Source organism: Aquimarina sp. TRL1 (assembly GCF_013365535.1).
Taxonomy (GTDB): Bacteria; Bacteroidota; Bacteroidia; order Flavobacteriales; family Flavobacteriaceae; genus Aquimarina; species Aquimarina hainanensis.
Genome location: NZ_CP053590.1, coordinates 1,825,929 through 1,883,599, shown reverse-complemented (window position 1 = coordinate 1,883,599; position 57,671 = coordinate 1,825,929). Strand labels below are relative to the sequence as shown.

At 35.6% G+C, this 57,671-nt stretch carries 50 protein-coding genes (1 of these 50 only partly in view); 20 read left to right on the top strand and 30 right to left on the bottom strand.

Features of this window, described 5'->3' with window-relative positions; all coding sequences use genetic code 11:
* The first annotated feature begins 573 nt into the window (after positions 1–573).
* Positions 574–3,195 carry a TonB-dependent receptor gene (locus tag HN014_RS07625; protein WP_176028288.1) on the top strand — a complete coding sequence of 874 codons (2,622 nt, stop codon included), beginning with the start codon at positions 574–576 and terminating at the stop codon, positions 3,193–3,195.
* A gap of 13 nt (positions 3,196–3,208) precedes the next feature.
* Here the strand turns inward: HN014_RS07625 and HN014_RS07620 are convergent, their stop codons facing one another.
* Positions 3,209–3,484: a hypothetical protein gene (locus tag HN014_RS07620; RefSeq protein ID WP_176028287.1), complete on the bottom strand. Its 276-nt coding sequence runs from the start codon at positions 3,482–3,484 to the stop codon at positions 3,209–3,211.
* 4 nt (positions 3,485–3,488) lie between these two features.
* On the bottom strand, positions 3,489–3,731 hold the full coding sequence (locus HN014_RS07615) for a hypothetical protein (protein WP_176028286.1): 243 nt from the start codon (positions 3,729–3,731) through the stop codon (positions 3,489–3,491).
* Between the two features lie 84 nt (positions 3,732–3,815).
* On the opposite strand from HN014_RS07615, the gene HN014_RS07610 reads away from it, so the two are divergent.
* Positions 3,816–4,325: a CvpA family protein gene (locus tag HN014_RS07610; protein WP_176028285.1), complete on the top strand. Its 510-nt coding sequence runs from the start codon at positions 3,816–3,818 to the stop codon at positions 4,323–4,325.
* Between the two features lie 41 nt (positions 4,326–4,366).
* Here the strand turns inward: HN014_RS07610 and HN014_RS07605 are convergent, their stop codons facing one another.
* From HN014_RS07605 to HN014_RS07550, 12 genes are all read right to left on the bottom strand, one after another.
* Positions 4,367–6,214: a SulP family inorganic anion transporter gene (locus HN014_RS07605; RefSeq protein ID WP_176028284.1), complete on the bottom strand. Its 1,848-nt coding sequence runs from the start codon at positions 6,212–6,214 to the stop codon at positions 4,367–4,369.
* 160 nt (positions 6,215–6,374) lie between these two features.
* The gene (locus HN014_RS07600) at positions 6,375–7,013 is read right to left on the bottom strand and encodes a carbonic anhydrase family protein (protein WP_176028283.1); all 639 of its coding nucleotides are present in this window, start codon (positions 7,011–7,013) and stop codon (positions 6,375–6,377) included.
* Between the two features lie 8 nt (positions 7,014–7,021).
* Positions 7,022–8,599, bottom strand: coding sequence for a SulP family inorganic anion transporter (locus tag HN014_RS07595; protein ID WP_176031059.1), 1,578 nt, complete (start codon positions 8,597–8,599; stop codon positions 7,022–7,024).
* 162 nt (positions 8,600–8,761) lie between these two features.
* Positions 8,762–9,091: a hypothetical protein gene (locus tag HN014_RS07590; RefSeq protein WP_176028282.1), complete on the bottom strand. Its 330-nt coding sequence runs from the start codon at positions 9,089–9,091 to the stop codon at positions 8,762–8,764.
* 63 nt (positions 9,092–9,154) lie between these two features.
* A complete protein-coding gene (locus tag HN014_RS07585; RefSeq protein WP_176028281.1) occupies positions 9,155–9,907 on the bottom strand; it encodes an SH3 domain-containing protein in 753 nt (250 codons plus the stop codon).
* 14 nt (positions 9,908–9,921) lie between these two features.
* A complete protein-coding gene (locus tag HN014_RS07580) occupies positions 9,922–11,691 on the bottom strand; it encodes a BatD family protein (RefSeq protein WP_176028280.1) in 1,770 nt (589 codons plus the stop codon).
* Between the two features lie 162 nt (positions 11,692–11,853).
* Complete coding sequence (locus HN014_RS07575; RefSeq protein WP_176028279.1) at positions 11,854–12,735, bottom strand: tetratricopeptide repeat protein; 882 nt, start codon at positions 12,733–12,735, stop codon at positions 11,854–11,856.
* Positions 12,736–12,772: 37 nt separating this feature from the next.
* Entirely contained in the window at positions 12,773–13,807 is a 1,035-nt protein-coding gene (locus HN014_RS07570; RefSeq protein ID WP_176028278.1) for a VWA domain-containing protein, read from the bottom strand.
* 124 nt (positions 13,808–13,931) lie between these two features.
* A complete protein-coding gene (locus HN014_RS07565; RefSeq protein WP_176028277.1) occupies positions 13,932–14,936 on the bottom strand; it encodes a VWA domain-containing protein in 1,005 nt (334 codons plus the stop codon).
* A 2-nt stretch (positions 14,937–14,938) separates the two neighbouring features.
* Complete coding sequence (locus HN014_RS07560; RefSeq protein WP_176028276.1) at positions 14,939–16,591, bottom strand: DUF4381 domain-containing protein; 1,653 nt, start codon at positions 16,589–16,591, stop codon at positions 14,939–14,941.
* A 6-nt stretch (positions 16,592–16,597) separates the two neighbouring features.
* Entirely contained in the window at positions 16,598–17,464 is an 867-nt protein-coding gene (locus HN014_RS07555; protein WP_176028275.1) for a DUF58 domain-containing protein, read from the bottom strand.
* A gap of 71 nt (positions 17,465–17,535) precedes the next feature.
* On the bottom strand, positions 17,536–18,537 hold the full coding sequence (locus HN014_RS07550) for a MoxR family ATPase (protein WP_176028274.1): 1,002 nt from the start codon (positions 18,535–18,537) through the stop codon (positions 17,536–17,538).
* Between the two features lie 325 nt (positions 18,538–18,862).
* On the opposite strand from HN014_RS07550, the gene HN014_RS07545 reads away from it, so the two are divergent.
* The 4 genes from HN014_RS07545 to speD all read left to right on the top strand — a co-directional run bounded on the left by HN014_RS07545 (position 18,863) and on the right by speD (position 21,833).
* Positions 18,863–19,618, top strand: a complete 756-nt coding sequence (locus tag HN014_RS07545) for an SDR family NAD(P)-dependent oxidoreductase (protein WP_176028273.1) — start codon at positions 18,863–18,865, stop codon at positions 19,616–19,618.
* An 83-nt stretch (positions 19,619–19,701) separates the two neighbouring features.
* Positions 19,702–20,838 carry an ATP-binding protein gene (locus HN014_RS07540; protein WP_176028272.1) on the top strand — a complete coding sequence of 379 codons (1,137 nt, stop codon included), beginning with the start codon at positions 19,702–19,704 and terminating at the stop codon, positions 20,836–20,838.
* Positions 20,839–20,891: 53 nt separating this feature from the next.
* Positions 20,892–21,428: a hypothetical protein gene (locus HN014_RS07535; protein WP_176028271.1), complete on the top strand. Its 537-nt coding sequence runs from the start codon at positions 20,892–20,894 to the stop codon at positions 21,426–21,428.
* 33 nt (positions 21,429–21,461) lie between these two features.
* Entirely contained in the window at positions 21,462–21,833 is a 372-nt protein-coding gene (gene speD, locus HN014_RS07530) for an adenosylmethionine decarboxylase (RefSeq protein WP_176028270.1), read from the top strand.
* A gap of 36 nt (positions 21,834–21,869) precedes the next feature.
* Here speD and HN014_RS07525 read toward each other — a convergent pair whose 3' ends face one another.
* Positions 21,870–23,051, bottom strand: a complete 1,182-nt coding sequence (locus tag HN014_RS07525) for a glutathionylspermidine synthase family protein (RefSeq protein WP_176028269.1) — start codon at positions 23,049–23,051, stop codon at positions 21,870–21,872.
* Positions 23,014–23,577 (bottom strand): hypothetical protein, encoded by a 564-nt coding sequence (locus HN014_RS07520; RefSeq protein WP_176028268.1) that lies wholly within the window; start codon positions 23,575–23,577, stop codon positions 23,014–23,016. Before HN014_RS07520 ends, HN014_RS07525 begins: the two co-directional genes overlap by 38 nt.
* A 50-nt stretch (positions 23,578–23,627) precedes the next feature.
* Here HN014_RS07520 and HN014_RS07515 point away from each other — a divergent pair, with 50 nt between their 5' ends.
* The 6 genes from HN014_RS07515 to HN014_RS07490 all read left to right on the top strand — a co-directional run bounded on the left by HN014_RS07515 (position 23,628) and on the right by HN014_RS07490 (position 31,298).
* Positions 23,628–25,148, top strand: coding sequence for a polyamine aminopropyltransferase (locus HN014_RS07515; protein ID WP_176028267.1), 1,521 nt, complete (start codon positions 23,628–23,630; stop codon positions 25,146–25,148).
* Between the two features lie 9 nt (positions 25,149–25,157).
* Positions 25,158–25,886: a metallophosphoesterase gene (locus HN014_RS07510; RefSeq protein ID WP_176028266.1), complete on the top strand. Its 729-nt coding sequence runs from the start codon at positions 25,158–25,160 to the stop codon at positions 25,884–25,886.
* Positions 25,887–25,987: 101 nt separating this feature from the next.
* Positions 25,988–27,133: an SPFH domain-containing protein gene (locus tag HN014_RS07505; RefSeq protein ID WP_176028265.1), complete on the top strand. Its 1,146-nt coding sequence runs from the start codon at positions 25,988–25,990 to the stop codon at positions 27,131–27,133.
* A 57-nt stretch (positions 27,134–27,190) separates the two neighbouring features.
* Complete coding sequence (locus HN014_RS07500) at positions 27,191–28,291, top strand: DNA helicase PriA (RefSeq protein ID WP_176028264.1); 1,101 nt, start codon at positions 27,191–27,193, stop codon at positions 28,289–28,291.
* A gap of 568 nt (positions 28,292–28,859) precedes the next feature.
* On the top strand, positions 28,860–29,768 hold the full coding sequence (locus HN014_RS07495; RefSeq protein ID WP_176028263.1) for a DUF5694 domain-containing protein: 909 nt from the start codon (positions 28,860–28,862) through the stop codon (positions 29,766–29,768).
* 426 nt (positions 29,769–30,194) lie between these two features.
* Positions 30,195–31,298, top strand: a complete 1,104-nt coding sequence (locus HN014_RS07490) for a hypothetical protein (protein WP_176028262.1) — start codon at positions 30,195–30,197, stop codon at positions 31,296–31,298.
* Between the two features lie 122 nt (positions 31,299–31,420).
* On the opposite strand, the gene HN014_RS07485 is transcribed toward HN014_RS07490, so the two are convergent.
* The 3 genes from HN014_RS07485 to HN014_RS07475 all read right to left on the bottom strand — a co-directional run bounded on the left by HN014_RS07485 (position 31,421) and on the right by HN014_RS07475 (position 37,469).
* Positions 31,421–31,864 (bottom strand): hypothetical protein, encoded by a 444-nt coding sequence (locus tag HN014_RS07485; protein ID WP_176028261.1) that lies wholly within the window; start codon positions 31,862–31,864, stop codon positions 31,421–31,423.
* Positions 31,865–31,991: 127 nt separating this feature from the next.
* Entirely contained in the window at positions 31,992–35,651 is a 3,660-nt protein-coding gene (locus HN014_RS07480) for a T9SS type A sorting domain-containing protein (protein WP_176028260.1), read from the bottom strand.
* A gap of 264 nt (positions 35,652–35,915) precedes the next feature.
* The gene (locus HN014_RS07475) at positions 35,916–37,469 is read right to left on the bottom strand and encodes an aldehyde dehydrogenase family protein (RefSeq protein WP_176028259.1); all 1,554 of its coding nucleotides are present in this window, start codon (positions 37,467–37,469) and stop codon (positions 35,916–35,918) included.
* Positions 37,470–37,762: 293 nt separating this feature from the next.
* Between HN014_RS07475 and HN014_RS07470 the strand changes: the two genes are divergently transcribed.
* On the top strand, positions 37,763–40,237 hold the full coding sequence (locus tag HN014_RS07470; protein WP_176028258.1) for a T9SS type A sorting domain-containing protein: 2,475 nt from the start codon (positions 37,763–37,765) through the stop codon (positions 40,235–40,237).
* An 86-nt stretch (positions 40,238–40,323) separates the two neighbouring features.
* Here HN014_RS07470 and HN014_RS07465 read toward each other — a convergent pair whose 3' ends face one another.
* A complete protein-coding gene (locus tag HN014_RS07465) occupies positions 40,324–40,857 on the bottom strand; it encodes a 3-hydroxyanthranilate 3,4-dioxygenase (RefSeq protein ID WP_176028257.1) in 534 nt (177 codons plus the stop codon).
* A 222-nt stretch (positions 40,858–41,079) separates the two neighbouring features.
* Positions 41,080–41,997 (bottom strand): nicotinic acid mononucleotide adenyltransferase, encoded by a 918-nt coding sequence (locus HN014_RS07460; protein ID WP_176028256.1) that lies wholly within the window; start codon positions 41,995–41,997, stop codon positions 41,080–41,082.
* A gap of 207 nt (positions 41,998–42,204) precedes the next feature.
* On the opposite strand from HN014_RS07460, the gene HN014_RS07455 reads away from it, so the two are divergent.
* The 5 genes from HN014_RS07455 to HN014_RS07435 are packed head-to-tail and all read left to right on the top strand — an operon-like array spanning position 42,205 to position 46,649.
* Complete coding sequence (locus HN014_RS07455) at positions 42,205–43,200, top strand: NAD(P)H-dependent glycerol-3-phosphate dehydrogenase (protein ID WP_176028255.1); 996 nt, start codon at positions 42,205–42,207, stop codon at positions 43,198–43,200.
* Positions 43,201–43,246: 46 nt separating this feature from the next.
* Positions 43,247–43,699: a nuclear transport factor 2 family protein gene (locus HN014_RS07450; protein WP_176028254.1), complete on the top strand. Its 453-nt coding sequence runs from the start codon at positions 43,247–43,249 to the stop codon at positions 43,697–43,699.
* Between the two features lie 31 nt (positions 43,700–43,730).
* Positions 43,731–44,579 (top strand): sulfurtransferase, encoded by an 849-nt coding sequence (locus HN014_RS07445; protein ID WP_176028253.1) that lies wholly within the window; start codon positions 43,731–43,733, stop codon positions 44,577–44,579.
* Positions 44,580–44,612: 33 nt separating this feature from the next.
* A complete protein-coding gene (locus HN014_RS07440) occupies positions 44,613–45,710 on the top strand; it encodes a glycoside hydrolase family 3 N-terminal domain-containing protein (RefSeq protein WP_176028252.1) in 1,098 nt (365 codons plus the stop codon).
* Positions 45,711–45,725: 15 nt separating this feature from the next.
* A complete protein-coding gene (locus tag HN014_RS07435; protein ID WP_176028251.1) occupies positions 45,726–46,649 on the top strand; it encodes a polysaccharide deacetylase family protein in 924 nt (307 codons plus the stop codon).
* On the opposite strand, the gene dprA is transcribed toward HN014_RS07435, so the two are convergent.
* Positions 46,646–47,746, bottom strand: coding sequence for a DNA-processing protein DprA (gene dprA, locus HN014_RS07430; protein WP_176028250.1), 1,101 nt, complete (start codon positions 47,744–47,746; stop codon positions 46,646–46,648). The two genes, HN014_RS07435 and dprA, sit on opposite strands and share 4 nt — an antisense overlap.
* Before the next feature lie 204 nt (positions 47,747–47,950).
* Here dprA and HN014_RS07425 point away from each other — a divergent pair, with 204 nt between their 5' ends.
* Both HN014_RS07425 and HN014_RS07420 read left to right on the top strand, forming a co-directional pair.
* On the top strand, positions 47,951–48,904 hold the full coding sequence (locus tag HN014_RS07425; protein WP_176028249.1) for an SPOR domain-containing protein: 954 nt from the start codon (positions 47,951–47,953) through the stop codon (positions 48,902–48,904).
* Between the two features lie 222 nt (positions 48,905–49,126).
* Positions 49,127–49,651 (top strand): acyl-CoA thioesterase, encoded by a 525-nt coding sequence (locus HN014_RS07420; RefSeq protein WP_176028248.1) that lies wholly within the window; start codon positions 49,127–49,129, stop codon positions 49,649–49,651.
* Positions 49,652–49,766: 115 nt separating this feature from the next.
* Here the strand turns inward: HN014_RS07420 and HN014_RS07415 are convergent, their stop codons facing one another.
* From HN014_RS07415 to HN014_RS07380, 8 genes are all read right to left on the bottom strand, one after another.
* Positions 49,767–50,462: a helix-turn-helix transcriptional regulator gene (locus HN014_RS07415; RefSeq protein ID WP_176028247.1), complete on the bottom strand. Its 696-nt coding sequence runs from the start codon at positions 50,460–50,462 to the stop codon at positions 49,767–49,769.
* A 23-nt stretch (positions 50,463–50,485) separates the two neighbouring features.
* Positions 50,486–50,956, bottom strand: a complete 471-nt coding sequence (locus HN014_RS07410) for a DinB family protein (protein WP_176028246.1) — start codon at positions 50,954–50,956, stop codon at positions 50,486–50,488.
* 467 nt (positions 50,957–51,423) lie between these two features.
* Positions 51,424–52,653 carry a murein hydrolase activator EnvC gene (locus HN014_RS07405; RefSeq protein ID WP_176028245.1) on the bottom strand — a complete coding sequence of 410 codons (1,230 nt, stop codon included), beginning with the start codon at positions 52,651–52,653 and terminating at the stop codon, positions 51,424–51,426.
* Entirely contained in the window at positions 52,650–53,420 is a 771-nt protein-coding gene (locus HN014_RS07400) for a DUF4292 domain-containing protein (protein ID WP_176028244.1), read from the bottom strand. Before HN014_RS07400 ends, HN014_RS07405 begins: the two co-directional genes overlap by 4 nt.
* A gap of 7 nt (positions 53,421–53,427) precedes the next feature.
* On the bottom strand, positions 53,428–54,801 hold the full coding sequence (locus HN014_RS07395; RefSeq protein ID WP_176028243.1) for a lipopolysaccharide assembly protein LapB: 1,374 nt from the start codon (positions 54,799–54,801) through the stop codon (positions 53,428–53,430).
* Between the two features lie 33 nt (positions 54,802–54,834).
* On the bottom strand, positions 54,835–55,851 hold the full coding sequence (locus HN014_RS07390; RefSeq protein ID WP_176028242.1) for a sugar phosphate nucleotidyltransferase: 1,017 nt from the start codon (positions 55,849–55,851) through the stop codon (positions 54,835–54,837).
* 119 nt (positions 55,852–55,970) lie between these two features.
* Positions 55,971–56,405: a dUTP diphosphatase gene (gene dut, locus HN014_RS07385; RefSeq protein ID WP_176028241.1), complete on the bottom strand. Its 435-nt coding sequence runs from the start codon at positions 56,403–56,405 to the stop codon at positions 55,971–55,973.
* Between the two features lie 92 nt (positions 56,406–56,497).
* Positions 56,498–57,671 carry the 3' portion of an oligosaccharide flippase family protein gene (locus HN014_RS07380; RefSeq protein ID WP_176028240.1) on the bottom strand. It continues 281 nt past the right edge of the window, so only the last 1,174 of its 1,455 coding nucleotides appear in the window; the start codon falls outside the window, past its right edge — the gene reads right to left on this strand; the stop codon is at positions 56,498–56,500.

The window sequence follows — 57,671 nt, the reverse complement described above, 5'->3', positions numbered from 1 at the left end:
ACTTTACCATATTAGAAAAACATAAAAAAGGGTTTGATATTCAACCATATCAAACCCTTTTTGCACACAACTCAACGCGGTTTTGAATAGAGAGACCGTATAAAAACTCTCCATCTAGGGGGAAATTCATTTTTTCTATATCATTTAGCCACATCAGAGCATGGAAAATTCTTAATAACCAAATGTACCTTCACTGACCGCAAAAAAATAGTTGTAGAATAATAACATCTGAAATGCGCTACACCCTACCTAAATAATTGATTTTTTACACATTACAAAAAAACCTTACAAAATGGTAGGGTAATCACGTCTTAAACTGTTATTTAAGAAGTATAATTTTGAAAACAAAGGGAATATAACATCTATGGCAGACAAAACATTTTATCAAAAAGCATTTCACTAAAAGCAAACAAAACACTGAATATCAAACAAAAAAATATATTCAATCCGAATACAGGAACACTATTTATGTATAAAGTACGTTATAAATTTATTTTCTGTTTCTTTGTTTTTTTAACGAAGTTTACTCCTGCTTTATCCCCATTATTTAATAAACCTAAACAAAAACAATAGATGCACTCCCCTGCTGAATGGTCTATGAGAAAACTATTTTTATTACTACTAATGTACTGCCTGTCAGCTAATGCACAGGTAACAAAAACATATAAAGAAACTTCTTTACAAACGCTATTAAATGAAATTGAAACATCGTATCAGGTTATTTTCTCATACGACAATGAAGTTGTACAAAATAAAAAAGTATCAATACACATTAACAATAGTTCTATAGAAGACATTCTAATATCTTTACGGGAGCTTACCACCCTAGAGTTCAAAAAAGTAACAGAACGACAGATAATCATCCGTCTTCCTTCTCAGAAGATCTCTATATGTGGATATGTTTATGATAAACAAAGCGGAAAAGCACTTCCTTATGCCACTATTGAAATTACAAATTCCAATAGAGGAACCATAACAAATGAGGAAGGGTATTTTAATCTTGATAATGTTTCTGCAACAAGCACCATTAATATTCTTTATGTTGGATATGATCATAAGAGTATTCCTGTTTCATCTATAAAAAAAGAAACCTGTCTCACAATTCATATTCAGCAACAAAGCACTTTACTTACTGAAGTATTAATCCTTGAATATATTACTACAGGAATCGATAAAAACAAAAACGGTTCCTTAACTATTTCTAATAAAAAACTAGGCATACTCCCTGGACTTACAGAACCTGATATTCTACAAAGCATGCAACTTATTCCCGGAATTAGCAGCCCAGATGAAACTGTAACGGGAATCCAAATACGTGGAGGTTCTCCTGATCAGAACCTGATTCTTTGGGATGATATAAAAATGTATAATACTGGTCATTTTTTCGGGATGTTATCTGCTTTTAATCCTCACATTGTAAAAGGAGCTACTGTTATCAAAGGAGGAGCAGATGCTCAATATGGAGATAGAGTTTCCGGTGTTATCGATATTTCTGGGGATACAGAAGTACCAGAAAGAATCACAGGGGGTTTAGGCATTAACGGTACACATGCCGATCTTTATTTAAAAACCCCTGTCACAGACAAACTTGGTGTCATTGTATCTGGCAGGCGATCTTTTACCGATGTTCTGCAAACTCCTACTTATAAGACCTATGCAGAAAGAGTATTTCAAAACACCAAAATAACTTCTGAAAACAAAGGAATGGCAATTAGTATCGGAGATAATGACGAAGACGGTGAGGATGAAGATGAAGGGGAAATTGATGTAGAAGATGTCCTGGCTAATAATGATTTCTACTTCTATGACGGAAGTTTCAAAATGATATTTGATGCTACAGAACAAGATAAAATAACCACCAGCGGACTATTTACCCGAAATATGCTTGCTTTTAAGCTAGATGACGGAGAAAATATTGCAACTGATAAACTTCAGATACAAAATGAAGGAATTAGTATCGCATGGAAGGGAGCAAAAGGAAATTCTTTGAATCACTCCATAAAATCATACTATATCGATTATCAATATAATTATCATTACACTGAGAAAGAAAAAGAAGGCGTATCCATAGAAGATGAAATTACCAGAGAAAATACTGTACAAGATTTTGGTTTTGATGCAAACGTAGAGTACTATATCAATGATTACAATTCATTTACAATCGGATATCAGTTTTCTAAAAATAATGTCTTCTACAATATTCAATCAGACAGAGAATTTTCTAGTGCTGTCGGCAGTCTGGACAATATAAAAAACAATACGAGTACGATTTATTCCACCTATAAATATCAACCCAAAAACAAAAGTGTAATTAGTCTTGGAGTGAGAAAAACCTATTACTCTATCAATGACGAATACTATGCAGAACCCCGACTAAACATCACACACCCCATCACCAAAAACGTAAGGATTAAAGCCACCGGAGAATTTCGGTATCAACCTATTAGTCAACTTGTGGAATTCGACAACCCAGGGCTTCGTTTAGGAAATAATATATGGGTTAACTCTGATAACAGGGATATTCCGGTCCTAAAAAGCCGACAAGTGTCAGCAGGAGTCTTGTTTTCTAAAAAAGGGTGGAACTTCGAAATTGATGGTTATCTAAAAAAAATAGAAGGATTGACTTCTTTCACCAATGGTTTTACAACAGTATCTGACAAACCTTCTACAGGAGAAAGTAACATCTTGGGCATTGATGTATTTCTAAAAAAACGGTTTCAAAATTTCAGAACCTGGATAGGTTATACTTATAATAATGTCAAATACACATTTCCTGATATTCAGGAACATTCATTTTCCGGAAACAATGATATCCCACATAATTTTAGAATTTCCAATTCATACAAGGTAAAAAACTGGGAGTTCTCTCTGGGATGGCTATGGAGAAGCGGTGCTCCTTTTACCAGGGCAACGCTTAGAGATGAGGACATAAGTTACGGGAAAATCAATGGAGGCAGGCTTCCTAATTATCACCGATTAGATGTCTCAGCAATTTATCGCTTTAACTTCAATAAAGGAGACCATTGGAGAGGACAATTCGGTCTTTCTTTTTTAAATATTTATAACCGAAAAGTTCCGATTTCTGTAAATTACAAATTAGACGATAACGCCTTAACCGAAAAAATAGAATTGAACTCCTTAAAACAGCAATCGTTGGGTTTTACTCCTAACTTAGTTTTTAGAATGTATTTTTAGTGCTTCCTGAACTTTATTTGATATGCAATACATCCAATACTTCATTTCTGTGTAATAACCGAAAAAAAGTAAGTTCATTATCTGCTGTTTTTCTACTTATCAAGTAATAAAACCCGATCCCCATTCTATAGGAATCCTCCGTACCTCCAATACGTCTGAACTGAGAAATATCACTGATGTGATCAACGGAGGTAAGCTCTTTTATCACATTCTTTATTTTTTCCTGGAAAGAAGGGTCCTGTATCTTTTTAAAATCCGAGACAAACTGCATAGAAACTTTGATATCCATCTGCTTACAGGTTTAAAAACTCATCCCCACTAATAGCATCATCAGATTTTGCCTGTTGCATTAAAAGCAAAAGACCTAAATCTTCCTTTTGTTCCTGAGACATTTCGTTTATACGTTCTTTTTGTTTATGTTTAATATACCAAGACACTGCATCTTCCATAACTCTCTTTACGCTAGAATTCTCTAATGCAGCCAACAATTTAAGCTTAGGCAATAACTCCTCTTCAATATCAATAATTTTTCTCATAGTATATAGTATATATATCTTATATCAAAAATATAAATTTTATTGAATATAAAATAGTATCTTAGGCCAAAACACTTATTCCAAATGAATTATATTGATATTATTTTAGGTGTCCTTTTATTATGGGGGGTAATCAGGGGATTAAACAAAGGACTGTTTGTATCCTTAGCCTCTTTAGTAGCTCTTATAGCTGGTATTTATATAGCTATCCATTTTTCTCATCATATAGGTGCGTACCTAAAACAATATGTAGATTGGCAGGAAAACATATTAAAATTAACTGCGTTTGCTATTACATTTATCGCTGTTGTTCTACTTGTTTCTCTGGCAGGTAAAATCTTAACCAAAATTGCAGACTTTGCTTCATTAGGTATTCTAAACAAACTCCTAGGAGGTCTTTTCGGTCTTCTAAAGGTCGCTTTTATCATCAGTGTTATTCTCATGTTTCTGGATGCCGGAAACAAAGTAATTCCCATCGTAAAACAAGAAACACTACAATCATCTATACTATATACTCCGGTACGAAAATTTGCTCCTTCTTTACTTCCTGATATTCTTAAAGAAGTAAATCCCGAAGAAGAGAAGCAAGCATAACAAATAAAAAAAGCGCCTATTTGGCGCTTTTTTTATTTGTTTTAATGAATATCCTTTATCACTTTTTTCAGAGAGCTCATACAGGGATCAAAGGTTTCAAAGATTCGTTCTTCCGAAATCAAATCCGGGATCAAATCGATTTTTTTCATCAGGTACATTGGTTGTTTTTGTATCCCTACAATATAAACACTGATGGAACGCTGTTCCAGATCTAATAAAATATCTTCCATTGCATACAACCCAGACTGGTCAATATACGGTACCAAATCCATCCGTAGAATTACATGTGAGGCAGTATCAGGAATCTGCTGTGCTAATTGCTGGAATTCTGTAGTAGACCCAAAAAACACAGGACCATTTAAGTGTTTTATAAAAACTTCTTCTTTTAATTCTTTAGGGAAACCAGCCTCGTCTTTCCACTCTTTCTCTTCAGCATCCGATGTTTTTAATTTTTGCACCGTAGATTTAGAAGCCGTAAGATCTCCCATTTTTTTCATAAATAGTAAGGATGCTAAAATCAGTCCGATCCCTACTGCATATACCAAATCCCAGAAAACAGATAACACCAATACGACTAACATAATAACGACCTCTACTTTGGGGATATGAGGAATTGCTTTTAGCCCTTTATAATCCATCACTCCAATCCCTACTGTAATAAGAATCCCTGCTAATACAGCACTTGGTATCTGAGATGCGACAGGTCCCAGAGCTAATAAAACCACTAAGAGTAATACCCCTGCAATCATTCCGGATAGCTTTGTTTTTCCACCGGCATTAATATTTACAACTGTCCTAATTGTAGCTCCAGCTCCTGGAAGTCCTCCAAAAAGCGCAGAAATCGTATTTCCTATTCCCTGTCCTACTAATTCCTTACTGGGCTTATGTCTTGTTTTGGTTATATTATCTGCTACAACTGACGTCAACAAAGAATCTATCGCTCCTAAAAAGGCGAGAGATACAGCAGAAAAAATATAGGGTTTAATCTGCGCATAACTAAACTCCGTAAAGATATCCATATTAAATGTAGGGAAACCTTCTGGTATTTTTTCAATAGGTCTGTATTTAACTCCTAAAATATAGGCCCCTCCAGACACTAGTAATAAGGCTACCAATGTACTCGGAATCGTCGTTGTTATTCGCTTAAATCCATAAATAATCAATATGGTTAATAAGCAGAGTGTCAACTCTAGATAATTAATCTTAAAAATCGCTCTGGACAACCCTTTAACCGCTCCTAAAACCCCAGAAGAGTCTGCTGCTGCCAACGCAACTGCTTCCATCTGAACTTGTTCCTGAGTGATCTTCTCCGCTCTATCGATTGTCTCTTTAAAATTATCTAATACAAGAATCCCTTCTCCTGCTTCTTCCTTTAATATTTTATTCAAAATCACTTCTTCCGCCTCTGGTACAAATGTTTTGACAAAGTCAGTATCTTCTTTGGGATAATACCCCAAAGCAGGGAGTAGTTGTGTAATTAGAATCATCACTCCAATCGCTGTCATAAAACCGGATACTACTGGATATGGCATATATTTTATATATTTTCCAACTCCCAAAACACCAAGAACAATCTGTAACAACCCTGCTAACAGAAAAACAAATAATATAACGGGTAAGGCTTTTGACACATCGCCTTCATGGGCTCCGATCAATCCGGCAATAATCACCATACTCACAGCTGTCATAGGTGCGGTCGGACCAGATATCTGTGTATTTGTACCCCCGAAAAGAGCTGCAAAAAAACTAATAAAAATCGCTCCGTAAAGCCCTGCACTTGGTCCCAAACCAGATGAAACCCCAAAAGCTAGCGCCAAAGGAAGTGCCACAATACCGGCAGTAAGCCCTCCAAACACATCTCCTTTAAAGTTCGAAAAAAATTGCTTCATATAGTACTGAAATTATACTTTGTAATAAAATAATCAAACCAAAGTAAACAAATAAAGCCAGTATTCAAAAGAACACTGGCTAAAGACTATTATAAAAAGGTTACCTCTATATGATCTCTTCAATTTCTATATTTCAGAGAAGTATATCAGCCTTTATAAATTATATCTGATGTTCGAAAAAATCTACTTTTCCATTTTGAATGTCATACATTCCTCCAACGATAATGATTTCTCCCTGTTCTTCCATCTCTCTGAGTACTTCGCTATCTTTTCGGATTGCATCAATTGTCAACTGTACGTTCTTTACAGCCACTTCATTTACAAAATCAATATTTTTAGAAGTTCTCAAAGAAGCATCTTCTGGTTTTGTTACTCCAGCTACTGCAGGTTTAAGTTTACCTATCAAACTGGTCAGGTTTCCAAGTTTTGCATCATCACAAGCTCCTTTGATAGCACCACAACTGGTATGACCAAGAACCAAAATTAATTTTGTTCCTGCCAGCTTACACGCGAACTCCATACTCCCTAAAATATCTTCATTCACGAAATTTCCAGCTACTCTTGCACTAAAAATATCCCCCACTCCCTGATCAAAGATTAACTCTGCCGAGACTCTGGAATCGATACAACTTAATACTGTTGCAAATGGAAATTGCCCGCTTTTAGTGTCGCTAACCTGTTCTAACAGATTTCTATCAGCTTTTTGACTATTCTGAAAACGAATGTTCCCCTCTTTCAAAATAGCTAATGCCTGCTTAGGCGTGATTGCCGCCTGAGTTTCTTTAGTATGTGCTTTCATAATATATATTAGTTTGTTTTTGGTCTCAACTTGAAAAAACCAATATAACTATCCGGATTCTCCACAATTCCTCGTTCCGAGATTAGTTTTATATCGATATTCCGTTTTTTAGCTTTTTCAGAGAAATCTTCCAGAATTTCTATAATGTCTGCATCCAAGTATCTGGTATTTCTCACATCTAAAGTAAGATATGTCTGCTCTGGTAAACGGTCTAATTCTTTCAAAATGGCTCCCTTATTAAAGAAAGTTACTTCTTCTGCCAAGGTCATTTTAATTCTGTTTTGTCCATTACCACTATCTTCTATATGTAAGAAATGAGAGTTCTGATAACTTTTGATCAGAATCACTACAATTCCTACCAGTAGTCCTAATCCAATTCCTTTTAACAGGTCAAAGAATACAATCCCTAAAATAGTAACGATAAAAGGTAAAAACTGCTTCCATCCTGCATTAAACATGCTCTTAAAAACAGAAGGTTTTGCCAATTTATACCCTACAACTAATAAGACAGCCGCTAATACTGATAGTGGAATTTTATTCAATAATGCAGGAATGGTTACTACAGAAATCAATAGTAAGAACCCATGAATGATTGCAGATAGTTTTGTTTTTCCTCCGGATTGCACATTCGCCGAACTTCGAACGATTACCTGAGTTACCGGTAGTCCACCTATCAATCCAGAAATCACATTTCCTGTTCCTTGTGCTAACAATTCTCTATTAGTTGGCGTTACTCTTTTTTCCGGGTCAATTTTATCAGATGCTTCTACACATAGTAATGTTTCTAAACTAGCTACCAATGCAATTGTAAATGCAGTAATCCAAACTTCGGGATTAGTTATAGCTCTAAAATTAGGGAAACTAAACTGTCCTAAAAACGAATCGAAGCTATCTGGAATTGGCACTTTTACCAAATGATCTGCTGCAATAGCAAATTGTCCGTCTCCCTTGGTAGACACGTAAAAAATAATCCCTAAAACAACCGCTACTAAAGGTCCTTGAATTATCTGAAAAATTCTTGCTTTTTTCACCAATACTCTATCCCATAAGACTAAAATTGCTAATGCAACTATTCCTATGATTGTAGCACCTAAACTGATGTTATTAAACATATTAATAATTCCTGAAAAGGTATTTTCTCCATCTACTTGAAAAAAGGCAAAATCTCCTTCAGGGTCATTATCATACCCAAAGAAATGAGGAATTTGCTTAAGGATAATGATTACTCCAATTCCTGTAAGCATTCCTTTAATTACTGAAGAGGGAAAATAATATCCGATAATCCCCGCGCGTAAAACACCAAACAAAAATTGGATAATTCCTCCTAAAACAACTGCTAAAAGGAAGCTCTTATATCCCAGGACTCCTATAGCCGCCAGTACGATTGCTGCCAAACCAGCCGCAGGACCACTCACCCCTATTTGTGAACCACTCAGTGCTCCTATCACAATTCCTCCTACAACCCCTGCTATCAATCCTGAAAAAAGAGGGGCTCCACTGGCTAAAGCGATTCCTAAACAAAGAGGTAATGCTACAAAGAATACTACGATACTTGCCGGCAGATCATTTTTTATATTTTTAAAAATGTCCATAATAATAAATTAAGTCGGGCTTTTGTAACATGCTACAAAAGCAGGTTAGATTAAATAGAAATTAATAATACTTATTTTATCACAAACAAGCAACATGTTCACTACTGGAATCAGTAATTATTTGCTTATGATATACATTTTGGTAAGATGATTGTATCAAATGGTCTCCGGAGGAGGGGTGGTAAATTCCAGAAAGACGACCGAATTAAGAAATCGTTGTTGTGGGTAAACCTCTATAAGCAAATTGCATAAAGCCATGCTACTCATATCAAAAAATTGAGAGATTTTTCCTTTTTGATCGACACTTTCCTTTTCTTTTCCTTCTTTTTCTTTGGGGTCAGTATTTTCTTCTGAATCAATAAGGCTATAGGTTATTTCATCATGGCACATGAAAACGTTCACCAGCTCCAATCCATAGTTAGAGAGGCTAAGAATAAAACCAAACACGATTAATACTTTCGCTATTTGTCTTTTTCTTGCGAACATTATTGCAATTTTACGTAAATATACTAACACTTGTTCAAGGAATTGTTAAATCCTCTTTAAAATTCATAATTCTTTTAGATTATCAGCCGGCATCCATCCTATTTTACCGTCTGTTAGTCTTATTTTCTTCCAATCATTCACTGTTTCAAGCACTTTCACCTTGGTTCCTTCATGTAGCTCGAAGACTCTTTCGCTCTTCAAATTTGGTTCACTTTTTACCTCAGCCTCTGATGAAAAAATAACCGCAAATTGATTTTCTGTTACATAATCATACTGTCTAAAGGCCATAAAAACAGCCCAAAATCCTATAAAGAACATTGCCCACGCCCCTATAAAGAAAAATCTTTTTCTCATAGCGATCGTTGCTGAACTATACAAAAAGAATAAAACAACAAACAAAATAATTCCTATTACAGAAATCCATGCCCACCCATCAAAAGTAAACAGGTTCGTTACAGATTTTATTACTTTCGTAATTACTCCTTCTGGCATACTGTCTATCTTATCGATGGTTGCCTTTTGTGCAAAAGCAAGGTTATTCAATACATCGCTATCACTAGGATCAAGTTTTAATGCTTTTTCATAATAATAGATACTCGGTCCGATATTACTCAATTTATAATGCGCATTTGCTAAATTATAATACAAAGCAACTGACTCTTCCTGTTTCTGATCAATTACCTTCATATACATATTAATTGCCTCCTGATATTTCTCAGAGGTATATAATGCATTTGCCTGTTCAAGAAACGTTTGACCTTGTGCTGTTACTATCGCTGAACATAATAAAACTATGATATAAATTATTCTCTTCATTTTTCAGCTTTGTTTTATAATCGTTTATCCATTGCTGCAATCACTCTTGATGCCTTGTCGTAATCTTGTTGCATTGCCGAACCAGAAGAAGGTGTGTACCTCGCAAATTCGCAACTCTCTAATAACGCTATAAACTCAATAGAAGTTGCCTCATCCACATTCTTTTCTTTTAGTAAGCGCTGAATACGTTCTTTACTCATATCACTTGTCTGAATGGACAATTTTGCTTTCAGGTAATTATGCAATGCTTTTTCCATGGCAATATAAAATGCCTTTTGGTCTCCTAGATTTTTCTTCGCCTCAGACAGGTATTTTCTCGCCAGCTTATCAGCTTTTCTCACTCTGTTTCCTTTGACATCACTTTTTCTTTCCTCCCGTTTCTTCCCTAGAAAAAGAAATACTGGAATAGCTAATAAAGGGAGTGTCAGGGCTAACCAATACGGGGTAGATTTAAAGAAATATTTTTTTTCAACCAGTGTCAAAGCCGTATCTGTTTTTATAAATCGAAATTGATTTCCCACCTGGGTTACCACTTTTTTAAACGTCTTATTTGATTCATCATTTCCTTCAACTTCAGTATTCCCCTCTGGTCCTTTATTAACATTTATTATAATCTCATCTGAGGTAATTCTTTTATAACTTTCTGTCTTTAGATCAAAATAACTAAACGACAAGGAAGGCAAAGGATACTTCCCTTTATATTGCGGTACCAACGTATACGTATCAGATATCGTTCCTGCCATTCCTGACAGATTTGTACGCACACGTTCATTATGCTCTGGTTCGTACTTCTCTAATCCATTAGGCACTGATAAAGTAGGTATGTCAAATAATTTCAGATTCCCATTCCCAAAAACAGACACTCTAGCTTCTAGCGATTCTGTAGCGCTCAGGACTGTCTTGTTTACTTTCACATCAAATTCAAAAGTACCAACCGCCCCGGTAAAGTCATCTGGACGCCCTTGTTCTGGCAAAGGTTTTACGCGTATGGTTCTGTTTCCTGCAGCTACCCTTTTATCGATAGATGTATACAATCTACCTCCAAAAAAATCGCGTCTATTTGTTGGCACATCTACCGTTACAGAAAGCGTTAACGGTTCTATATTCAGTTTTCCTGTCTTTTGTGGATATAACACTGTTTTCCTCAAAACTACATAGCGATAAGGTTCTCCATTATACTCTCCATTTCTTACTTTGAGTTGTTTCATATCGATAGCCTGACTCCAAAAATCACTGTATTTGGGACTATCTAATTCTTTCCAGTTACTCACATTAATCCGGGGACTCACATAAAGTTTGTACTCTACAGTAATTGCTTCATTCAGATAAGGAGTTGATTTGGATACTTCTGCTACCAAATGCAAGTTCTCACTAGCAATAACATCCGAACTATTCCCATCCTTAGGCTTATCAACTGATGCTGTAACTTCTACTTTTACAGGTAGTGTTTTATAGGTTTCTCCATTGATCTCTATAGTTGCTTGCTTAATAGTAAATTTCCCACGGCGTGTTGGCGACAAATAGTAGCTGAATGATTTCGAATAGCTACGTTTTCCATTTACCCAGGTATTACTAATCGATTGGTTAGGACCTCCTATCACCTGAAAACCTGAAAAATTAGGGGGTGTAAAATTATCTCCATCCTGATTCATTTCAAAATCCACCCGCAACCGCTCATTCATCCCGAGTTTTTCCTTACTCACTTTGGCTTCAAATTTGACCTGAGCCTCTACCGCTTGTATCAGCGTTAAAAATAGCGTTAGAAAAATTAATTGTAATTTCATTTGTTCTTATAGCATTTCTTTCTACAGACTGTTCTTTGCATTGCTTTACTCACTAAGTGAGGTGTAACTGCTCCGACATGTATGCCGAAATATTTTATTTATGGTAGTTTCCTTTGAGTGCCTCGTGTGCTTGTCCCCGAGGCAGTTGATTATCTCATAAAATCACCAGTCTTTTTCTGTTTTTACTTTTGCGCCTTTGGCTTTTTTAGCATTTATTTTATCCTGGACTTTTTTCTCCTGATTATTCATTGCTTCTAATAGGCTTTTTACCTGCTGAGGAGAAAGCTTTCCTTGCATTTGCTTCGGTTTTCCCTGTTCTGGTTTTTGATCCTTCTTCTCTTTATCTCCTTCTTTTCCTTTATCTTTTTTATCATCTTTATCTTTAGGATCTCCCCGATCATCTTTTTCATCCTTTCCTTTTTTATCTTTCTCATCTCCCTTATCTCCTTTATTCTCCTTCTCATCGCCTCCTTCTTTCTTGTCTTTATTCTGATCTTTATCTTTCTGATCCTTGTCCTTTTGATCTTTATCTTTATTGTCTTTGTTATCTTTGTTGTCTTTATTATCCTTATTCTGTTTATTTTTCTTTTGTTCCTTTTCTAATTTCTTTTTGGCCAAAGCAAGGTTATAACGCGTCTCTTCATCTTTTGGGTTATTTCTCAACGCATTCTTATACGCTTCTACCGCTTCTTTGTATTTTTTTTGCTCCATGAACACATTTCCTTGATTGTGGAAAGCTTTGTGTTTTTCTGCTTTGGTTGTGGCCACCTTGACCATGTCGCTATATCGCTTTGTCGCTTCGTCAAATTTACTGGAGTTGTAATATGCATTTGCTAAATTATACTTTGCCGTAGCATCTGCCGGGTTTACTGCAATTGCTTTTCTATATTCTCCTTCTGCTTTTGGGAAATTCCCATCTTTAACCAATACTTCATTAGCATTTGCTACAAAACGCGTCCCTTCTTCTTCTATTTTTTGTCTCTCTTCTTGTCCAAACCCTACAATTGTTTGTAGAATAAATAAGAGTATTATTTTCGTCTTCATCTGCTTATTTTATGTTAGCACTTGTTCTCTACTAATACTATCGCTCATTAAACAAGTTTAATTTCTTTAACCAGGCTGTTTTTCTTTCTAATAAAAAAACATCTAAAATTAATAAAAATAGGGCGATCCCCAGAAACCATTGGAACTGATCTTTGAAGTCTGCATATTGTTTGGTTTCAAACTCTTTTTTATCCATATTATGTAATAGAGATGTTACTTTTTCAATCACCTTATTCGTACTTCTCCCATCGATGTACTCCCCATTTGCCTGATCGGCAATCTCCTGCAAGGTATTTTTATCCAGTCTGGTGATTACCGTTTCTCCCTGATTGTTCTTTTTATAGTTCTGAACTACCCCATTTCTCTTAATAGGAATAGGACCTCCTTTTGCTGATCCAACCCCAATGGTAAAAATACGAATTCCTTCTGCTGCTGCATCTTTAGCTATCGCTCCTACATTTCCTTCATGATCTTCTCCATCACTAATAATAAATAACACCCTATTTGTTTGCTCTTCATCATTATAATATGTTTTTGCCAGTTGTATTGCTTCATTAATAGCCGTTCCCTGTGATGATAAAATATCCGTATTCATTGACTGCAAAAACATTTTTGCAGAAGCATAATCTGTAGTAATGGGTAACTGAGGAAATGCACTTCCTGCATAAGCTATAATTCCTACCCGATCGCTCGCCAGATTATTCACGATTTGAGTTACTAGCTGCTTTGCCTTATCCAATCGGTTAGGAGCGATATCCTCTGCCAACATACTTTTAGAAACATCAATAGCAAATACAACATCCACCCCTTCTCTTTTTACAGTTTCTAGTTTGGTTCCCATCTTAGGATTAACCAACGCTATAATCATAAAAGCAATTGCCAGACAAGCAACAGTTACTTTGAGAATAGACTTCAGTACAGATTGATCCGGACTTAATCTTTTTAGCAAATGTTTCTCTGCAAATTTTTTCTGAGTGGTATTCTTCCAAACTAATACTCCTACAAACAGAAGTACAATGATGGGAATCACCAACAACAGCCAAAAATATATCTTTTCTTCCAGTACATACATAACTTACTATTCCTAATATTGTACTCACCAAGTGAGCTATTACTATTTTGAGGTGTGCCCTCAAAATCAAAAATTATTTCAAAATACTCCCCTAAGACTTCTATTGAGGTTCTTTTTTTGTTTATCAGACAAAACTTCTAAAAACCGTATACCTCAACAAGATCTCCAACAACAAAAACAAACCGGCAAGCAAAACTAACATTCTGAATTTTTCTTCATAGTTATAGAATTTAAATTCCTCTATATCGGTTTTTTCTAGTTTGTCTATTTCCTGATATATTTCTTTTAGTTTTGAATTATTAGTTGCTCTAAAATATTTTCCTTTGGTCACCTTTGCTATTTCCTTTAATAGCTTTTCGTCTATTTCTACTTGTACATTTCCATATTGAAACGAGCCATTAGGGCGTATTGCTACTGGAGCCAATGCCATTCCATTGGTACCTATTCCTATTGTATATGTTTTTATTCCATATTCTACTGCAAGTTCCGAGGCTATCTTAGGGTCAATAAATCCTGAGTTATTAGAACCATCCGTAAGCAAAATAACCACTTTGCTTTTTGCCTTACTATCTTTTAATCTATTAACAGCTGTTGCCAGCCCCATTCCAATAGCTGTTCCATTCTCCAGAACATTGTTATACCTAATATCCTTAAGCGCTCCTAAAACAATAGTCTTATCGCTAGTAATCGGAGTTTTGGTATAACTCTCTCCTGCATATACTACTAATCCAATACGATCACTTGGGCGACCTTTTATAAAATCAGCAGCTACCTTTTTTAAAGCTTCTAAACGATTAGGTCGCAAATCCTTTGCCAACATACTACCAGATACATCTATTGCCATCACAATATCAATTCCTTTTGTAGTTTTAGTTCTCGAAGAAACATCTACCGTTCTTGGGCGTGCCAATGCAATGATCAGCAATGCCAGAGAAAGTATTCTAAGTAAAAACAACACTGGCTTTATTTTAGCTAATACAGAGGTTTCTGCTTTGAATCCTTTGACACTGGAAATTTTCAGTACCGCCTGTTGTTTATTTCTTTTCCAAAAATACCAGGCAATTACCCCTGGCAGCAATAAAAACAACCAAAAAAACTGTGGGTTCTCGAATGTGAAATTTTCAAACATAATTATTTGGTGCTTTTTAATTCTACAGAGTTTACTATTCGGTCGGCTACCTCCTTCGCATATCGGTCCTCCTGATTATAAACTACTGTTATCTGCTGAAACCCTCCTCCTTCTGCAAAGTTTAGCATAACATATTCTTTCTTTAGCGTTTCTTTTAATACCGGATTCTCTACCTCCAATGTTCCGAAAATCTTAATTCCTTCTGCTCCTGCCAATGTCTTGTATTCGTCATCTTTAACGGTAATATTTTTTGCTCCCTGAGCTTCAAAAGAACCTACAACTCCTTCTACTGCTTTTTTCAGATCAACTTCTGTATCCTTCTTGAACTTTACTCCAGAAATGACGATATAAAAGTTATCCAACAAACTTCCATAAGTAAAACTCTCATTCCCTTTCAGGATCTGTTTTTGCTCTTCTGTCAACTGATATGTGTTTCTGATCAATACTTCTGGAGTAGAAATAGTTACAGCTGGCGCTCCATATTCACTTGTTATCCACTGTTTTTCTGCCAATTCTTTGGTTGGATGCCCGAATATATCATCTTTAAGTACTCCAAAACCTCTTACTAATCCCAGTACGACAATCATAATTGTTACCAATGCTACTGTAGCAACACTACCGATGACAATATTTTTATTCCGTTGTTTTATCGCTACTTGTTGACGATATGTTTCATCTGCTAACAGTTCTTCTTCGGTTGGTTCTGGAATAGCCTCCTTAGTCTTATGAATGATTTGCTCAATCACTGTTCGGTCAGCTTTGGCAATCCCTAAATCTGGTTTTGATTTTGCAAACTTAGCCATATCTGCTGTTTTCAAAACGTTTTCCAACTCCTTTACTGTTTCGATATCCAGTGTCAAACTCCCGGAAGCAATCTCTGATTCTAATCGTGTAATCAGCTCATCCGTTGTACTCTCCATCGCATGATCATATATCTCTTCATCTATATATTTTCTCGCGGTATCACTCAACTTAGAATAATATTCTTTATGAGAATCCTTTGCTAATAATCCCGATTGATCAATCTCCTGAAGGGTTTGGATAGCTCTCTCATAGGGTGGTAATTCTTTTTCTTTTGCGATCTTCTTCTTGCGTTTTCTCAGTAACAAAAATACTATAACAGCTATCAGCAGTACCCCTCCTATAATCATCAAAACCACTGGTAATATCCCAGAATAATCTGCTTTAGATTCTACCTCAACCAAAGGTTTGATCGCATACATTTTTTGCTTAGTAGTATCTACCGGTACATCACGCACTTCAACCTTTAAGGAATCTGTCAGTATTATTTTATCCCCTAACCGAATGTGCTGTTGAGGAATCGTATAATGACCAGAATCAAATTGAGTCAAACCATATTCTTTCAATAACTGTAACTTTCCATCTTTCTTTGTGCTGTCTATCGCATATGATTCAATAACTTCTAAAGGAGAAAAAGTAGCTCCTTCAGGAAACACTACTACTGCTGTTGTATCTACCTCTACCTTAAGAGTATACTTCAACTCTTCACCTATTTTTATAGAAGTTGCATTGATACTTGTTTTTACCTGCCCATAACTTTGATGCTTTCCCAGCCCCAATAAAAAGACAACTAAAGCGAGTATCAGGTAGCTTTTATTGTATGTATCTTCTGTTTTTTTCCGTATCTGCATCATGTTTAACTACCCTCTACGTTTAAAATATCCTAATAATTTTTTCACATAACTCTCATCCACCCTAGTACTTAATGAGCCCGATCCACTTCTGGTAAAACTATCTTTAAAATACGCTGTCTTTTCTGCATAAAAAGCGGCATAATTACGTCTTACCTTCTTAGAACTGGTATTCACCAAAACACTTTCTCCGGTTTCCTCATCTTCCATCTGTACCAATCCGAGATTCGGAATTTCTTCTTCTCTTTGATCATACACTCTGATACCAGTCACATCATGTCGTTTCCCTACTATTTTTAGCGTTTGCTGATATTCATCTGCTATAAAATCAGAAAGCATAAAAACAATCGCTTTTTTCTTCATAACACTAGACAAAAACTTGAGTGCTTCCGTGATATTTGTTTGTTTACTTTTCGGTTCGAATTCAAGTAATTCTCTTATAATCCTCAATACATGAGATCTTCCTTTTTTAGGGGGAATAAAGAGTTCTATTTCATCCGTAAATAGAATAAGTCCGATTTTATCATTGTTTTGAGTTGCAGAAAAAGCAAGTGTTGCCGCTATTTCTGTGATGATTTCTTTTTTGAACTGCTGTTTTGTACCAAACAACTGAGAACCTGAAGCGTCTACCATTAACATCATGGTTAGCTCTCTTTCTTCTTCAAAAACTTTTACATATGGTTCGTTATAACGAGCGGTTACATTCCAGTCAATATTCCGTACATCATCTCCAAACTGGTATTGACGAACCTCACTAAACGTCATCCCTCTACCTTTGAAAGTAGAGTGGTATTCTCCTCCAAAGATATGATCACTAAGACGACGTGTCTTTATTTCTATTTTTCGTACTTTTTTTAGTAGCTCTTTCGTATCCATAATCTTGTTTCAGCAGGTGCTCATGTAATTGTATGTTCTATACAGGGTTCTAACAGTTTGACAACTGTTCTCTATGGCACTTCGATCTCGTTGACAATCTTATTGATAATATCTACTGAAGTTACATTTTCTGCTTCTGCTTCATAAGTAATTCCAATTCGATGTCTTAATACATCATGTACAATAGCTCTCACATCTTCAGGAATTACATATCCTCTTCTCTTAATAAAGGCGTAGCATTTTGCTGCAGTTGCCAAATTGATACTCCCTCTCGGAGAAGCTCCGAAACCGATTAATGGTTTTAGGTTTTCCAGTCCATAACGTTCTGGATATCTCGTTGCAAAAATGATATCGAGAATGTATTTCTCGATTTTCTCATCCATATACACTTCCTTCACAGCTTGTTGCGCCTTAAGGATTTGTTCTAAGGAAACCACTGGATTTACAGTATCAAAAGATCCCTTAAGATTTGCTCGTACAATCAGTTGCTCTTCCTCTAATTTAGGGTAGTCTATAACTGTTTTCAGCATAAAACGATCGACTTGTGCTTCTGGTAGCGGGTATGTTCCTTCCTGTTCTACCGGGTTTTGAGTAGCCATTACCAAAAATGGCTTATCTAACACAAAAGTTTCATCTCCGATTGTCACTTGTTTTTCCTGCATTGCTTCCAGTAAGGCACTTTGCACTTTGGCAGGAGCCCTGTTAATCTCATCCGCTAAAACAAAATTAGCAAAAATTGGTCCTTTCTTGATCGAGAAATCATTCTCTTTCATATTATAAATCAAGGTTCCTATTACATCTGCCGGTAATAAATCCGGAGTAAACTGAATTCGGCTAAAATCTCCATGTACTGCTTTGGACAACGTATTAATCGCCAGGGTTTTTGCTAAACCAGGAACCCCTTCCAATAGAATGTGACCTTGTCCTAACAACCCTATCAGTAATCGTTCGACCATGTGTTTCTGACCTACGATCACTTTATTCATTTCCATAGTTAACAAGTCTACAAAAGCAGATTCCTGTTGTATCTTTTCATTTATTGAGGTAATATCAATAGAACTGTTTTCTTCCATCTATTTTTATTTTTAAAGCCGTGAATTTAATATTCCTATACAAACATTGCAAATCGTCCAAATATTTTTCGTTTAACTTACTAGATGAGATTTGCTTCTCCTCAACTATCCTAATTTTAAAAGTTTCTTTCAAACAGCTACTTTATAAATCAACTACAAAATAGCCTGCTAAAATCATTACGCAAAACAATTTCTATTAAACTCTTTTTTTGCATTATATTTAAAGAAAAATTTGACATAGCGATTTTCATCGCCTTCTGCAATGGTATATCCCAAAGACGAAACTCACTTTGTAATGTTGCAGGATTGAAAAAAACAAAAAACTATGAAAACGGCATTCATTACTGGTGCGACAAGTGGTATCGGAAAATCTACTGCAATTGAACTTGCTAAACACCAAATAAATCTCATTTTATGTGGAAGAAGAAAAGAACGATTACTCGCTTTAAAGGAAGAATTAGAAAAACAGGTGCAAGTACACATCTTAGCTTTTGATATCAGAGACCGGGAAGAAACATTAAAACAAATCGATTCACTTCCTGATAATTTTAAAAACATTGATATTCTAATCAACAATGCTGGAAATGCACATGGGCTCGATCCAATTCAAGAAGGGAATATTGATGACTGGGATGCTATGATTGATATTAATGTAAAGGGGTTACTGTATGTTTCTAAAGCAATTATTCCAGGAATGGTCAGCCGTCAATCAGGGCACATCATTAACATTGGATCTATTGCTGCTAAAAGTGTATATCCTAATGGAGGAGTATATTGTGCTAGTAAATCTGCTGTGGATGCCATCAATACAGGAATGCGAATAGACCTCAATAAGCACGGTATCAGAGTTGGGGCAATACATCCCGGATTGGTCGCTACTGAATTCAGTGAAGTTCGCTTTAAAGGAGATCAACAAAAAGCAATACCTGTTTATGAAGGATATACTCCATTATCTGCAGAAGATATTGCCGATATTATAGCTTTTGTTGTAACTCGACCTTATCATGTCAATATTGCTGACCTGGTTGTATATCCTACCGCCCAGGCAACAGCCTCTATTATTAATAAGACTTCTGTCTGATATCACCCGACACACAGATCATTAATCAAAAAATAATGAGTCCAACCAAGAAGCATTAACCTCTACTAAAAAACATTTTTATTGTGATTAACAAACGTCTTCTTATTAAAAATTTATTGGCTCATAATGATGAAAATAGTTTTTATGACAAAAAACGAAAACTAAACTTGTCTGAAAAGGAAGGAAAAGCCAAGTTTCTGAAACACATTTGTGCTTTGGCTAATTCTAACCCAGAAAACAATTCCTATATCGTTATCGGAGTTGAAGATGACGACAACAGAATTGTTGGAGTAGATTTTTTTGATGACAGTAAAATTCAAAATCTGGTAAATGCCTATCTGGACAACCCCCCTCTGGTTGCTTATGAAAATATCCATTTCCCTCATTTACCCAGTGATAAAGTTGTCGGTCTTGTTTCTATTCGTGCCATCAAGAACAAGATCTGTTCTTTGAGAAAAAATATTTGGAAATACTATGGAGGCAGTGTCTTCTTTAGAGAAGGCAGCATGAGTATGCCTAAGGTTTTTGACATAGAGCTAAAAGACACCAACTCCACAGTTGTAGAAGCAATAGAAAGCCATGCACGTAATAACATCAAACTTACACTAGATGGAGTCTTTGATTTTATGAGCTCCAGAAAAGACTACAACCCTAACTACAAGGTATTTAAGGAGTATTTTGTTATTTGCTGGGCTGGTAAGGAGAAGCAAACCAAAGAAGACACTTATTATTCCCGTGTAGATATCGCTCTTATCAATGAACAGGTAAAATTGTTCTACTCTCAGTTTGATGAGGTAAGTATCTATATTTCGGATGAAAAATTCAAAATTATCGAGTATGTACAACTCGGACTTAACAACTCTTATAAGTATTACCCCCTGGAGGAGGTTACTATTTCTTTTAAAAACAATGCCAGTTATGATATAGAGAATAAGCTTTTATTCAAGCCTCCAAAATTCAACAGAAAAACCTTATATCATTTTTACAACAACAACAATGCAATTCTGGAAAAGCTGAAAAACAAGGTTCCATTATCCCCGCAAGAAGAAAAAGACCTGTTTGCGCTACCTGGAACCTATCTTATTTGTTATTTTAATGAGTTCAAAGAAGCAAAAGAAAAACTGGAAGGTGCTAAACCATACATAAAATTGTACAGTACAGAGGTCTATCAATTGTATAAAGAATCCATTCGTATTTTAAGAAAAGTAAGATATAGCTGATTCTTTATTATTTTCGTTATATTAGCCTCAGTTTACTAAGCCCAATCCCAATTATGAAAAAAATATTTCTTCTTGTATTTATTAGTTTTCTTGCGCTATCATGCAGCAACAATGTAGATTTAGCTATTGACAATCCTACTAACCTTCCTGTAGAGGTAAAAATAGACACTTTACTTGTTGAAGTCCCTGCCAAAGAAGTTGTCTGGGTAGAAATGGGAAAAGGGGAACATACGGTTACTCTGGCTAATGATAGTATTATTACTCACAACTTTACAGAACGTCTGTATATGGTGAACCCTACAGAAACGAGATACCTTCTCAGTGAACAATATTATGGAAGTCCTGCATTTCAAAATAGTTACATCAGCACACTTCCTTCTAAAAAAATCACTTATTTAGGAACAGAGATAGAAGGGAATTACGATGTAATAAGCAATGTAATTACAAAAGTATCCTGGGATTACGGCCCTAGAGAATCGCTTCCGGAAATGGTACAGGTTGACAGTGATGAACAATACACGCTTTTATTAAAACTAAGTGACCCTTATGAATTGATGGAGCAAATACAAAGCTCCAGAGGAGAAGAATAACAGAACTAATAATTTAATTCTTACATAAGATTTATGCCTCATTTAGGCTTACATTGTACATGGGATGTGTATACTAACGACACCCAAAAACTTTCTTACGTTCCGTATATCAGAGAAGTACTTCATAAGGTAGTAGACGAACTAGGACTTTCCAAAGTTCAGGAAGCATTTAAGCAGTTTGATCCTATTGGAGTGACCGGGTTTATATTATTAGAGGAAAGTCATATCAGCATCCATACATGGCCAGAACATAGCTATGCTGCTATCGATGTGTTTTCCTGCAAAGATTTTGACGTAACCTTAGTCAAGAACATGCTTGCTGATTTATTACATTCTGATACGATTGAAATCCACGAGCTAAAAAGGGGAAATATTAGTCAAAGTGGAGCTTCAAATGCCTCTTAATGCAGCAGAAAGCCGCCTATAAATCCTCTTAAAACATTACCAGATAAAATGTGACATAAACTCACAATCATCTGTAATAATGGGACTCTCTTGTGTTCTAAAGTTTATTGCAGAGGGCTTCTGGGTATACACAACTCCTGTCTGATAATAGTACTCTTCTTTGTCTTTTACCAAAGGATAAAATCGTTGGTACACTCTGGACTGCTGACCATAATCTCCTTTAGAATGTATTTCTTTTCCTCTGGAAAGGGTAACATTCTCCCCCAACCGTCCATATATAGGTTTAGACACATAGTCTCTTCCTTGCAGTTTTTCTTCTGTCAGATATGTTTCTGCAATCACCTGATTCGGAAAATGCTCTGTAATATACGCCAGGAATTTTTTGTTTTGCCAAATAGCTGTATATGCAGGATTTAACACCACACATAACTCTTTTTGAACAATGGTTGCCAATGTTTTTGCTAATTCCGGTTCCTCAGTAAACATCCAGTCCCAAGGCACAATTTTAAACCATACATCTACGGGTTGATATTCTCCTCCAACTTCGTAAAAAATCCCTTCTTCTTCAGAAAAAACAACCTGCTCCAGATCACAATAGAAAGGCTCATACCCCGCCTTATAAGCTGCACCCATTACACAATTGGCATTCAATATATCTTCTTTATATCCGAATGTAGAAGCCAGAAAAACTGGTTTTTCATGAGACATGGAACTGCGTAAGTTTTTCAGCGATTCGGTAATATCTCTTTCCAGTGTATTATACTGCCTAAACTGGTTTCCTAGTTTTTCTAATTGTAAGGGTTGCCAAAAAATAGTTTCTGGTAATGTGCTACAGGTATCTGCATTAAATTCAATAACCTTCGCTCTTGTATTATTGAATCCGGCATTAAGATCAAAGCGCCCGTATAAAAAGGCATGCTTCTTACGATTGTTCCAGCTATGTACAATACACTCTTTAAAAAAAGATGGGATTTGTAGTTTTTCCAAAGCATCATTGGCAATAATATGCGCTGTCGCTTTTTCAAACAATTGGTATGCTTCTTCAGCTGTTTTTGTGAATTGATGTATCTCAGAGGGATAAACCCCTAACAACTCTTCTGAAAAATAATCCTCCTTCAAATACCAATGTAATTGATGAGGAACATGTTTCTTTTTTAATCGCTTAATTTCCTTAAAACGACTATCCTCCAAAGGATCTAAAAGATTTTCCTTTACCATATCCTGTTGATGAACTTCCCGGAACACGAACCCTACGTGTAGTCGCAGAACTTTTTAAATCATTTTTTAACCCAGTTGACTTTTCATAAGCACCAGGTGTTTTATAATTATTCGCATTCGGAGATACACTTCCTAAATTTCTGTTAAAAAAAGAACCTGCTAATGAATACAGTAAAATACTTCTCAAACCAGAATGTCTATAGCTTCCATTAGAACTGCTCTCGTCTTTCATTGTACGAAGCGACAATGTATCAGTAGTTCCTTCTAATGTATGAACAATTGCTATTGACTTTTCTTTTTCATCAATAATACGTTCATCAATAATCTTATATTCATTACCTGGTTCTACCTCTTCTACTTCTGTAACAACACCTTTAGTAGACTCGTACACTGTTTTTTCTACAGAGTCCTTAATTCTTGGAGAACCATCTCCTCCACAACTCTGCACTAACAAACTGGTAGAAATAAGACCTGCTGCTACCATTTTTCTGGACAAGACAAAGGCATTTATGGTTTTTTTGTTCATCTTTGAAGTTTAATTGGGTCAGTATATTTCCTCAAACATAGTCAATTTATATGAAAAAAAAAATCCTATTACCCCTAGCCGTATTTATTGCCGGACTATGCTCCATTATTTATGAGCTCCTGATTAGTACGACTGCCACCTATTTTCTAGGAGATGGTGTCCGCCAATTCTCTATTATTATTGGTATTTATCTTTTCTCTATGGGGATTGGAGCTTTTTTATCTAAATATCTAAAAAACCAATCTCTTCAATTCTTTATCCTCATTGAGTATGCACTTGGTTTTATTGGAGGGATCTCCGTTCCTCTTCTCTATTTTCTTTTTGTTAATGTTAATACAACTGTACTACAAATATTAATTTTGTGTATTATTTTCATCATCGGATTATTAACCGGTATGGAAGTTCCTTTACTTACATTTGCCTCCAGCACTAAAAACTTTAAAAGCAATCTCTCTCATGTCTTATCACTAGATTATATAGGGGGTCTGATTGCCACCTTACTATTTCCTTTTGTTTTACTTCCTTTTGTTGGTCTTTTTTACTCTTCTATTCTTTTTGGAATTGTCAATATCTTATTGGGATTATTTCTGAATATCACTTTCTTCAAAAAGAAAATAGCAACTACCTTAATTGGAATTTTTGCTCTCCTATTGCTTCTTACTCTTGTGCTCTTTGGAGGGCAGTTATTAAAAATATGGGATCAAAAAATATACAAACATCCCATTGTTCTGAATGTTCAGACACCTTATCAAAAAATAGTACTAACCAAAAAGCAGGAGGATGTTCGGCTCTACCTAAATAGGGTAATTCAGTTTTCTTCTGCAGATGAACATCGATATCATGAAAGCTTAGTTCATATACCCCTTGCCGCACACTCCAGACCTGAAAAAGTACTGATTCTTGGTGGAGGAGAAAATCTGGCAAGCAGGGAGGTATTAAAAAACCCTCTGGTTTCTCAGATTGATGTTGTAGATATTGATAGCACCATGTTTTATCTGGCAAAAACAAACCCGCACCTGACTCAGATCAACCAACATGCTGCAACCCACCCAAAAGTAAACCTTATTACTGAAGATGCATTTACGTTTTTATTCACCAACCAGGAACCTTATGATATTATTATAGCCGACCTCCCTGATCCGGTAAATGAAGCAATTGCTCGATTGTACAGCAAGCAGTTTTTTTTAATGGCTAAACGCAACTTAAAGAAAGATGGGGTTTTTGTTACTCAATCCGGTGAAATTTATTTCTCTAACACTGTTTTCAGCTGTATCAACAGAACCTTGAATACTGTATTCCCATTTGTCAAAACATACCATACATATATTCCTTCCTTTGGAGATTGGGGTTTTCATATCGCAGCAAATAACGATATCGACCCTGATCAACTTACCATTACCGATAATTTACAATTTTTAGATACCAAACAAGCTGTTTCCTCGTTTCAAATGCCAAAAGATATTTCTATTGCAGCTACCAAGATCAATACCTTGGACAACCCCATCATATTAGATTATTTTTTGGACGACTGGAATACCTGGAAATCAGATTTTACCACAAACACAAAATAAATCACACAAATGAACAGAACCCTTGTCATCGGTGACATTCACGGTGCACTCAAAGCACTAAAACAAGTAATAGAAAAAGCACAAGTAACTCCAGAAGATACCTTAATTTTTTTAGGGGATTATGTAGATGGGTGGAGTGACAGCACAGCACTCGTTTCTTATTTAATTGAGCTGCAACAAACACATCAATGTATTTTTATTCGGGGAAATCACGACGATCTTTGCTATACTTGGCTGTCAGAAAAACAGTATTTCCCGGAATGGTTACAACACGGAGGAAAAGTAACCATGGATGGATACAACGCACTATCCAAAGAAGAAACCTCCCTACATATTCAATTTTATGAACGCCTGAATAATTATCATATTGATGCTAAGAATCGTTTGTTTTTGCACGCGGGGTTCACAAATCTAAAAGGACCTCACTTGGAATATTTTCCCAAAAATTTTTATTGGGATCGTACTCTTTGGGAAATGGCACTCGCATTAGACCCTAATTTGGACGAGTCTAGTATACATTATCCAAAAAGATTATTACTTTTTGACGAGATCTTTATCGGTCATACTCCTGTAACTCGCATTAATAAAACGATTCCAACTCAGGCTGCCTCTGTTTGGAATATCGACACCGGAGCTGCCTTTAAAGGTCCTTTGACGATCTTGAATGCAGATACCAAAGAATATTGGCAGAGTGACCCTGTTTTTCAACTATATCCAGGTGAAAAAGGAAGAAATTAGTATAGAAAGATCCCCGAAAATCAAAACGGCACACCTCCTACTGTTTTTTTTCGGTTCTATTTCGTAGTTTTAGAAACTAGTATTCATAATTATTGAACATAATGGGAATTTTTGACGAAATAAAGAAAAAATTAAGCCATGAATTTATTGACATTGTAGAGTGGTTAGACAACACCAATAATACAATTGTTCACAGATTCGAGCGCTATCAGAACGAGATAAAAAACGGAGCACAACTTATTGTTCGAGAGGGGCAAACTGCTGTTTTTATCAGTGAAGGGCAACTTGCCGATGTATTTACTCCGGGAACATATACACTAAACACACAAAACTTACCCATATTAACAACCATAAAAGGTTGGAAATATGGATTCAACAGCCCGTTTAAAGCCGAAGTATATTTTGTAAATACACGTTTATTTACAGATGAAAAATGGGGAACAAAAAATCCGATTACATTAAATGACGATCGGTTTGGTCTTGTAGAAATCAGGGCTTTTGGTACCTATGCTTTTAAAATCAGTGATGCTGGTAAGTTTATTATTGATGTAGTAGGAACACATCCTAACTTTACTAATTTTGAGATCAATGAACACCTCAAAAGCCTGATCGCTACTCGTTTTACAGATACTATTGGAGAAGCTAATCTTCCGATAGAACTATATGCTGCAAATACGAGCGAATTATCAGAGACTTGCCTGGAAGTGATGCAACCTGAATTTAATCTGGTAGGAATTACTTTAGAGCGATTCTACATAGAAAATGTCTCTATGCCGGAAGAATTAAAGAAAGAAATTTTTGAATATAGTCGTATTGACAAGATTGATCTGGACAGGTTGACCAAATTCAAAACAGCCAAGGCAATCGAAGCTGCTGCTGCAAATGAAGGAGGAACTGCTGGGGCTGGAATGGGAATGGGAATGGGATTTGTACTGGCGCAACAAATGGGTGGAATGATGAACCCTATGGCATCACAAGTACAACAAACTACTCCTCAACAAACTGCTGCCAACCATTCGACTCCTCCTCCAATGCCTGCTCAAACGGTATATCATTATGCATTTAACGGACAACAAGCAGGACCCGTTCCTTTTGAACAATTAAAAATGCTATTTGCTAACCGAACTATTAATAAAGATACACTGATCTGGAAACAAGGAATGGCTAATTGGGCAGCATTAAAAGATATTGAAGAATTAAAAGTATTTTTAGGTGGCAACACACCTCCTCCCTTACCTGGAGCATAAATACATTTTGATTACATTCGCAATCTCCCGGCTGTCAAAAGCCGGGATTTTATACCTATGGAAAAACAAAAAAGAACGATTTCTGAACAAAAGAAGTCCTGTATTAATTGTGGAGCCGAATTAACATACAAGCCTGGTACCCACATGACTACTTGTGATTATTGCGGTCACAAAGAAGAAATCAGCCCTTCAGAAATTGGATTCGAAGAATTAGAGCTTAAGCCATATCTCAATGAAATGGGATCTCAGTCTCACTCAGAAGAGATCACTATGCTTCACTGCAAAAACTGTGGTGCCAATCAACATATAGAAGAGAACTACAAATCCTTGCATTGTGTGTATTGTACAATGCCATTAATTGTAGAAGACACCTATACGGAAGATTGGATATTACCTGGAGCAATTCTCCCTTTTCAGTTCGATCAGAAAAAATCTCATCAGGTTTTTATGAATTGGGTAAAAGGCTTATGGTTTGCCCCTAATAATCTAAAAAAAGCAGCTTTGGATCCTCAATATACCAAAGGGCTATATCTCCCATATTGGACTTTTGATGCACAGCTGTATGCCTCTTATACAGGACAGCGTGGAACGTATTATTATGTAACGGTTCCTTACACCACCACTGTAAATGGGAAAACAGTAACCAAAACTCGCAGTGAACGCCGTACAAGATGGTCTTCTACAAAAGGGACTATTACTGGTTTCATCGATGATACACTTATCAGTGCTTCTAATCAACACAGAAATCAAATCCCTGCAAAAATAACCAACTGGAAACTCGACGCCTTAGAACCTTTTAACAGCAGCTTTCTAGCAGGTTTTATTACCGAGAAATACACAATATCACTAAAAGATGGGCACTTACAGTCTAACAAAGAAGCTAAAAAAATCGCAACTTCCTGGGCAAAAAGAGATATTGGAGGAGATGAACAACGAGTACACAACATAAATATGAATTTATCTGAAGAAACATTTAAGCACATTTTATTACCAGTATATGTTAGCTCATATCAGTATAGTGGAACCAAGTACAACTTTTTCATCAATGGACAAACCGGTACAATCTCAGGGAAACGTCCTTATTCCTTTTGGAAGATCTTTTTCTTCGTTTTGTTTATAATACTGGTTATTGGGGTTCTGGTAGTGTTTTTTCAATAAATGAAACATAAAAAAATCACCCACCATCATTATATCAGGTCTATATAACACAAACCCCTTGTTATAAACGAACAAGAATTTGGAAACATAACTGCTTATTTTTCTGAATTAGGGTGTGTGTTTTTTCTTTTTTTTTAAAAAATTAGTTTTTTATCAAGTTCCATTCATCGATACTTTCTCATAGTTTCATCTACAGTGATTTGTTTTTAAACTATCTTATCTCGATTTTTTTTCTCTTTCCTACTACTTTTACAACAAGATTTTTAAGAATATTCAATGTATATGAAACATAAAGTAAGTACCATTAGTTGCCTCTAAAAAGAAACATATACAAATGAAATTTATAATATATTTTACCCCATAACCCGTAGCAATAGCAAATGATCTCAAAGTTGAAACGAACAGTGGCAGAAGAGGCTGTCGTTCAACTTTGAGACGTATTAAACACCTCTCTTCCGGTTACTTTATATACCCACTCACAATCACATTTCATAAATACGGTTCTTTACTCTATAAGCTGTAACAATCCGGTAAACTCTTTATCTTTTAGAAAACGAAATATCGTATTATGAAAAAGCTCATTTATGGAATTACACTATTAATCTTGCCATTCTCTTGTATATCTCAAGAAAACAGAGCTATCAAAAAATCTACATCATCAAAACAAGAAAATTTGGTGATAAAGCCAGAACATTTTATAGGGAAACACAAAGCTAAAGTGATGATTTTAGGGATCTTTCATTTTAATAACCCCAATTTGGATAGCTACAAAAAACAATACTCTTTTGACATTCTAAAAGAAAGCAGACAGAAAGAATTAGAAATATTACTACATAAAATTGCAAAATACAACCCAACAAAAATATTGATCGAATCTGATCGTATTAAAATGAACGATCGCATCAATGAACAATACCAACAATATGTACATGACTCATATGATATTACCAGCAAGAGAGATGAGACATACCAAATTGCTTTTAAACTAGCTAAAAAACTAAAGCATGATAAGATTTATTGTACTGATGCACCTTCTGAATGGTTCGGTGCTAATTTAGATTGGGACTCATACAACAGAGAGGCTTATCTCAAATCTACAGGGCAATACAATAAAACAAGTCGTTATGACTACAACGCTTTATACAGACTACATGACTCCTTAACTTCAACCCAATCACTAACAGAACATCTGACTTTAATAAATACCCCTTCAAATCGTTTAAAAGATCATCAGGCTTATTTAACCGAGACTATTTTAGAAGGAGCTGGAGATCATTACGTAGGAGCAGATTCTGTTGGAAGATGGTATCGTAGAAACCTAAGAATTTTTGCAAACGCATACGATCTTACTAATTTTGATCAACAAGAAAGACTTTTGCTTATTTATGGAGCTGGACATGTTTGGCAATTACGGCAATTCTTTACTGATTCCCCAGATTTTGATTATATAGAAACAAACAGTTATTTAACAAAATAAACCTACAACTCAACATCTATTATCTTGCTTTTTTATTCTATAGCTAAATAATACTCAAGAAACCTTCTCTCTGTGATAAACACATGAAATTTGTATTTCTTAAGAGTTATTTAGAAGCTCTCGTATCCGATTATAGCACCTAAGAAACACTGGTCAATTATATTCTTCCTAAAATCTGCTCAAAAAAAGGGGAAAAATCCCCACTTTCCTCTATTGTAATCATTTACTCAAAAGAATACCTTTGCCCCGTACTTTCCTTAATCCCTTCCTTGGTTATTTATAAGTAAAGCTCCTCCCTAAAGCTTAAAAAGAGTAGTTTTTACCCTTTACCGCTACTAAAATACCATGGAACCAGTTAAGATCATTTTTGGTTTTTACTCAGTAATCCCATAGCAAGATTATTACTAATGAACAAAAAAGAAAACCATGATAAAAAAAACCTACCTGGTCTTATCCATTCTACTATTAGCCATATTTGCTTGCCAAAAAGATGATGTATCTACAAACTGTATTGATCTGGAGTTTTTAAAAGGAGAATGGATTGGAGAATTTCATCAGTATAACTATGGAAAATACCCGATGATTATGATTGTAAAAAATGTTGACGGTTGTCATTTTTCAGGAGAACTCTATTGGCCAACTTTACGAAATAGTGTAACAGTGATGGAAGGGCATTTTAAAAACAATATGCTCTTTTGGACAGAACCCCATCTAATAAGCGGATCCAATATCGTATTAAACGGAGAATATACTGTTCCTTTTTCTAACGAAAAAGAACTGTCTGGAAATTGGTATTATCCTAATCAACCCTCCTCAGAAGGTGGCGTATTTACTATCTCTCAAAAATGGTATGAATATCTTCCTGATTGCCCTTGTTTTTATTTTGATGCATCTTCTTTAGGGAAAACTTTGAACCCTCCTGGACAATGGCAGGATTGCGGTGCTGCCAATCAAGATTATCACTATGGAGCAACTACAGAAGTTCGATGGATTCCTGATGGAAAAAAATTTCCCGGACAACAATGTACGTATGATAGTAGTGGAAAATTAATCACCTCTGGTATTGCAGCAGGAACTCCAGACAAAGTCTCTCCCAGAATTTGCGGATTCGAAGATGCATCCCTTGGAAACACTGATCCGATAACACACTTTACTAAAGATGTAATCACCTGGAAAATCCTACCGTGTGCCGAATATTTACGAGACTGGCCGGCAAATGCCGATAGATGTTCCAACGACAATCCTATAAGTGATATCAATCATATACCAAAGTTAGCCGAAAATATGTCCTGTGAAGAGCTCAGTGTTCTTATACAAAACGCCTATGAAAGTACATACATCGATTGGGATTTGAGAGATTATATTACAGGAAAAAAACCTCTCAATTACCCTCAAAAAGAAAAACTACTAACCGATTTAAACGAATGGTATTCAAAAGAATGCAACTCCATTGGTCTTCCTCCTTTTCCTTTATTCAGACCTGATCTCTGTTATGTTATAAACAAAACGATAGAAAACATAAAAGACTAAAGAAATCTTATTGCCAATAGTAAAAAGCTATTGGCATTTTCTATTAATTCTTTTCCCCAGATTGACCATTATCTTAGCGTAGCTAAACAGCTTTCTTTCTCTATAAAGGCAAGAAAGTTTTTTTATTCAATTCGCAATACCTTATATCCCGGTTGATTATTGGTGAAACAGATTTCCTCCAACACCTGAATCTTCAATTTATTTCTACTTGTATCCCCCTTATTTGTTTTATAAAATGCAGCACTTACTCCCAGTGCTATTTCTTCTCCTGGGTTTACCACACGAGTCACCCCTGCTCCTGCTCCAATAAGAGTAATCACACGGACCACTGCAACTGTCGTATTCTTTTGGGCACATGCATTTGCTTTTTTGTTTTCTGACAGGCTGATCAATTCCGCTGTAAAAAGAAGGGTTCCCGGATTAATGGCTTCCTCTTCTCCCATATATTGAGGTTTCTTTACTGTCGTAGCTGGTTTTTCTTTTTTCACATCTTTTTCTTGTGCAATCCCTGGTGATTTACAAGAAATACATCCGATACATATAAGCACAAATAACACCTTACTCATCACTATATTTTTATCAATTATTTTTTTTTAAATTAAAAAAATTGCCTGGTAACTTTTTTGTAATGAATTATTACAAAAATCATTCCCAGGCAATCTTTAGATTCTTATTTTAAAGCTTATATATTACTTATCGTTTGATAAGCTTTAGGTTTTTACTAATTCCTTCTCCTTCTATTTTCACAAAATAGAATCCAGCAGGTCTATCAGATGCATTCCAAACATATTCAGATCTCACATCAATATCAGAAGCTTCATGCACCATTTTTCCTGTAATATCAAATACGTGAAGAGATACTTTTTTCTGAGCTCCCATCGCTCTGAAATTAAACATAAATGTATTGTAAGAAGGGTTAGGCCAGATCGCAGTTTTTAATTCTGCATCCAATGTTACTAACGCCTCATCCTTAGCTACTTCTTGTCCAACTCCAGCAGTTCCTGACTCCTGTATAATTCCGTAAATCTGGAATACCTGATCTAATTGTGGTTTTCCAAAAGCTACTGAAAGAGAAGTCCAGTCAGTTGCTCCTGTTCCAAATAGATTCAAATCATCTTTAAAATGAGACTCTGCTCCTATTCCTGCTTCCTGAGAAGACCAGAACCATTGAGTAGCCCCAGGATTAAATGTCAGATTTACATATACAGATAACCAGTAATTACCACTTTCCAATACCAATTCTTCGGGAAGTAACAGATTCAGGTTTGCATCATTAGGCTCTGAAATCGGTGCCAGTGCACCACTATTATACACCTCATCTCCTGGTACTCCACCATTGTCCGCATAAATAACTACTGTCGCATTTGTTAATTCCGGAGCATTATTCGCCCCTCCAAATGCTAATACACGGTCTACTTTCCAGGTATACCCTTCTGGTACGACAAAATCATCAGCTGATTGTGCCAATCCTCCAAAATCAAGGAATAATTGGGATGGGGTTGAATTAATTGCTGCAGCAGTCTGCTCATATAAAGCAGGCTTGCTTACACTTACTGTAAATCCTTCGGCTACTTTTTCTTTTCCTGAAGTAGCAATCAATCCTATAGATGCCTGTCCTACGCCATCAGTTGCATACGATAGTGTCAATGTATTCCCACTTAAGGTAGCTGTTACTAAATCAGGATTCGAATTTGTTAACTCTATTGAAATAGCATTCCCTGCTGATTGTGTAAATAGTCCTTCCACATCAATTACAGTATCTTCGCTATTCACATCTGCGTCCAAATCTGGTAATAAATATGCAACGCTTAATGTAGATTCTGGCAACTGATTTAAAATCATAGGAAATCTGGCACTAAATAGTCCGTTTCCATGTGCAGCTACACCAACAAAACCATCTTTTCTTGTTTTTACTTGATGAATTACCGCATTACCGATAACTATTGGCTCTTTAATCCATCGTGTCTTTTCTCCTCTTAAGCTATTTGCATAATATAACCCTGTACTGGTTGCTGCAAATACTTTTTGTCTTTTAGTACCAAAGAACCCTTGGCTACTACCAAAGAATGCCGCTCCTCGTACAGAAGGTCCATTTCCTGTTCCATCAGGGTTTTCCTCTAAATTACCACTAATATTCACCCATGTTTCTCCTGCATCATCTGACAAGAATAAACTTTGTATCCCATAATTAGAAAATGAAACGATTAATCGATCCGAATTAGATGGATCTACTGTAATATCGCTTACATGCCCTGGAGGTAACCCTTTTCCACTGGAGATATCTACTACTGCCTGATTATCGATATTAGCATTATCCATTCTGTATATAAACCCATTATTAGTTCCATAGTACAGGCGATTTGCTACTGGATATTTAGAAACTCCAAGAGCAGTGATCGTTCCTCCTGCAGCAGTATTCGCTAAACTTACCCAATTAACCGTTGCCAATGCATTAGAGAATAATGGGATCTCATCCAGATTATTATTTCTCCAGATAATATTTCCTGCAGGCATATACATAATGTTGTCATTATTAGGATCCAAAATAAATGGAGCCACAAAACCAAGACCATTTGCTCCTGCGGGACGTACTCTCGTAAAAGATTCATATTCTCCTGCTTCATCAAAATTAAGTCGATATACATTTCCGAATTGCGAAGAAACATATCTGGTTCTTCCTCCGTCTGCTATTGCATTCACAGATCCATCTCCTCCAAAATCTTCTGCCCATGCTTCTGTTGGATTCGTAGAATTCGTAAACCAGGTTCCATTATCCTGAAATCCTGCTAACATATCATCACTATTAGCATCTGGATCAAAAGAAAACGCATATGGTTGTGTAGTTACATATCCGTTATTTAATGAAGTCCATACTACTGCTTCTGGATCTACAGATGTAGCTGTTATATCTTCTGTAACAAAAACTCCTCCATCATTTCCTGTCAATACTTTATCAGGGTTCGACGGATAGAATACTAAGGCATGCTGATCTGGATGCTGGTTTGGATACAGTGCATAACTATCACTAGCTGCGGTATATCCTGCTACCCATCCTTCTCTTCCTGTAGGAGTTGTAAATCCTGTTTCAGATCTGTATAAATTTGTTCCTCCTACAAATACCATATCAGAATTCGAAGGGTGTACTTTTACAACCATATTATATCCTCCCTGTAAGTTCAGGTTTCCTGCTCTTCCTCCAATGGTATTTGGCAAGTTTTCTGTAAGCTCAGTCCAGCTTCCTGCTCCTGCATCATATTTGAATAATAATTCTCCTGCTCCAGCTGGGGTTTGTGAGAAAAAGTAAACAGTATTTTCATTAGAAGGGTCAATCCCCATGACAGTTCTACCATATGTTTCCGGCATTGTTTCTGGGGTAATATCAGTCCAGTTTGTCCCATCAGTAGATGTAAAAAATCCTTTGTTTGGATCTCCTTCCGAATCGATGGTTGCATAGATAACTCCTGTAGAAGAAATCGTTACTTCTACTCGGTTATCACGACCTCCTGCTAGCACTTCTTCAAATGATCTTCCTCCATCCTGAGAACGGTGCAATCCTTCAAAGGTTGCTACATATAGATCTCCGTTTGTTGGGTCTACTGCAATAGAATTAATCAAATCAAAAGAAGAAAAAGAACCAATTTCTCCATCATTTGTAGCTTGAAGTAATCTCCAGGTTCTTCCTCCATTCATAGACTTATAAACTCCATTCCCTCCATAAAACGCTCCTCCTCCAGAAGCTGAGTTTCCTGATCTTTCTCCTGACCCATAATACCAAATATGTTGTTTTCTCGGTCTTGGATCCTGAACAATACAGGTAATACTGGGGGATTGTCTAGGTCGTGTTACTTTTTTCCAGGTGGTTCCTCCGTTAGTTGAACGCCAAAGTCCTCCAGAAACCCCTCCTGCAAAAATTACATTTTCATTCGTCGCATCAATTGCTAATGCTCTTGTTCTACCTCCAACATTATGAGGTCCCCGATTTTTCCAATACGAAAAACTTCCTTTCATAGAAGCTGCAGATTTCTTAAAATCATCTCCGGTACTGATTTTCTTAGAGAATTCAATTTCTAAATCTTTGATTCCTTTTGGAATTTTTCCGGAGTAAGGGTTTTTTAAAAGATTGAATTCGTACTCCATCCTGTCCAATGCTCTATCTCCTACTCTGGAGATTTTTGTTTCAACAGGACCGGATTTACTGTCATAAAGTTTAGATGCTTTGTAAAGCGAGTGCCCCTTTGTAATGGGTTGCTGATCGGCTTGTGTCTTCAGTTGTTGAGCCCCGGCTGTATATCCAATACACAGCACTGCAAAAACTGAAACACTCTTTCGTGTGAAGAGTAATGACAATTTCATAATTTCAAATTTAATTTGTGAGAATTATCCAAATTTAACCTAAAATTATATCAATTGTCTTAATTTTTAGCAAAAATTTTACACTTAACCCGCAAATATCACAAGTATTCTCCTCCTGTGAATCAACAATATTCCCTTTGTTTATCTATGTATAACACTCATCCTCTCTTCTTTTTTTTAAGTAAAAAAAATAAAAAAAGCATCGTTTCAATTTTCTATTTGAAACGATGCTTTTTTAATCTCTTAAAATTAAGAATTCCCTACTTAGAGGTCGAATTTAATACCTTGTGCTAAGGGTAATTCTGTAGTATAATTTATTGTATTTGTCTGACGCCTCATATAGACTTTCCAGGCATCAGAACCGGATTCTCTTCCTCCTCCGGTATCTTTTTCTCCACCGAATGCTCCTCCGATTTCAGCTCCTGAGGTTCCTATATTTACATTGGCAATCCCACAATCAGAACCTGCTGCTGATAAGAATCGTTCTGCCTCTCTAAGGTTATTTGTCATAATTGCCGAAGAAAGTCCTTGTGTCACTCCATTTTGTATTTCAATAGCATTTTCTACTTCTCCACTATATTTCAACAGATATAATACCGGAGCGAAGGTCTCATGTTGTACAATTTCATAAGTGTTGTTTGCTTCTGCAATAGCTGGCTTTACATAACAACCACTTTCATAACCTTCTCCTGATAAAACACCTCCATCTACTATAATATTTCCTCCTTCTTCTACTACTTTTTGTAACGCTTCCTGATATCCTTTTACAGCATCTTTATCAATAAGAGGACCTACATGATTATTCTCATCTAGCGGGTTTCCTATTCTCAATTGCTTATACGCATCTACTACTGCATTTTTCACTTTGTCATAAATAGATTCGTGAATTATTAATCTACGTGTAGAGGTACATCGCTGACCTGCTGTTCCAACTGCTCCAAAAACTGCTCCGATAACTGTCATCTTGATATCTGCATCGGGTGTCACAATAATCGCATTATTCCCTCCTAATTCTAACAATGATTTTCCTAATCGTTGTCCAACTGTACTTGCAACAATCTTCCCCATTCTGGTTGAGCCTGTAGCTGAAACTAAAGGAATTCTCTTATCTGTAGTGATCATTTCTCCAACCTTATAATCTCCATTAACTAAACAGGAGATTCCTTCAGGTAGGTTGTTTTCTTGTAACACCTTAGTTATTATATTCTGACAGGCAATCCCACAAAGTGGTGTTTTTTCACTTGGTTTCCACACACATACATCTCCACATATCCATGCTAATGCTGTATTCCATGACCATACAGCTACCGGAAAGTTAAACGCACTTATAATCCCTACAATTCCCAGCGGGTGATATTGCTCATACATTCTATGTCCCGGACGCTCTGAATGCATTGTCAATCCATGCAACTGCCTAGATAACCCAACGGCAAAATCACAGATATCAATCATTTCCTGCACTTCTCCTAATCCTTCTTGGTAGGATTTCCCCATTTCATAAGAGACTAATTTCCCCAAAGGTTCTTTTAATCTTCTTAACTCTTCTCCAAATTGTCTGACAATTTCTCCTCGCTGAGGCGCCGGTACTTTTCTCCAAGAAGCAAAAGCTGTTGTTGCTGTCTGAATAACTTTTTCATAATCTTCCTGAGTTGTGGTAAATACTTTTCCTATCAATGCTCCATCAACAGGTGAATAAGACAAGATTTCTTCTCCAGAAGAAAACCAGTCTGCTCCGGTAGATGTTCCTTTATTCTGTTCAGAAACACCTAACTGTTGTAGCGCTTCCTGAATTCCAAAATCTGTTGCAATCGCTGCCATTTTATTGTTGTTTTTTTAAAGAAAAAGGTAAAGATACTGTGTTTTTGTAATGAAAATTCTATTTCTCTTTTTACAGAGATATTTTAAGTTATTTTTTTTCATTAGCTCATAAATTTAATCAAATTCACACAATTCTCACACAAAAAGAAATGATTTGGTTTTATACGTTTTAATTCTACGGAATGACCTTACCGTAGCCTAGTTATTTACCTGTTTAGAAACAGGGTATCAACTCTTACATTATCCTTCTGAAAAACAAACCTTTGCACTCACTAATATTAAAACCGACAATTATGAAAAATCTAGTAATTTTCACATTTCTTTTTTTGACCAGCGCCCACATATGGTCGCAGATTCCAATGGAAAAAGCTTATGAAATTCTATTGGAAAAAGGAGTTATATCACAAGATAAAAACCAGTGGGTTTATGGTTCTCAGGAGGTTCTCCCTCCTAACTACAGCATTCGAAGTTTTAACAAAACCATTAGGAGTCCTAAATCACATTCCTGGCTCTTTTTTATTGATGAAGCGCCTTATGCTAACTGGGAACACCCTGCTCAATACATCTTTTTTGATGTAGAAACAGCTCGTTATGAAATTACCAAAGCTACTACTCCTCCTGATATGATCCGGGAGATGAAAGTATTGAGAAAACATATAGAAACCCGGGAACGCTTTCTAGATTTTGCAAAGCAGGTAAACAATATTCCTTGTGGTACTTCTTCTAATAAATATGCAGTAATTATCAGTGGAGGATGGAATCAGGGGAATAACCATGTAAGATACTGGAATGACTGCTCTTTCGTTTACAAAACTTTGGTTAACAAATACGGATATGCAGATGCTAATATTTATACATTGATGTCAGACGGAACTAATCCTGCAGCTGATATTTCCAACGGGACGAATTCTAATCCTGACCTCGACGGAGATGGGGACAATGACATTCAGTTTTCTGCTACGCATGCGAATATTACTTCAGTATTCAATACCTTATCTGGAATTCTGGATGAAGATGATGAACTTTTTATTTTTACTACTGACCATGGAGGTGTTGACACTTCTGGAGCAACTGCATGGGATACTTTATTATACCTTTGGGGAGAGACTATAAATGACGATGAATTTGCTACCGAGGTAAACAAAGTAAATGCTGGTAAAATTTCTATTGTAATGGAACAATGTAACAGTGGAGGGTTTATTGATGACCTTTCCGGACCAAATCGAGTGATTGCTACAGCTGCCAGACATGATGAACTGTCCTGGGCAGGTCCCACTATTAATACGGATGAATTCGTCTATTATTGGACATCTGCTGTCAATGAAGCTTTTCCTTCAGGGGTTTTTGTAGGTTCTGATGTAAATGCAGATGGGGTAGTTACTAAAAGAGAAGCTTTTGATTACGCAGAAACACAAGATTCCAGACCAGAAACCCCTCAATTTGATGAGGTTCCGGTTAACCTGGGAGATCAACTTACCCTAAATGGGACAGGGGATTTATACATTATGGATAATCGTACTCCTTATCACAGTAGTAGTGACACTGGAATAGAACCCAACCCATTTAGCGGACCCATGTACACGAGTAGAGATATCTGGGTACGTCAAAATATGGACGGAGGAACCAGCCATCAAAACCCGGAGTACAAAACGACCAGTCCTAATGGAGTATATGTACGAGTAAAAAACAGAGGTTGTGCTCCTATTTCAGATGGGAAACTACGTGTTTATTTCTCCAAGGCATCCACAGGTTTATCATGGCCGACAAACTGGATCAACTTTTATGATTTTACTCCTGGAGGTTCCTATCTATTACATGGGGATGAAATTACCAGTATTCCATTAAATATTCCGAATTTGAATCCCGGAGATGAAACTATTATTGAAATTCCATGGTATCCTCCAAATCCGAATGATTTTGATTATGACAAGCATCATTTTTGTCTAATCGCCAGAGTTATCTCTCAAATAGACCCGATTGGTGTAGAAACCTCATCTGTAAACAGTAATACCAGAAACAATAATAATGTTGCCTGGAAAAATGTATCTGTTTATGATGCCAACCCATCGAATAATGTAAGTTATACGAATGTATATGTGCGCAATACTGATCTTAAAAGAGAAGATATTATTGATCTGAACTTCTATGATGGAATATACGGAACCAATACGACCAACCATTTCTTAAAACACGGAAATATTACTGCCACAATGAGTCCGGAGTTATTCGAGCGCTGGAAAGCCTATGGAGATGGTAGAGGGATCGAAGTTGTTGGAAGAAATACCATTCAAATTTTCGAACCAAAAGCTGTAATGACGGGAATTCCTCTTAAACCCGGAGAAACATTCTCTTTACAAATGCAATTCAAATTATTCAAAGACACTCCATACCGACGTCCTTTTATTTATGATGTAGTTCAAAGTAACAAAAGAGGTGTTATCGGAGGGGAGCGTTTTGATATCGTATATGGTCAAAAAGAAAAGGATATATTCAAAGAAAACAGTAAACCTGCTATTAACTTGAATGTTTATCCGAATCCGGCCACCAAGCAACTAGCGATTACCTATCAAACAGAAAAAACCAATAATACGGTTTCCTTCACTTTGAAAAATATGGAAGGAGACTCTCTTCTTTCCGATGAAATCAAGCATCAGAAAAAAGGCGTTTTTACTCAACAGTTTGACATTGCCTCTTTGCGAAGAGGTATATATTTCTTGACCATTACAATAAACGGTAAAACAACGGTAAAAAAAGTATTCAAAAAATAGGGAGTGCTTCCGTAAGAATCTTATCCTAGTTATAGAAATGGATATAGTACAAAAAAGAAGAGGGGCTCGTACGAGCCCCTCTTTTATTACCCGATAAATCGCTTATCTACCGGCATTTCTTTACCACAATTATTACAGGTACGAAGTTCTTTATTAGAATAGAAATCTTTAAAGTGTTTTAAGAAATCTTTTTCTATATCATTCAATTTGAAATACACATCATGCAACTTGGTATTGCAGTGATCACAGTACCATAACAATCCATCATCTGCTTCTAAATGATCTCGTTTTCTTTCGATAACCAAACCTAATGAACCTTCATGTCGTACTGGTGAATGCGGAACACCTGCCGGGTGCAAATACATATCTCCAGGTCCTAATTTCATCGTTTTTTTTACTCCTTCTTCCTGAATATGAACTTCTATCTCTCCTTCTAACTGATAAAAAAGCTCTTCTGTTTCATTATAATGATAATCTTTTCTAGCATTAGGACCTGCTACAATCATTACTATATAGTCTCCAGCATCTTTATATAAATTTCTATTTCCTACGGGAGGCTTTAATGTATCTCTGTTTTCCTCAATCCATTGATTGAGATTGAATGGTTTTTGAATTCCCATATCATGCAATTTTAGTGTATAAAATTACGGAATTACCTGAGAACTTTCTCCATTGCACTTGTTCTCATATTAACTCGTTAAAAAAAGCATCTGTTAAAAACCTAGATTGGGTTATTTTTTCTCTCTAATGAATAAAACAAAAACTTCTAAAAAATAGAAATCGCTCAGACAAGAAAATTCTTGCAGAGCGATTTCCAACTAAATAACCAACCAAAAGTCTTACTATCTTGAAAGCTTCATAAAATCAGCTTTTTTTATTCTTTTCTTTGTGTTTTGAGTTGTTTTTCCATGAGTAGACTTTTTTATCTGCACATATTCTCTTCCTTCAAAATGATACACCGTTCCTGAAGAGGGGTGAAGCAACTCTATCTTTCTATCGTTTATAACGGACAACTCAAAGTGTTCATTGCCTAGATAGCTATAATCAAGTGTTAAAATTTTCCTATTTAAGTTGTTAAAAACGTCTTGTATTTCATAATGCCCCTCATAATCATAGAAAATACTTGGGATTCGCATACCGTTTGGGTCTTTAGAACTCTTGAAATTGTCTCCTGCTCCAAAAGGTAAAAAAGCAATATAGGTCTCTTCATCAAATTCATTAATCACACCAAATTCACTAGTATACACTTTCTCCCATGTGGTATATTCTTGTAAAAAGTAATGAATATTGTCATAAAAAACCCTGTCGTAGTCAAAGGTATTTCTTTGATACCCTATTAAATAATAACTTGTATTTAACACGGGATCATGAACACGAATCTCATTATCTGCTAATTGAGTAATAATCAAATTATAAACCCCATCAATATCGTGATCTATTGTTAATTCTGTACCAAACGCATCAAAAAAACCGACGTCTAACCCAAAACCATTTCCATTATCCCCAATACCCACTAAATTGTTATTCGCAAAGAATGTATCATTTCTAAAAGACACAGTAAATGCCTGCTGAAAAAATGGAATTTCTCCATTCCCTTGTGTTCTTTCGATATCTACATACCAAATTTCATAGCTATGCAATACCTCATCTAAAGTAACAACAGGTTCTTCGTGAAACTCGTTAACAACTACTTCACTTGTACATGAAGTAAAAAGTAATATCCCCAGGATAAAAGCCGAAAGTATTTTTAGTGTTTTCATAATTGTATCGGTTTACTATTTGCTTTTAGAGAACCAAAACGCATGCCAAAAAATTAAAACTCTGATATACAGAAGTTTATTTTATAGTGTATTTTACTTACTTTTGAGCACTCAATTAATTTGTGTGTAAACCTCTTTTTGGAACTACAAAGGCATCTAAGAAAACCCAAATCATCAACTACTGGATGTTAATTGAAAATTACTTGAATGAAAGAAAAACCAACATTTGCCGTAATCGGTGGAGGAAGCTGGGCAACAGCAATCGTAAAAATGCTTTGTGAAAATCTTACAGAAGTAGGATGGTATATGAGAAGTATTTATGCAATAGAGCATCTAAAAAAACAACAACATAATCCTAATTATCTCAGCTCCGTAGAATTTAAAACGCATCAGCTCAAGCTAACTGATGATATTAATGAAGCGGTAGCCTATGCTGACTATCTGATATTTGCCATCCCTTCCGCTTTTTTATATAGTGAATTAAAAAAACTGAATACTGATCTAAAAGGTAAAATAGTTTTTTCTGCAATTAAAGGAATTGTCCCTGAAACAGGGCTGATTGTAGGGGAACATTTTAATCAGGAGTATAACATCCCATTAGATAACATCGGTGTGATTACAGGACCTTGTCATGCAGAAGAAGTTGCTCTGGAACGGTTATCCTATCTAACGATTGCTAGTATTGATGAGAAAAAAGCCACTTTAATGGCTTCTCATTTGGAAAGCGAATATATAAAGTGTAAAATCAGTGATGACATCATCGGAACTGAGTATGCTGCTATGCTCAAAAACATATATTCTATTGCTGCAGGTATTGCCCATGGACTAGGGTATGGAGATAATTTTCAGAGTGTATTAATGAGTAATGCCATTCGGGAAATGAAACGCTTTATCAAGAAAGTTCATAAAATGAAGCGAAATATTAACAATTCTGCTTATTTAGGAGATCTATTAGTGACCGGATATTCCGTTTTTTCCAGAAATCGTATGTTTGGAAATATGATTGGGAAAGGCTATACCGTAAAAAGTGCTCAAATGGAAATGAATATGGTGGCAGAAGGTTTTTACGCAACTAAAAGTGCTTATGTGCTCAATGAGTCTAAAGGAGCAAGGACTCCTATTATCGACGCTGTTTATAACGTCCTATACAATCATAAAGATCCTAGTAAGGTTTTTAGAAAATTAGCCGATAAACTGGATTAATTATTCTTATCTTCATACCTTCTATAGATTCTTACAGAATAAGGTTATGGATGAATTAATTCAGAATTTTTACACAGCATTTCAGGAACGTGATGCTACAAAAATGAACGCTTGTTATCACAGCAATGTTACTTTTAGTGATCCGGTTTTTGGAACGCTTAAAGGAGAACAGGCAAAAAAGATGTGGCGAATGCTTTGCAAAAACGGAAAGGATCTCCGCGTGGAGTTTTCTGATGTAAAAGCCACAGAAAAAGAAGCTTCTGCTAATTGGAAAGCGCAATATACATTTAGTAAAACAGGACGGGCTGTCACCAATACAATTCGTGCTTCTTTTGTTTTTAAGGACGGCAAAATTATAGAACACCATGATGAGTTTAACATCCGTAACTGGGCTGGTCAGGCATTAGGGTGGAAAGGAAAACTATTAGGAGGAACTTCTTTTTTCAGAAAAAAACTTAGAAAACAGGTACTGAATATGCTTGATCGATTTGAAAAATAGAAATCGACTATTTTAAAAAACACATTTTACAATGAAAAAAATTACGCTTTCTTCTCCTATTGTTTCTGCTGCGTGGCTAGCAGAACACCTAGATCATCCTGACATTATCATTCTGGATGCCAGTATAAAAAAAGTAACTGCATCTGATCATGTATCAGTTACTTCTCAGATAAAGAATGCACGTTTTTTCGATATTAAAAACACTTTTTCGGACAAGACAAATTCAATTCCAAATATGCTTCCAACGCCAGAGGTATTTGCCAAAGGTTGTGAAGAATTAGGAATTTCCTCTGATCATACCATAATCATATATGACACATTGGGAATTTATAGTAGTCCCAGGGCTTGGTGGATGTTCAAAACAATGGGGCACGAAAATGTAGCTGTTTTAGATGGAGGACTTCCTGTTTGGGTAAAATCAGGATACCCTACAACCTCTGTAGAGAAGAGATCTCATTTTTCTACTACTCATTTCAAAACATCATTCCGCCCTGAACACGTAGCCTCTGTTACTGATATTATGAATAGTATCCACCATACAGACAACTGTATATTAGACGCTCGTTCTAAAGGGCGTTTTGAAGCTACAGCCCCGGAACCAAGAGCTGATCTAAAAGGAGGTCACATTCCTAACTCTATTAGTTTACCTTATACCAGCGTCTTATCTGATGATGGAACGATATTGTCAACAGCTCAATTACAATCCTTATTTAATTCGCTGCCTATTGCTAATAAGAAATTAATTTTTAGTTGTGGATCAGGAATTACAGCTTGTATCATTTTATTAGCCTCTCAACTTGCAGGATATCCTATGGGAGTCATTTATGACGGATCCTGGAGTGAATGGGGTCAATTACCTAATGTACCTATTACCTCATAACCTTTATATTCTCTAGCCTATTATTATATTATTATGAAAAAAACCACTCAATTCCTTATTGCTTTACTCCTTCCATTATCAATTGTTGCCCAACAGCAGTTTTCTCTACAAGATTTCTATTCCTCAGATTCCTTATTGACTGCCAAGGTAGATTCTGTATATAATAGTCTAAGTGAACAAGAACGAATTGCACAAATGATCATTACCTCAGCCGGAGAACTGGGAAAATCTGTAGCAACCGTTAATAAGTTAGCTTCTGCTAACAAAATAGGAGGAGTCGTTTTCTTAAAAGGCTATAAAAAGAAACATATCCAACATATCAATACGCTCAATAGCATCAGCAAAAAAAATAACTCCATCCCTTTATTATTTAGTATGGATGCAGAACCTAGTTTATTCAGTAGCAGAATAAAAGGAGCCAAAAATGTTGGCAAAACTATTGACATCAAAACAGTTGAACAATCTGATCAGGTTACCAGTACTATTAATAAAGAACTCAAAGAAATTGGTGTACATCATAACTATGCTCCTGTTCTTGATGTTAGTGCTGCCAATGAAGCAATTAAATCAAGAAGTTATGGCAGTAATAAAGACACTGTAGTAGCACTTGCCAACCGGTTTATTCTTCATACTCAAAAAGAAGGAATTATTGCCACTGCAAAACATTTTCCAGGACATGGACTGGTAAAAGGAGATACTCACAAAAGAAGTGTATATATAGATGGACCATTACAAGAGGTTGCTAACTACAAAAAAATTATTGAAGATGGCGTTCTTTCAATCATGATTGCTCATATAACAATACAAAACAATGACAAATATGCCACTGATGGTATCCCGTCTAGCTGTTCTCGAAAAATTGTAACCGGACTATTAAAAGAAGAAATGGGATTCAAAGGGATTATCATTTCTGATGCTCTAAACATCATGAAAGCGGTTACTATTCTAAAAAACGCTCCTTTATTAGCATCAAAGGCAGGTTGTGATCTCATTTTAATGCCTCAAAATGAAGAACGAACGATGCAAAATATCTATAAGGAAACCCTTTCTGATCCTGCTTATAAAAAACAGGTTGCTACCTCTGTAAAAAAAATAATTCGTTTAAAAATCTGCGCGGGAATTATTCAATAAACCTTCTTCATACCCATGTATAGAATCCTATGTATTGGCAGTTTATTTTTACTTCAATCATTAGCTGCCCAAAAGAATTTTGTTTCTATAACCATTGATGATGTACCGAATATACAATTACTCGAAAAAACCAATTTTTCTTCTGAATTATTACGAAAAATAGATAGCATGCAATTGCCTGTAGCAATTTTTATCAACGAAGGATTTCTCTATCAAAACAAAAACTACCATCAGAATTACAATCAACTTGTCCAATGGATTACGAACAAAAATGTAACTTCAGGAAATCATACATATGGACATACGGCATACGAACAATACAGCTCCTTTACCGAAGACATTATTAAAGGAGCGGTAATTACCAAAGAAGTTTTGGCACAACAGGAAGACAGTCTGAAATACTTTAGATTTCCGTATAATAATCTGGGAAAAGACAGTATTTCTCAGAAGAAAATGGCGCACTTTCTTTCTCGCAAAGGGTATACAATTACCCCTTTTACCATAGAAAGTGAGGACTGGCTTTTTAATACATTGTATGAAAATGCGTTGCAAAAAAAAGATTTTAAAAATGCGAGATATATTGGAGATACATATCTTTCATACACCCTGAATGTATTTGAGTACCATCAAAAACTATCACAAGATCAATACAAACGAAACATACGGCATATTTTCTTATGTCATGATAACGTGTTAAACACAGATTATCTCCCTAAAATCATCAAGCATTTGCAATCCAAAGAATATCGTTTCATATCAATAAAAGAAGCATTAGAAGATCCCGTATACTCTTCTAAAAACACATATTATAAAAAATGGGGTATTTCCTGGATGTATCGGTGGATTCAAGATCCAAAAAAGAGAAGCAAATTATTAAAAGCTGCTCCTGATAATAAAGAAATGAATAAGATGTACAATCAACTGTTAGAATCACATTAGATAAGTTCGAAACGTTTTCCTGGTAGCGGACGAACTACTCCTTTTAGTTCCATTGTAAGTAAAAGAGAAGCAACTTTAAATGTAGGCATATGACAATGAAGAGCAATATGATCTAATAATTCTTTGTTATTGTTTTCCAAAAAATGAAATATTGTTTTCTCTTCTTCATCTAGGGTCACGAACAATTGCTTTTGTTGCGCCTGTTGTTGTTTCTCTTCTAATTCCCAATTGAGCATATAAATCAAATCGGCAGCCGTGGTCAATACATGCGCTTTTTGTGTTTTGATAAGCATATTACACCCTTGACTGTATACATCAGTAACACGTCCTGGTACAGCAAAAACATCTCTGTTATAAGAATGTGCTAACTCTGCTGTTACCAGAGATCCTCCTTTATTTGCACTTTCTATAACTACTGTCGCTTCACTGATTCCTGCAATAATGCGATTTCTACCTAAAAAATTCTTTCTATCAAACAGGTCTGTACTCCAATAATCTGTAAAAAAACCACCATTCTCTTCAATAGCAGTTGTATATTTTTTATGTGTTTTAGGGTATAGTTGGTTTAATCCATGTGCCAGACAACCGATCGTCTGCAAACCAGCATTTAAAGCTGCTCGCTGTGCTGTGATATCAATTCCATACGCAAAACCAGATACAATTATCGGATCCAAAGGAGCTAACATTTCTATAAGCTCTTCACAAAACCGAATACCATAGCTTGTAGCCCTTCTAGTACCAACAATACTGATTACGTTTTTTTGTGTCATACATATGTTCCCTCTCCCAAATAATAAAACCGGACCATCCAAACATTGCTTTAGTCTATAGGGATAGTCAGGAGCATCATACAAATAACAATCAATTGCATTATTTCTGATAAAACAAAGCTCCTCTTCTACCGCTGCCTCATATGCCGGATTCTGTATGTCATGTATCCGCTGACTGCCAATTCCTTCAATTTTAAGAAGATTCGCTGCTTTTTCTTTCAGTACTCCTTCTGCACTTCCAACAGCTTGTATCATTTTCTTAATTGAACTATCTCCTAAATTTGCTGCTTTTTTTAAAATCATTACAGCTTTTAGCTTCTCTTCCATTTCGTAATCAATTGTATATCAACATAAGAAACAAAAAAAAATCCAATCTGTTAATAAAATCACTTATGATCTTTTAATATCATTTTTATTTTTTTCTACCTTTGGACTTAGGTGGCTTGATGTATTGTTATGACTCATTATTGAGCATGTATTCTCGCCATCTAATTGACTTTCAGAAACCTCTGATTTTTTTAAGGAAAATAAATGAATACAGCTACTTATATAAGTGAACTTTTATACCGCTATGAATGTGTTATTATTCCTGATTTTGGTGCTTTTTTGACCAAAAGGGAGTCGGCTTCTATTCACAGTGCTACGAATGCTTTTTACCCTCCAAAAAAACTGATCTCTTTTAATCGTCAGTTACAGAATAATGATGGGTTATTAGCGAACTATATTGCTTCTGCAGAACAAATCTCCTATACGGATGCCATTTCTAAAATTCAGCGATATGTAGCTTCTTTAAAAAATGAACTTACTAACGGAAAACGTGTTTCTATAGAAGGAATTGGTTCTTTCTTTGTTTCGATAGAAGACACTCTTCAATTCGAACCTTTTGAGCAACACAATTACCTGACTGAAGCTTTTGGACTTAGCTCTTTTGTTTCTCCTACAATTCAAAGAGAAATCTATAAAGAAGAAACTGAGTCTCTAGAAGAAAAGGCGCCTATTGCCTTCACTCCTGAAAAACGTCGTGAGCGTCCTTACCTAAAATATGCAGCAGTTTTAGCAATAGCTATTGGTGTGAGTGGTTTTTTTGGTGTAAAGAAATACAATGATCAGACAATCACTTATAATGATAATGAGCATAAAGAAGCCACTGAAACTATCAAACAACGGATACAGGAAGCTACTTTTGAAATTAGTAGCCCACTTCCTGCTATAAGCTTATCTACACTAAAAGAAGAAGCGCCCTCGAAAGCACATAAATATCATATAGTTGCAGGAGCATTCCGGTTTATAGATAATGCTAACAAAAAAATAGAAGAGTTGCAAGAAAAAGGATTCTCGCCACGACTTATCGGAATTAATCAGTTCGGTCTTCATCAAGTATCTTACGTTAGTTTTTCTACCAGACAAGAGGCATTAACAGCACTACAGGAAATAAAAAACACCAATGATAAAAGAGCTTGGTTATTAGTAAAAGAACTACCATAACCCAATCATAAAAACATTATATAGAAAAGCCTATCTAATTTTGGATAGGCTTTTTTTTACATTTTTATCAATCATATCCCTTATTAAGAGGTTATTTTTCTATTTTTCTTAAGACTAATGGTCATTATATAATAATTTTTTAGCGACTTGTCGAATATTTATACTGAAAGTATCGTCAATTCGATACTCCTCTTTATCTTTGCTCTAAAATTGTATATAATTATGGAAGCAAGATACCCCTCAGAATCTCTAACTGTTTTAACAGATCTTGTATTACCAGGAGAAACAAACCCATTGAATAACCTTTTTGGAGGAGAACTTCTAGCTAGAATGGATAGAGCTGCAGGTATTTCTGCAGGAAGGCATTCCAGAAGAATTGTCGTTACTGCATCAGTAAATCATGTTGCGTTTAACAAAAGTGTTCCTTTGGGGAGTGTAGTTACTGTAGAAGCAAAAGTTTCAAGAGCTTTTAGAACCTCTATGGAGGTGGTTATCGATGTTTGGGTAGAAGACAGACAAAGCGGTGAAAAAACAAAAGCAAACGAAGCTATTTATACCTTTGTAGCTGTTAATGAAACAGGAACTCCTGTTTCTGTTCCTCCTATAAAACCACAAACAGAATTAGAGAAAAAACGTTTTGACGCCGCACTGAGGCGTAAACAACTAAGCTTAGTACTTGCCGGCAAAATGAAACCGGATGATGCTACTGAATTAAAAGCGCTTTTTGTTGCTCAGGAAAACAAATAAACGATTTTAAAAATAACTGTATAAAAGCCATCACAAAGAAATCTTTATGATGGCTTTCTTTTAAATTATATATTTAATATATACAAAACATATGATTTTTAAGGTCATGAAATGCTTATTCTCTAATATTCAATTGTAAGCGAGCATTTAATTCCTGCTCTCCATGGGATGTAAGGACTACCTCTCTGGTGTTTTCTTTTCTTCGAATCCAATCTTTATCTACCATAGTATGATATAAAGCCGCCCCCAATGCACCTGCTAAATGATATCGTCTTTCACTCCAATCTAAACATGCATGGGCAAAAGATCTTTTTTTACTTTTAATACGATCAATGTCAATTCCGATAGTAGAGAACCATGTTAATCCACTTTCTGTAACCCTATATTTTTTTTCTTCAAGAACTAAAATATGATTATCCACCAGTGCCTTGGTTACCTGTACTCCAAGTTTGCCGGCCAAATGATCATAACATGTTCTGGCAAATGTCAGATCTTTAGGAGTTGTAACAGGAATTGACCTGTCTTTTTCTGATATGGTAATTAAGCTTCCCATCGTTTCCACCACTCGTGCCACTTCTTCGCTGGCATATCTATAGTATCGGTGTCTTCCTTGTTTTTCTACAACCAGCAATTTTGCTGTGACAAGTTTATTCAGATGATTACTGGCTGACTGAGAAGAGACACTGGCACATATCGCTAATTCTGAAGCAGTAAACGCTCTCCCATCCAACATATTCCAAAGCATAACAGCTCTTACTTTATCTCCCAATAAAGACGCTATTTTACTAAATTGCTCTTCATATTCTTCCATACTATCATAAATTATCGATACGTTTAGTCCCAAATATTTGATCGGGGAACTCCAATAGTTCTTAAATAATCCAGCATCTGACCGGTATGGACCGCTTCATGATATGCTATTCTATTCAGGTAGTTCCCTAATTCATATCGTTGATTACATTCTTTCCTTTCAATAATAATATTGGTCATATCCTCATCAGAAACTCCTTGAATCATTTCTATAAAACGTTTCCGAAACGGGGCTGCAATCGCTAATTCTTTTTTCAGATCAACATATTCTACCTTTAACCAGGGAGATTGATATCCATCCAATTGCTCTTTTCGAGTAATAATCATATGATACAGATGCTCTCCTTCCAGTACATGGCGGATCATTTCTAATACACTAAACGCTTCTTCATCAGGTTTCCACGTATAATACATTGCTGGAATTGCACTCCAAAGCTTGATACTCCTTCTCCGTATTTCTTCAAAGTTACATATAATACTATCTTTTGCTTTCATCGAACTTGTATATTCTGATTTATACTAATATTTGTCTTAATCATCTTTGCTAAAAAAACACTGTTTATATACTCATACATCCATATTATTCTTCAGAAAGACATCATCCTTCTAAAAAAACAGCAAATAAACAATGCGGCAATAATGGTTGCTCAGGTTTTATAAAGAAAAAAGGTAAATGATATAATAAGGAAGCTGTAGTATCGATATGAGTCTCTTCTTTGATTTACGCCCAATTTACACTGTCGTATCTTCCTGTCGAAAATATTTTTTTTCATACTAACCACCTGATGTTTTATGCTTTTATATATTGATAAAACAAAAGTAGCCAGTCGAATGTTTTTATAGTTCATTTCAGAATGAACTATGCAATTTTTCATCACATAAAAAAGAAATAAGAGGAGGCTATCTAAATTTTAATATAAACAGGTATACACAAGAAATAATATCCTTCTATTCATTTTGAATCACATCTTATACACCCATGTTTGCGGGTTCAGACGTTTGGCATTTTGATAAATCAAAAACTTCATAATAGCTCTTCCTGTTGCAGGATTGGTTCTCACCTGACCAATTTGTTGTTTGGTTTTTACAGCATCTCCTTCCTTGATGGTTATGTTTTCCAGATTGTAATAGGTAGTAATATAGTTACCATGGCGGATCTGCACTAGTCTGCTGGCTCCTTTGAGTTTTTGTATAGCAATGACTTCTCCATCAAAAACAGCTCTGGCTTTTTCTCCAGGCTGCGTTTCTATTTCCACTCCACTACTATTAATCTGAATATTGGGTAAAGTAGGATGTGGTTGTCTTCCAAATTTCTTAGTAATTCGTCCCGTACCCACTGGCCAGGGTAGCTTTCCTTTATTGGCAGTAAAATTATCTGCCAGTTTTTTAGCTTCTGCAGTTAGTGCAAAAGTGGTTGCTGATCCTTTTTTAGTAACTTTTTTCCCAACTTTTTTATTTGCCTTAGCAATAGCGTCTCTTATCAACTTCTCAATGGCTCTATCAATCGCATTGGCCTGCTTTTCCTTTTGTTTTATTTTTTTGGTATAAACTCCAGCCTCTTTTCGAATAGACGCCATTAAAACCTCTTGTTCTTCCCTTTCTTTTTCCAGGTTCTTTTCGGCTTCTTTATTTTCTCCTATCAAGACTTCCTTATCTTCTTTCTGTCTAACAAGGTCTTTATTTAACTCCTGAAGTGCTATGGTCTGATTTTCGATCTGCTCTACTTTCTCTTTTCGATACTCATTATACTGCTTCATATATTGAAGTCGTTTGTATGCCTGCGAAAAATCATTGGATGACAGTAAGAACATAATTCGGCTCTGTTTGGACTTACTCTTATACGATTTGACCACCATTTTAGCATACTCTTTTTTGAGTAACTCTATCTCTTCTCTTTGTTTTCCCATTTTTTTTAGATTCGCATCTATTTCCCGGGACAGTAAATTTGTTTGCTGATTTGTTACCTTAATAAGGTTCTGACGTGTACTTATCTGAGATTTTAATGTTTCTACCTCGTCTAATAACGAACGTTCTTTCTTTTTATTCGTTTCTCGAAGTTTCTTCATTTGTGCTATTTCCTGTCTTAACTTTTCTCTTTTCTTTTCTAGCTCTCGCTGTTTAGCACTTTGCGAAAAAGAAGAAGCACAAATCAAAAAAAAGCAACTTAAATATAGTATTCTGGATAATTTCATTGTACGGTTACTTGGGTATAGCCTGCTGGAATAGTAAACGGAAAACTCACCTTTGCATTATAATCTACAGTCTTATATTCTAATTTTAAGGTGGTATTATCCTCATTATTGGTAGCTACAATGTAGATTTCTTTTGGAAAACTTTGATTCGCCAACCTTTGATAGTCCACATAATTTATTGCCAGATTTTTTGACCCCTGTGATAATTGTTGTGAAAACATTTTATAATTATCCGGATTGACGAACAGCAATCGCTCAAATAGTTCTAATTGTTTCTTAGGAATTAGCTGGTATTTCTTATCGACAACAGCGGATTTGTACTTTTCTTCTCTCAAATTAAAAAGTGCCTGTCCCAACAGCATTTGTTGTACTTTGTCAAAATTAAGATCTGCTCCCAGCCACTTACTAAGCATCTTAAAATCTCCTTCGAAATAAGTGTGATTTCCTTTCTCATAATAACTAAACGACTCCGGAGTAATTAATGCTTTGGCAACAGTAATCCCTAATAGCTTAGCACTTAGCCATATTGTTTTGTCTTTCTCCATTCTCAGGGTGACATTAGGACTAAATGAGCGCTCTCCATCAGAATACCTTACTTTTAGTCTCGCATTCAGTGTTTTAAAATTAAATGAGTGATTATAATGATTGGCAATCACTTTTTCTGCGCTTATTTTTTTTACTTTTCCGGTATCACTAATTGCTTTTGTCCCTTTACAAGATTGTAATAAAAAAACGATCGTACAAAGTACGTACAATATCCTCTTCATAAAAAAATTATGATTTATTCTGAATCTCTTCAGATTTCTTTTTATACTTATTTGCCTTGGCAGATTCCCCCAACTTACCATAAGCAATTCCCATTTGCAAATAAAAATCAGATTCCATCTTTACATCATCAATGATATAATCCATTCCCTGACTTAATATTTCTACTGCTGTTTTAGCTTCTTCCAGATGAAGTAATGAAACACCATTGACTAAATACAAAATAGGCTGAGAAGGAAACATTTCTATAGCGATCGCACTTCCTTCTTTTGCTTTCTCATACCTCCCTAAATCCAACTGAAGCAATAACATTCTTTTTAAAAGATCAAAATCTTCAAAATTATCAGTCATTCCTTTTTCATAAAAATTAAGGGCGAGTTCTTTTTTATCCTGACCAAAAAAATAATTTCCTATTTCTTTGAAAATTTTCTGACTCTTTTCTTCTTCAGAAAAAGCTAAAGAGGTTTCTATTAATTCTGATTCGTAAGAAGGGTTTTTGCTCACAAAATCCAGAAAATCATTTAATACTTTCTGTTTGGAATCCACATCCATCTCTTTACTTGCCAACACTACCTTCATCGAATTGACTGATTCGTCTACTTTATTATCCTCGAGATAAAACTTATACAATGCCAGGTGAACGAGTTCTGAATCCGGTTTCTTTTTTAATAGTTCTTTGGCTGTTTCGTAGGCTTTTTCTTTCTGGTTATTTTTACTATAAAGATAAATGAGGTTAATATAATTACGCTCACTATTAGGCTGCTCCTTTATTTTGTTTTCCAACCGTGCGATTTGCCCGCTTTTATTATTAATTCTCGCATGAATTCTGTCTCGCAGCTTATTTCTATACGAATCAGCACCAAATTCATCATCCAGTTCATCTAATGCTGACAATGCATCATCGTATCTTTTTTCTAGAAAATACATATTTGCCAATTGCTCTTTGAACAAAGGATTATGTACAACTAGTTTTTCTAAAACAGCTACGGATTCTTTGTATTTTCGTTGAGAAAAATACACTTCAAACAACAGCTCTAAAACATATTTATCATTAGGTTTTGCTTGCAGGACTTTTTCAAAGCCTTCCTGAGCATTCTGGTACTGTTTTAGTTTTAGATAGTTTTTTCCTAATTCGAAGTGAATATAAGAAGCACTGGGATTAATTTTCAGGCATTTTTCCAGTGCCTCTATAGCTTTATCATAATTTGTAATAGCTTTTTGCCTTAATGCTTCAAAAAAATATTCCTGAAAATCATCAGAAACATCTCCTAGATCATCAATATTTATTTCTTGTTTTGGTTCAATCTCTTGTGCCTCTACCCCAGTCAATACTGTCAGTGAACAGAAAACCAAAAAGCCGAATTGTTTACAAATCTTTTTCATAAAGTTGTTTAACCAAGATCCCGTTATACCGTATTATTCTAATACCGAATAATCTCCTATACTTATGGTAGTGAATTCACCGTTGTATACAACTTTATTCCCTATCATAGCATTGTCTAAGTTAGCGTTTTTTATTGTAGTTTGGGTCTGAATCAAACTATTTTTAATGGTGGTGTTTTCTATAACACATCCATCTCCTATAGATACATCAGGTCCTATTGTAGCATTTCTAAGTACTACATTTTCTCCTACATAACACGGAGGTATAATCGTTGCATTTTCTTTTGTAATGGTATTGCTCATTAATTGTTCTCCATCTTTTTCAAGAAACCCGAGCATTCTGGTATTGGTTTCTACCGTTACGTTTTTATTACCACAATCCATCCATTCATCTACTTTTCCTGTCACGAAGACTTTTCCATCTGCCATCATTCTTTTTATACCATCATTAATCTGATATTCTCCTCCCTGCACAATATTGTGATCCAGAACATGTTGTAGTTCTTTTTTCAGAACACCTATATCTTTAAAATAATAGATTCCAATTACAGCCATATCAGAAACAAACTCTTTTGGTTTTTCTACAAGTTCTGTTATTTCATTACGCTCATTGAGTTTGACAACTCCGTATGCTTCCGGATGTTCAACTTGTTTTACCCAAATCACTGAATCTGCCTCCTTGTCCAGGTTAAAATCTGCCCGAATTAATGTATCTGCATAGGCAACTACTGCTGGTCCTGATAGTGAATCTTCGGCACACATAATTGCATGTCCGGTTCCCAGGGGTTTATCTTGTCTGTAAATTGACGCTTTAGCCCCCAAACTTTCTGCTAATTCCGTCAGGCTTTTTACGACATCTTCTCCAAAAAAAGCCGGATCACCCAAAATAAAGGCAACTTCTTCTATCGGTTCTCCCAAAACTTTTGCTATATCAGAAACCAATCTATGCACAATCGGCTTCCCTGCCACAGGGATAAGTGGTTTTGGTACAGTAAGTGTATGAGGTCTTAATCTAGAACCTCTTCCCGCCATAGGTACAATAATTTTCATACGATTTGTGTTTTTCCCTCTTTTATAAAGGGTGTGTTATACATTATAAAAAGTTGTTTTTATACCTTGAATACTGTTCCCGGTATTCAAGTGGGGAGTTTATTATTTATTGTGAATACTTATTTCGTTCCTGTACTTCCAAACCCTCCTTCTCCTCTGGATGTTTCTGAAAGTTCTTTGACCTCTGTCCACGTAGCCCGCTCATGCTTAGCAATAACCATTTGCGCAATTCGTTCTCCATTTTCTATCGTGAAATCTTCATTTGATAAATTTACCAGAATAACTCCAATTTCTCCTCTGTAATCTGCATCTATAGTTCCTGGTGCATTTAATACTGTGATTCCTTTTTTAGCTGCTAAACCACTTCTTGGTCTTACCTGCGCTTCATATCCTACCGGTAACTCTATAAAAAGCCCAGTCTTGACAATTGTGCGTTCTAAAGGTTTTAATGTTACGGCTTCTGTAAGAAAAGCCCGTAAGTCCATCCCTGCAGAAGCTATGGTCTCATAATGTGGAAGATCGTGTGAAGATCTGTTAATAATATTAATGTTCATGTGTTTGTTATATATATTTTCTGATTGATTTAATACAACTTCTGATCCCAAAAACGGTCTCTGACTTCTTTATCTAATCAATCGTATACTTTTCATTTTTTGCTTAAAATTTCTTTGATTTCCTTTTTCTCAAAAACATACAAAACTACTAAAAACGACAGGAATAAAGGGATTGAAACGATATAATTACAGTCGAACAGATAAAAAGAAACCACTGTAATCCCTATTGCCATAATTAAATACATTGCTATTCTTTTTGTTTCATAAGGAATGGGGTAGTGTTTTTTTCCTAGGTGGTATGAAACCAGCATCATGATTCCATAAGCACATAAGGTCGCTATTGCCGACCCCATATAACTATAAAAAGGAATCAATATCACATTCAACAATAAAGTTATAATAGCACCAGCTACGGAGATATAACCTCCGAACTTGGTTTTATCAGTAATCTTATACCAAACAGATAAATTATGATATATCCCTAAACAGAAATTAGCTAGCAATATCAAAGGTACAATCCCAATCGCTTCCCAATATGCTTTATTTGGTATTAAATATCGCTTTATAATTGGCAAAAATACTATCACTCCTAAAAAAATCACCGAACCCAGTATCACAAAATATTTGGTGATTCTGGCATAGGTATCAGGTGCATTTTTTTCTTTTGCATGACTAAAAAAGAACGGCTCTACTCCCATTCTAAAAGCAGTAGCGAATAAGGTCATAAAAACGGCCAATTTATAACAAGCTGCATAAATCCCAATAACATGATCGGAACTTTCTTCTGGCAATAATTCTTTTAAAAGCACTCTATCAAAACTCTCATTAATAGAAAAAGCAACTCCTGAAATCAAAACCGGTAAGGCATACCGCATCATTTTATTCCAAAGTATTTTATCTGGTCTCCCTTTAATTTTCCAATAAAACGGTATTAATAATACAAGGGTCAGACCACTGGCAATCAAATTAGAAATAAAAATATAGTTTATCTCATAATCATCTTTACAAATACTATCTAATAAGGGCACATGAAATACAAGATCATGCAAAAACAAGAGGAAGAAAACATTAAGCCCAATGTTTACTAATACATTGCAAATTTTAATTGCCGCATATTTTATCGGTCGTTCATTAGCTCTGAGCCAAGCAAAAGGAATAATAACCAAAGCATCCAATAAAAGGATCCATATAACTAAATGAATATACTCTTGTTTTATATCTACCAGGGTTGCGATTTGCTTTTCAAAAATCAATGCCAACACAAAA

Coding starts and splice junctions, on each gene's coding strand:
- speD (WP_176028270.1), top strand. CDS start 21,462: ATGCCTCATTTAGGCTTACATTGTACATGGGATGTGTATACTAACGAC.
- HN014_RS07525 (WP_176028269.1), bottom strand. CDS start 23,051: ATGGTAAAGGAAAATCTTTTAGATCCTTTGGAGGATAGTCGTTTTAAG.
- HN014_RS07560 (WP_176028276.1), bottom strand. CDS start 16,591: ATGATGCAGATACGGAAAAAAACAGAAGATACATACAATAAAAGCTAC.
- HN014_RS07610 (WP_176028285.1), top strand. CDS start 3,816: ATGAATTATATTGATATTATTTTAGGTGTCCTTTTATTATGGGGGGTA.
- HN014_RS07425 (WP_176028249.1), top strand. CDS start 47,951: ATGAATACAGCTACTTATATAAGTGAACTTTTATACCGCTATGAATGT.
- HN014_RS07590 (WP_176028282.1), bottom strand. CDS start 9,091: ATGTTCGCAAGAAAAAGACAAATAGCGAAAGTATTAATCGTGTTTGGT.
- HN014_RS07485 (WP_176028261.1), bottom strand. CDS start 31,864: ATGAGTAAGGTGTTATTTGTGCTTATATGTATCGGATGTATTTCTTGT.
- HN014_RS07395 (WP_176028243.1), bottom strand. CDS start 54,801: ATGAAAAAGATTTGTAAACAATTCGGCTTTTTGGTTTTCTGTTCACTG.
- HN014_RS07520 (WP_176028268.1), bottom strand. CDS start 23,577: ATGAACAAAAAAACCATAAATGCCTTTGTCTTGTCCAGAAAAATGGTA.
- HN014_RS07450 (WP_176028254.1), top strand. CDS start 43,247: ATGGATGAATTAATTCAGAATTTTTACACAGCATTTCAGGAACGTGAT.
- HN014_RS07440 (WP_176028252.1), top strand. CDS start 44,613: ATGAAAAAAACCACTCAATTCCTTATTGCTTTACTCCTTCCATTATCA.
- HN014_RS07420 (WP_176028248.1), top strand. CDS start 49,127: ATGGAAGCAAGATACCCCTCAGAATCTCTAACTGTTTTAACAGATCTT.
- HN014_RS07570 (WP_176028278.1), bottom strand. CDS start 13,807: ATGTATGTACTGGAAGAAAAGATATATTTTTGGCTGTTGTTGGTGATT.
- HN014_RS07400 (WP_176028244.1), bottom strand. CDS start 53,420: ATGAAGAGGATATTGTACGTACTTTGTACGATCGTTTTTTTATTACAA.
- HN014_RS07465 (WP_176028257.1), bottom strand. CDS start 40,857: ATGGGAATTCAAAAACCATTCAATCTCAATCAATGGATTGAGGAAAAC.
- HN014_RS07460 (WP_176028256.1), bottom strand. CDS start 41,997: ATGAAAACACTAAAAATACTTTCGGCTTTTATCCTGGGGATATTACTT.
- HN014_RS07550 (WP_176028274.1), bottom strand. CDS start 18,537: ATGGAAGAAAACAGTTCTATTGATATTACCTCAATAAATGAAAAGATA.
- HN014_RS07405 (WP_176028245.1), bottom strand. CDS start 52,653: ATGAAATTATCCAGAATACTATATTTAAGTTGCTTTTTTTTGATTTGT.
- HN014_RS07575 (WP_176028279.1), bottom strand. CDS start 12,735: ATGAAGACGAAAATAATACTCTTATTTATTCTACAAACAATTGTAGGG.
- HN014_RS07565 (WP_176028277.1), bottom strand. CDS start 14,936: ATGTTTGAAAATTTCACATTCGAGAACCCACAGTTTTTTTGGTTGTTT.
- HN014_RS07580 (WP_176028280.1), bottom strand. CDS start 11,691: ATGAAATTACAATTAATTTTTCTAACGCTATTTTTAACGCTGATACAA.
- HN014_RS07535 (WP_176028271.1), top strand. CDS start 20,892: ATGAAAAAAATATTTCTTCTTGTATTTATTAGTTTTCTTGCGCTATCA.
- HN014_RS07625 (WP_176028288.1), top strand. CDS start 574: ATGCACTCCCCTGCTGAATGGTCTATGAGAAAACTATTTTTATTACTA.
- HN014_RS07545 (WP_176028273.1), top strand. CDS start 18,863: ATGAAAACGGCATTCATTACTGGTGCGACAAGTGGTATCGGAAAATCT.
- HN014_RS07435 (WP_176028251.1), top strand. CDS start 45,726: ATGTATAGAATCCTATGTATTGGCAGTTTATTTTTACTTCAATCATTA.
- HN014_RS07410 (WP_176028246.1), bottom strand. CDS start 50,956: ATGAAAGCAAAAGATAGTATTATATGTAACTTTGAAGAAATACGGAGA.
- HN014_RS07495 (WP_176028263.1), top strand. CDS start 28,860: ATGAAAAAGCTCATTTATGGAATTACACTATTAATCTTGCCATTCTCT.
- HN014_RS07620 (WP_176028287.1), bottom strand. CDS start 3,484: ATGGATATCAAAGTTTCTATGCAGTTTGTCTCGGATTTTAAAAAGATA.
- HN014_RS07505 (WP_176028265.1), top strand. CDS start 25,988: ATGGGAATTTTTGACGAAATAAAGAAAAAATTAAGCCATGAATTTATT.
- HN014_RS07515 (WP_176028267.1), top strand. CDS start 23,628: ATGAAAAAAAAAATCCTATTACCCCTAGCCGTATTTATTGCCGGACTA.
- dprA (WP_176028250.1), bottom strand. CDS start 47,746: ATGGAAGAGAAGCTAAAAGCTGTAATGATTTTAAAAAAAGCAGCAAAT.
- HN014_RS07585 (WP_176028281.1), bottom strand. CDS start 9,907: ATGAAGAGAATAATTTATATCATAGTTTTATTATGTTCAGCGATAGTA.
- HN014_RS07475 (WP_176028259.1), bottom strand. CDS start 37,469: ATGGCAGCGATTGCAACAGATTTTGGAATTCAGGAAGCGCTACAACAG.
- HN014_RS07480 (WP_176028260.1), bottom strand. CDS start 35,651: ATGAAATTGTCATTACTCTTCACACGAAAGAGTGTTTCAGTTTTTGCA.
- HN014_RS07445 (WP_176028253.1), top strand. CDS start 43,731: ATGAAAAAAATTACGCTTTCTTCTCCTATTGTTTCTGCTGCGTGGCTA.
- HN014_RS07605 (WP_176028284.1), bottom strand. CDS start 6,214: ATGAAGCAATTTTTTTCGAACTTTAAAGGAGATGTGTTTGGAGGGCTT.
- HN014_RS07615 (WP_176028286.1), bottom strand. CDS start 3,731: ATGAGAAAAATTATTGATATTGAAGAGGAGTTATTGCCTAAGCTTAAA.
- HN014_RS07490 (WP_176028262.1), top strand. CDS start 30,195: ATGATAAAAAAAACCTACCTGGTCTTATCCATTCTACTATTAGCCATA.
- HN014_RS07555 (WP_176028275.1), bottom strand. CDS start 17,464: ATGGATACGAAAGAGCTACTAAAAAAAGTACGAAAAATAGAAATAAAG.
- HN014_RS07470 (WP_176028258.1), top strand. CDS start 37,763: ATGAAAAATCTAGTAATTTTCACATTTCTTTTTTTGACCAGCGCCCAC.
- HN014_RS07500 (WP_176028264.1), top strand. CDS start 27,191: ATGGAAAAACAAAAAAGAACGATTTCTGAACAAAAGAAGTCCTGTATT.
- HN014_RS07415 (WP_176028247.1), bottom strand. CDS start 50,462: ATGGAAGAATATGAAGAGCAATTTAGTAAAATAGCGTCTTTATTGGGA.
- HN014_RS07390 (WP_176028242.1), bottom strand. CDS start 55,851: ATGAAAATTATTGTACCTATGGCGGGAAGAGGTTCTAGATTAAGACCT.
- HN014_RS07510 (WP_176028266.1), top strand. CDS start 25,158: ATGAACAGAACCCTTGTCATCGGTGACATTCACGGTGCACTCAAAGCA.
- HN014_RS07600 (WP_176028283.1), bottom strand. CDS start 7,013: ATGAAAGCACATACTAAAGAAACTCAGGCGGCAATCACGCCTAAGCAG.
- HN014_RS07455 (WP_176028255.1), top strand. CDS start 42,205: ATGAAAGAAAAACCAACATTTGCCGTAATCGGTGGAGGAAGCTGGGCA.
- dut (WP_176028241.1), bottom strand. CDS start 56,405: ATGAACATTAATATTATTAACAGATCTTCACACGATCTTCCACATTAT.